Source organism: Cytobacillus sp. FSL K6-0265 (genome assembly GCF_038003465.1).
Taxonomy (GTDB): domain Bacteria; phylum Bacillota; class Bacilli; order Bacillales; family Cytobacillaceae; genus Cytobacillus; species Cytobacillus stercorigallinarum.
Genome location: NZ_JBBOPE010000001.1, coordinates 460,798 through 518,468 on the forward strand (window position 1 = coordinate 460,798; position 57,671 = coordinate 518,468).

Genomic DNA, 57,671 nt, shown 5'->3' on the forward strand with positions numbered 1-57,671 from the left:
GTTTAGGTGTTTACCTCATTGTGGATGAAGCTTTTTATGATTTTGTAGATGGATATGAACCAATCTCACCATTATTACACGAGTACAATCATTTAGTTATTATTCGCTCTATGACTAAAATGTTTGCCATTCCTGGGATTCGCTTAGGGTATGTGCTCGCGAGTGAACAGTTTATAAGCGATTTAAGGGCGATACAACCGCATTGGAGTGTCAATAGTGTGGCGCAGGAAATAGGATTACTGTGTATAGAGGATAATGACTTTCAGCAGAAAACACGTGAGTTGATGAAGATAGAACGGAAGAAAATCTTTTCCTTTTTAGCACGTAATGATTACCTTTATTCAGATTCATCCACTAATTTTTACTTAATAAAAGATTCGTTTTCCAAAGAAAGCAAGCGTCTTTTTCTCTTTTTATTAAAAAAGGGACTGATCCCAAGGCATACATACAATTTTCCCGGATTGGAAGGGAATTGGCTTAGACTAGCAATAAAATCACCGGATGAAAACATTCGATTGATGGAGGCATTAAAGCAATGGCGCGAATCATCTTTATAAGCGGAGGGGTAAGAAGTGGTAAGAGTCAGCTTGCTGAGAGGTTAGCAATTGATTTGGCACACTACCATGGGAAGCAATTACATTACATAGCGACAGCTCAACCAAGCGATAAAGAAATGATGTTGCGCATTAAGCATCATCAAAAGCAGAGGCAAGAAAGTGGCAAACAGTGGATGACATGGGAACAATCAAGAAAAGTTCATCAACTTGCTACCCACTTTTCTTCAAATGATATTATTCTTCTAGATTGCATAACCACTCTCCTTAATAATGAATTTTTTTATGAAAATCGCTGGTCTAATTACGAATTTCAGCAACAAATTTATGAAAAGCTTGTCCAAGGAATCACAGAACTTTCGAGTAAAGTTGATACGTTAATTCTCGTAAGTAACGACATATTCCATGACGTGATAAGTGATGAACCGCTTGTTCGTGTGTATGGAAAGATGCTAGGGCGACTCCATCAAAAAATAGTAGCGCTTGCAGATGAAGCTTATCTAGTAGATGCTGGTTGTCTTATTCAGATGAAAGGAGGAGAACCAATATGAAAGGCATAATGGTCGTTGGAACAGCCTCTGATGTAGGGAAAAGTATAATTGCCACAGCTATATGTCGTGCTTTAGTAGAAGAAGGTGTGCGTGTTGCCCCGTTTAAGTCACAAAATATGTCTAATAATTCTTATGTAACGGAAGATGGCAAAGAAATTGGACGAGCACAAGGGGTACAGGCAGAAGCTGCGAGAATAGAAGCTACAGTCTATATGAATCCAATTCTCTTAAAACCAACGTCAGACTCGACTTCTGAGGTAGTTTTGTTTGGGAAAGCTGGGGCGATTCAGTCTGGTCGTGACTATAGAACATCTTTCTATGAAAAGGGGCTTGAGGCGATTACGAAAGCACTTCATGAACTAGAAAATACTTATGATGTGATTGTGATGGAAGGTGCCGGCTCTCCTGTAGAAATGAACTTAAAGACTCGTGAACTAGTCAATATGAAAGTGGCTGAAATGGCGGATGTGCCTGTGTTGTTAGTAGCTGATATCGATCGAGGCGGTGTGTTTGCAAGTATCGTAGGGACGTTATCATTACTAGAAGAAAACGAAAGAAGTCGAGTAAAAGGGGTTATTATTAATAAATTTAGAGGAGATCTGTCTCTGTTTGCGGACGGTAAGAAGTGGATTGAAGATCACTGTGGTATTCCAGTTATCGGAGTGATGCCATATATCCATCATCATATGATTGATGCAGAGGATTCCTTATCTATACAAGTTTCTAAAAAGAATAACCCAATAGACATTGCTATATTTAAACCACCGTATCTTTCAAATTTTACCGATATAGATCCGTTTTTATTTGAAGGTGATGTGTCTTTCCGCTGGGTTAATCGAATTGATGAAATGGGCATGCCTGATGCTGTTATTTTACCAGGAACGAAAAGCACGATTGATGATTGGCAATATTTCTGTGATAGAACGCTCGATAAATGGTTAAAGCATTATATAGAAAATGGCGGCAGAGTAATCGGAATTTGCGGTGGTTTTCAAATGTTAGGTAGGCGATTAGCCGACCCTTATGGTGCGGATACCGGCATCGAAGGGAAGGAAATAAATGGCCTCGGCGTGATTCCTGCTATCACCACTTTTATCACTGAAAAAACAACCATTCAAGTGGAAGGAACGCTTCACCCCAAGTTAAAAGGATCATTTGTACAATCATTAAAAGGGTATGAAATCCATTTAGGCGAAACAGTAGTAGAGAATCATGATAGGCACTATTTTATGAAAAAAGCTGATGGTCATTATGATGGTTATACAAGTAACGATGGAAAGATTATCGGTACATATATGCATCATGTTTTTCATCACGACGAATGGCGTGCACAATGGTTAAATCAGATTCGTGCAGATAAAGGTTTGCCTTTAAGAGATCCGGTTTATATCCGTACCAAGAAGGACCAAAAGTATGCAGAACTAGCAGCACACTTCAAAGCAAATGTTGACTTTGACCTTCTTAAAGAAATCATCGGTATAGAGGATTGCATCTTATGAAAATATGGCTAAAAGGAGTATTAATGAATCTACAATTCTTCACTGCCATTCCGATTCCTATCCAATTACCGATGGATAAAAAGCATTTAAATGGCGCGATTAAAACCTTTCCATTGTTAGGTATGATACAAGGGGTCATCTATGCGATTATATTTTATTTGTTATTAATGATTTCTCCTTTCTCGCCATTAACAGCTGCCATTATTCTTTGGGTGACATTCATCGTTGTCACAGGTGGGATTCATTTAGACGGCTGGATGGATGCAAGTGATGCATACTTTTCCTATGGTGATCGACAAAAGCGATTAGAAGTGATGAAGGATCCAAGAGTTGGTGCTTTTGGTGTGCTGTCGGTCATTCTCTTATTAAGTACGAAACTATTTTTTATTTATGAAATCGCGATTAAATTAGAAAGCGCATCTGTATTCTTTTTTATTGCTTGTATTCCTTTTTTTAGTCGTATGGTCATGGGCATGATGCTAATGAAGGTGAAGACAGCTAAAAATAGCGGGTTAGGTTACATGTTTCAGGATGCAGCTACATCGAGAAGTGTTGTTATCTATGGTGTATATATTTTACTAGTTGTTATATGGCTGTTTTTCTTTTTTCCTTCCCTTTTATTCGGGTTTACTTGCATGTTCATCATTTCGTTAGGCTTATTTATAATTATGAAACGAAAAAGCGTGAGTTGGTTTGGAGGCACAACAGGCGATGTGATTGGTGCATGTGTGGAAGGAGTGGAATGGAGTTTATGGATGGTTCTTTGGTTATTACATTATTTCGTCATGGGATGACAGAGGCCAACAGGAAGAAAGCCTACCTAGGTTGGAGTGATTCTCCGCTTGTTTCGGCGCAATCTATCGTCCCGATAGTACCACCTTGTGATATCATCGTCACAAGTGATTTAGGTAGATGTATAGAAACGAGTAAGAAATTATTCCCTAATGAACCGCTTGTTTTGATGAGAGAATGGAGAGAAATGAACTTCGGTGAATGGGAAGGTTGCACGTATGAGCAATTAAAGAACCATCAATCGTATCGAAAGTGGTTGGATCATTGGCAAACATTGTCACCCCCTAATGGTGAGAGTTATAGTGAATTTAGTCAACGACTTAATCGCGCATGGGACTCGTTAGTAGCAGAAGCGTTGGAGAAATCCATTTCAACAATGGCGATTGTCACGCACGGTGGAGTAATCCGCCATATCTTACATACGAAAGTAAAAAATAAAAAAGCGTTTTGGGACTGGGAGATTCCTTATAATGGGGGCTACCAAATCGATGTTAAATGGAAAGGTGGGGAGATTATATGCACTTTGTTACAGGAGGAGCCTATAACGGAAAGGGAGAATGGGTAGCAAAACAATATGGTATTCACCGAGCAAGTAACTCCTGGTATTCCGCCTATCATAGTTCACCGCCACCTGATGTAGACAATTTTACAGAAATGGATGGTGTAATTGTCTGGGAAGGAATAGAATATTGGGTAAAGGATGTCTTAACTTACAGTCGAGAAGAGGAGATACAACAAAGAGTCCAGCAATTCCTCATTGACTTTGCAGCATGGGAAAACAACGAACGTACACGTAAAGTCATCATCATTGGTACGGATATAACCAAAGGGATTGTACCAGTAGATGAAAAAGATCGACTTTTACGAGATGTTTGCGGACGAGTGTATCAACAAATTGCCAAACAGGCATCGCAAATGGATATTATTTGGTATGGAATAGCTCAGAAAATTAAATAAGGGAGTGGGCGATTAGATGAAAATTTATACGAGAACAGGAGATAAAGGAAAAACGAGCATTATTGGCGGCAGAGTAGAAAAGGACGATATACGTGTTGAAGCCTATGGTACAGTTGATGAAGTCAATTGTTTTGTCGGTCAGGCTGTTACGGAGTTGGATCAAGCAAAATTCGCAGACGTCTTGGATGATTTAGAGAAGATACAACATGAACTTTTTGATTGTGGTGGAGACTTAGCAAACGTAACAAAGAAACGTGAGCTGAAGCTAAAACAAGAGTCAATTGATTATTTAGAAGAGAGAATTGATGAGTTTATTGCAGAAGCACCAGCATTAGAACGTTTCATCTTACCAGGTGGTGCCAAGGCATCTGCTTCTATTCACATTGCGAGAACCGTCACAAGAAGGGCAGAAAGATTAGTCGTATCACTTAAGAAAACAGATGATACGGTTCCAGATGTAGCTGTTATGTTTTTAAATCGTTTGTCTGATTACTTTTTTGCATTAGCCCGCGTCATCAACTTTCGCTTAGGGAATCCGGATGTAGAATATGTACGTAGTGCGAAAGTGTTCCGTGGGGGTAAAAGAAAAGGGGAATAACTGATGGGTCTTTTAAAAGGAATAAAAATAACATGGCTAAGTGTTTTTGTTGCCCTATCGGTGATTGGTGCAGCAATTAAGATTCCAGCTGGGATTGTTACTAGTGTGGCACTAGATTCATTTCCCGCGTTGCTCGCTAGTGCCTTATTAGGAGGGCCGGCTGGGGCAATCGTTGGAGGAACAGGTCATTTATTGTCAGCATTATTAGGTGGGTTGCCGATGGGGCCGTTTCATTTGGTAGTAGCGATTGAGATGGCCATTCTAAGTTTTATATTTGCTGTATTTTACCGCAATGGACATAGGTGGGTCGCTTCTATTCTCTTTGTCCTTGGTAACTCGTTTGCAGCCCCACTTCCATTTCTCTTTATTATGGGAGAAGCGTTTTATTTGGCACTCGTTCCGTCGCTTTTAGTAGGTTCTATTTTTAACGTAGCTATTGCACTTATCCTTATTCCAAGATTGGCAAAAGTCATTCAACCAGTAAAAACATCTATGGGACATGCCAAATGAGAGATGTACTAGTGATTCCATATAACAAGGAAGAATCACTTGTCATAGCAAGTGATAATAGTGGCGGTATCGGATTAAAGCATGATGATCATATTAAGGTTTCATATGAGGTTGTGGCTTATTATGCTTTAAGGGTATCGATGATGGAATGTATAGCTATAGGTGCAACGCCCTTAGCGATTATTTTGCAAAATTTTTCTGGAGATCAAGTGTGGCGATCATTAGTGACAGGAATTGAAAAGGGTTTGCTGGAACTAGACATGACAGAATTACCTATAACAGGAAGTACAGAAAGTAATTTTGAGCTCAAGCAATCTGCAACAGCCGTATCTGTTATGGGAAAAATAAATGCGAGTAAAGATATTCATGCGATTGAGTTTAACAAAGAAAATCGGTTAGCGGTTATCGGTAAACCATTAGTAGGAGAAGCGGTCATTAATGATGCGCTCCATATAGCTCCGCTAGCGCTTTGTTCACAACTCGCAAATATGGAAAAAGTGACAGTCATGCCTGTTGGTTCTAAAGGAATATTAGCTGAGTTAAACCAATTATTTAAGGATCGTGTCTTTACCCTAACTGATCTCACTTGTGAATTAGACTTACTTACTTCTTCAGGGCCTGCAACCTGCTTCATTATTAGTTATTTACCTGAAAATGAAGAGAAAATAAAAGAAATGGCTACTGGCTATTTTTATCCTGTAAAGGTGAAGGCATGAGTTTAACTGTTTTTTTTACAAGGCATGGAGAAACGGAATGGAATATAGAGAAGAGAATGCAAGGTCGATTAAATTCTCCTTTAACTAACAAAGGAAAGCAAGATGCCTTAAAACTTGGGCAAAGGTTAGCGCAAACTAAATTTACAAAGGTGTTCTCCTCTCCTAGTGGTCGAGCATTAGAAACGGCACAAATCATTACAGGTGGGGAAGCGATTGTCAAAGATGAGCGATTGATGGAGATAATGCTTGGTGAGTGGCAAGGGAAAACTGAAGAGGAAATTTGGGCGCACGACCCTTTGTTATTTGCGCAATATTGGCAACACCCTCATGAATATGACAACCCATATGGTGAAAGCTTTCAAAATGTGATTGATCGCATGCGTGACTTTCTAGCAGAATTAGCTTTAACGACAAGTGGGAACGTGTTAGTGGTCACTCATGGTGTCGCATTGAGGGCCATTTACTCTATTTGCCGCATGCTGCCAGTTCATCAATTTTGGAACGGCGCACCAGATATTGAGGGAACAAGTTTGACCATCCTTACATATGAATCACAGCAGTTTCAAATTGTGAAAGAAGCATGTACGGCACATTGCCAATAACTGGCGTGCGGGTGCTTCTTTTTACTTTCACAGCAGTCAATGTGGCTAGGTATATGAAGAAAATGTGTAGGTATTTTGACTGACTTTATTCACCTAATGAAATGGTACGATGCTATGATAAATCTTGCCATTTATTTTAGCTAGTATAAAATATATAAATAAGGTAAAATAGGCTGGCAATCATTTGCGCCTATTTAGTGAATGATGCCTAAGAGCGTTATAAAGAAGTTTATACATTATATATAGATAATGATTACAGATATTAATCTTTTTGTAATAGAAAACTAGAGCTTTTGTAACATAATGTTAACAGAGAAGTAAGTGAAAAAAAGTATAATAGTGGTATATCAATAGGGGGATACTTTTCGGGATAATGGGAATTAGGTCTTTATATCCAGGAATGAGTTCATATCAGTGCCATTAATAATCGATATGAGGACAATCTCCAATGACGAGATAACTTTTTAAAGAGATAAATGGCTATTTTTTAATTGAAGTAAGCTCCTTTTTCCATCGTTATACATACATATACTTTTATAGGCATTTATCTTAGTGAAACATTTACTCTCTTATTTTATAAAGTGGTAAAATAAATATAAGTTACTTGTTAAAATTGGAGGTTTTATTGATGACAATCAAGATCGGACTTTTGTACGGTGGGAAATCTGCTGAACATCATGTTTCTATGCAGACAGCGCTTGCGGTGATTAAAGCATTAAACACAAATAAATTTGATATTTACCCTATTTATATTTCCGAAGAAGGTCAATGGATAAAGGGGCAACAAATTACTGGGCCTGTTGAGACAGTGAAAGAATTATCTTTTTCAGAAGGCCAACAGCTTTCACCATTAGCGTTAGCACCAACTCTTTTCGAGTCAGAAGAAAGTCGACCTTTTGATGTGATTTTTCCATTATTGCATGGTCCAAATGGAGAAGATGGAACGGTTCAAGGAATGCTTGAGCTTCTGAATTTACCGTATGTTGGAAATGGTGTCCTTTCTTCTTCAGCAGGAATGGATAAAGTTATTATGAAAAATATCTTTGCTCAAGCTGGATTAACTCAGGTCAATTATGTTTGGTTCCTTCGAGGGGAATGGGAAGCTGCGGAAGAGGATGCTTATCGTCAAGTAGAAGATACGATCGGATACCCGTGCTTTGTAAAGCCTGCAAATTTAGGCTCAAGTGTAGGAATTAGCAAATGTACGAATCGTAGTGAGCTTCATGAGGCATTCGTTGAAGCATTTAAATACGACCGTAAAATTATTATCGAACAAGGTGTAGATGCAAGAGAGATTGAACTAGGTGTAGTAGGAAATGATCACCCCGAATGCTCTGTTGCCGGTGAAATTATTCCGAAAGATAAGAATTTCTACGATTATACAGCAAAATATGAAGATGGGAATACAATCTTAATGATTCCTGCTGATGTCACAAATGCTGAATATAGTGAATTAGAAACGATGGCAATTAAAGCCTTTAAAGCATTAGATTGTTCGGGACTTGTTCGAGCGGATTTCTTCTTAACAAAAGAAGGAAAAGTCTATATAAATGAAGTGAATACAATGCCAGGCTTTACACCATACAGTATGTTCCCATTACTTTGGAAGCATTCAGGTGTAGAATATCCAGCCCTTATTGAGCGTCTTGTTAACTTAGCAATTGAAAGACATCAAGAAAAACAAAAAATTAAGCACACAAAGTAATTGTAGGCGGGACAGTGAAGCTGTAACGGATACAGTTACATAGAAAGATAGGCTTTGCACCCCATAGTGCACCTGTCAAAAAGGAGGCAGGAAAAGTTGATTAAGAGAACCTTGAATGATTTAGCAGAAATGATTCAAATAGAGAATGATCTTTCACCATATGGTAACAAAGAAATTCAAGGTGTAAGTATAAATTCTCGTGAGATTACTCCAGGACAACTATTTATCCCCTTTAAAGGAGAGCGAACAGATGGGCATCGGTACGTGTCGGATGCTATAGAAAAAGGAGCTGCTGCTGCTTTTTGGCAAGAGGATGTACCAAATCCACCGACTCACTTACCCATTATCATCGTTAAAGATACGTTAACTGCATTACAAGAGCTTGCAAGAGCCTATCGTAATCAGCTAAGTATTAAAGTGGTAGGGATTACTGGTAGTAATGGTAAAACGACAACAAAAGATATGATGGCGAATCTTTTAGCAGTGAAATATAAAGTCCAAAAAACAGAAGGCAATTATAATAATCATATTGGTCTTCCGCTTACCATTTTAGCGTTAGAAGAAACAACAGAAGTAGCTGTATTAGAGATGGGTATGAGTGCGAAAGGCGAAATTGACTTTCTAACTAGACTCGCACGCCCTGATGCAACGATTATTACAAATATCGGCGAATCACATCTACAAGATTTAGGTTCAAGAGAAGGAATTGCTGAAGCAAAGCTTGAGATTATAAATGGCTTAAAGCCAGATGGATTGATGGTATACATGGGGGATGAACCCCTTTTAAGGAATTACTTTGATTCATATGAAGGGCAAGCTACGGTTAAGACTTTTGGAAGAACCGAACAAAATGATCTATATCCTGTGAATATCCAACAATTAGACAACGGCAGTAAGTTTCAGGTCAATGCGAGCGAGATAGAATTCACTTTACCTATTTTAGGTATGCATAATGTCTTAAATGCTCTATCAGCTATGATTGTTGCACAACATTTTAATGTGTCATTTGCGGAAATGGAAGCAGGATTAGTGAAAGTGAGACTGACAAATATGAGGATGGAAATACTACAAGGTCAAAATGGCGAGAAAATAATTAATGATGCATACAATGCGAGCCCTACTTCAACGCAAGCTTCAATAGAATTATTAGCGAATTTGCCAGGATATAAGAAGAAAATACTTATTCTTGGTGATATGTTGGAATTGGGGGCAGATGAGGAGAGATTTCATGAAGAAATTGGGCTATCCATCTGTGCGGAAAACATCGATGCCGTCTTTACCTATGGTCGATTAGGACATTTTATTGCAAAAGGAGCAAAGGCAGTATTGTCTGAAGACCGTGTATTTGCTTTTGATGAAAAGGCGCCATTAATTGAAGAACTAAAAAAACATGTCAATGATGAAACCATTGTACTCGTTAAGGCTTCTAGAGGAATGAAGTTAGAAGAAGTCGTTGAGGGATTACAATAATACTATACTAAAATTCAAAAAACCTTATTGTTTCACATGGAACATAAGGTTTTTTCTATCCATTGAATTATATTATAATAATGAACTCTTTTTCGCATTGTAAGGATTTAATTTAACTTATTGAGGGTACAAATAAATAGATGTTTTCTTATGTTAAATTTGAAAAGTTGGTAAGAAGCCTGATAAATTTTCCATTGGCGGTGTAAAAAGATGATTGGATGTTTATGCATACATGGATTTACAGGTGCGCCTTATGAAGTCGCCCCATTGGCGAATTATATAAAGGAACATACAGATTGGGAAATAGTTGTTCCTACATTACCTGGTCATGGTGAAAGGCAGTCCTTAAAGGGAATTGTTTTTCAAAAATGGATCAATCATGCAGAGGAAGAATTAAAAAACTTACTAGAAAAATGTGAAGTAGTTTATATTATTGGATTCTCCATGGGAGGCATGATTGCTAGTGAATTAGCGGTAAAATATCCGGTAGCGAAACTGGTTTTACTAAGTGCAGCTGCCTACTATTTGAATCCAAGACAAATTTTCCTTGATATTAAAGGGCTATTAAGAGAAAGTCTCCAAGGGACAAGAATAACGCAAAATCCATTATTTATACATTACAAACAAAAGATCAGCTCCACTCCGATTGCTGCAGCGAGGCAGTTCCAAAAGTTAGTAGCGACGGTTCGTCCGCATTTAAAAGAAGTGAAGGTGCCAACTTTCATCGCTCAAGGAGAAGATGATGGTATCGTTCCTGTTCGCAGTGCGGATTATCTTTACAAACACATCACCTCAGAACAGAAACACAAAATGATTATTAAGCGGTCAAAACATCTAATTTGTCATTGTGATGAAAGTGAGAAACTGTTTAAAGAAGTGCTTCAATTTCTTTCATAACATCTGATTATTTTTACTCTCCTGTCATACTATGTCCTGCTAAAGCATTGCAAATCATGCGTTGAGATGGTAATATATACAACAAAGTGTCAACAGGAACTCCATTGAAACCCGGACATACTCCATTGGTAGGAGAATGTCTTTTTTCATTACATGTCTGAATAAACATTTCTATTTGTAATTGTTCGTTAGATTTAGGATGCGGAAGTCATCATACATTTATATTTTATACAAATAAGCATAGCACAATTAATGCATTGGTAATAAATTCTCCCTCATCCTCCTCTATAGTGGGTTTCTCTTAAATCGTTGTCATCATAACAACTTTCATTGGGGAAATTTCCTGCCTACTTGATGAAATAAAATATTTTTCAAAGAACAGAAGGAGATTGAATACATTGACTAAGTTTCAAGATTTGGGTATTAGCCCTGAAACAATGAAGTCTCTTAAAAGAATGGGGTTTGAAGAGGCAACTCCGATTCAAGCAGAGACGATTCCTTTAAGCTTACAGAATAAGGACTTAATTGGACAAGCACAAACAGGTACAGGTAAAACAGCCGCTTTTGGTATTCCTATGATTGACCATATTGACTATAATGAAGGTTTTATTCAAGGTTTAGTCATCGCACCGACTAGAGAATTAGCCATTCAAGTGTCAGAGGAATTATACAAACTAGGTTTTGGGAAAAGAACGAGAGTGTTATCGATTTATGGTGGTCAAGATATTAATCGCCAAATACGTGCTTTAAAAAATCGCCCTCATATTATTGTCGGTACACCTGGAAGAATTCTTGATCATATTAATCGAAAAACAATTAAACTTGATCATGTTAAAAAAGTAATTTTAGATGAAGCAGATGAAATGTTAAATATGGGCTTTATTGATGATATTGAAAAAATCTTATCAAGTGTCCCAGAAGAAAAGCATACTCTACTCTTCTCTGCGACGATGCCACCAGCCATTCAACGTATTGCTGAACGGTTTATGAAAGAGCCACAAATCGTTCGAGTGAAAGCGAAGGAAATGACTGTACCACTCATCGAGCAATATTATATTGAAGTACAAGAGAAAACTAAATTTGATGTGTTAACAAGACTGCTTGATATTCAATCACCTGAACTTGCAATTGTTTTCGGACGTACGAAAAGAAGGGTGGATGAACTTTCTGAAGCCTTAAGTTTAAGAGGTTACAATGCAGAAGGAATACATGGCGACTTGAGCCAGGCTAAACGTATGTCTGTCCTTCGTAAATTTAAAGAAAGATCGATTGATGTCCTTGTCGCAACAGATGTAGCAGCTCGTGGATTAGATATTTCTGGTGTTACACATGTATATAACTTTGATATACCACAAGATCCAGAAAGTTATGTTCACCGTATTGGTCGAACAGGTCGTGCGGGTAAAGAAGGAATGGCCATGACATTTATTAACCCGCGTGAGAAATCATACTTACGTATCGTTGAAAAAACAACGAAAAAGAAAATGGAAAGAATGGCTGCTCCGACGTTAGATCAAGCACTAGAGGGGCAACAGAAAGCTGTTGCTGAAAAAGTTGAGCAAATCATTGAGGATAATCATCTTCAATATTATCAACAATCTGCACAACAATTACTTGAACAACATGACGCAACAACAGTTGTTCAAGCATTGTTGAAGCTCATGATCAAAGAACCGGACACGACTCCAGTAAAATTAACGGAAGAGAAACCTTTACCAGCTAAACGAGACAGAAGATCAACCGATAGAAATAAACGTCCTAGAGGTGGATATAGCCCGAAAGGAAGACAAAGTAATTCCTATCGCTCCCGTGATGGTAAACCTTCAGGTAAAAGGAATTATCAAGGAAATAAGAAAACAAATGCAAATAGCTATAGATAACATTTAGGGAGAACCGAGCATTGAAATGAGATGCTCGGTTCTTTGTGTTATTAAGTAGAATCTCCTAAAAACTAAGAACTCAAAGTATGAGGAGAATAAAAAAGGAATTTAAAATGCCTACATATAAGAAGGTTCAAAATCTAAACGTTAAGCTATTCATTCATTTTTATTTGGAGTTCAAAGTAAATACGGCTTGCACTCCCGCTGACTTTTGTCCATAAACATGACTTGCGAAAAAACAACCTGCCAACCCCACTCATAAGAGCGCAAGTCATGAACATGAATCTCCACATATATTTTTAACTATAGTATTTGCTCCTGCTTCAGTATAATGAATAGGATGCATATAAATTTATTGAAAACAAGATGAGGTGAGTGCCAGTATGATTAAAGGTTTGAACCATATGTTATTTTCTGTTTCTGATTTAGATCGTTCTATTGCTTTTTATGAAAAGGTATTTGCAGCTAAATTGCTTGTAAAGGGGAGAACGACAGCTTATTTTGATTGTCAAGGCATGTGGATAGCCCTTAATGAAGAAAGAGATATACCTCGTAATGAAATTACCGAATCTTATACTCATATTGCGTTTTCTATTGATGAAGATGATTTTGAAAGTTGTTATCAACGATTACAAGACTTAAAAGTGAATATCTTATCTGGTCGCAAAAGGGACGAAAAAGATAAGCGTTCAATATATTTTACTGATCCAGATGGACATAAATTTGAGTTTCATACGGGGACATTACAAGATCGATTAGCTTACTACCGACAAGATAAAGATCATATGACATTTTATAAGTAAATAAATTAGGTAGGTAACTTCACTCCGATTGAAACCTTTTCCTTAGACTATCGTATAGAAATAATAAATAAGAATGAAAAAAATATCCAAGTTTTTACTGAGACATAGTGTGGCTTTCATGTATACTATAGTTGATGAAAAAGGAATTTTAGGGGGTTTACATATATGTTATCAAAGCCGCAAAAGCGTATTTCTAAACGGGGTCTGACTGTTTGGAAAATATCTGGTGCACTACATTCCCTTATCCCATTTGTATTGGCAATTGGCGCTATCGTTTTAACATTTATTTTTGATTGGCAGATGTGGATAATTGGTGTTGCATTAATTATATTTGCTCTTTATGCCTATTTAGCGATTAAAGTTTTTCCCACTGTGAGGTGGAAAAGATGGCGTTATGAAGTGAGAGAGAATGAAATAGAACTACAGCATGGAATATTTATCATCAAACGTACACTCGTCCCAATGATCAGGGTGCAGCATGTAGATACTCACCAAGGACCAATTCTACGAAAATATAAACTAGCTACTGTGACGGTTTCAACTGCGGCAACTGTCCATGAGATACCTGCTTTAGATTTAGAAGAAGCAGAAGAACTGCGGTTTTTTATATCTAACTTAGCAAGGGTGGCTGTAGATGATGTCTGAGCCGAGAAGACTTCATTTTATTGCAGCCGTATCAAATGTACTGAAAACATTAAAGGACTCCATTATTCCGATTTTAATTATTGTCGTATTTGGTAATAGCGAAGGAAAGATTCAGCTTTTTATTACGTTAGGTATTATCGCTCTTATACTTGTATCTGGTATCCTTACTTGGCTCCGTTTTACTTATAGAATAGAAGAGGGAGAATTACGAATCGAATCAGGGTTAATTATTCGGAAAAAAAGATATATACCCTTCGAACGAATTCAAAGTCTTGATTTATCTGAAGGTATTTTACAAAGACCTTTTGGTTTAGTGAAAATGACCATTGAAACAGCTGGTTCAGGAATAGAGGCAGAAGCGATATTGACTGCCATATCTAAAAATGAGGCGCAGCAAATTCAAGAGATTCTATCGCAATCTAAAAAGGCACATATAGAGTTAGATGAGCAAATCGAAACAGAACAAAAAGAGGAACAAATACTTTATCAAATTAAACCAGGTGAGTTGATTTTACTTTCTTCGACCTCTGGGGGAGTAGGTGTTGTGATATCAGCCGTTTTTGCCTTTTTATCCCAATTTGCTGAAGTGATTCCTTATGAGAAGGTATTTGACGAATTGAGTGTCTTTATTACGGGCGGTGTGATGCTCATCAGTTTAATGGTTTTCCTTGGTTTCGTTCTTGCCTGGCTCATTGCTCTCATTGGATCAGTGTTAAAGTATGCTAATTTTACAGTGAGAAAAGTGGGAGATGAATTAATTATTACACGCGGTTTACTAGAGAAGAAACAACTAACGATTCCCCTACATCGTATTCAAGCATTAAGGATAAATGAGAATCCAGTTCGCCAAGCGATTGGCTATGCATCTGTTTACATTGAGAGTGCAGGTGGGTCCTTGAAAGATGCGGATAGCTCAAAAGTGATGCTTTTACCTATTATTAAGCGAAACCGGATTCGCGAGAAGATTGAAACTGGACTAAAAGATTACCAATTGACAGATATGTTCGTTCCAGCACCAAAAAGGGCTTTAAGAAGATACATATTCAGAGGGTTGTTTTTCTCTATTCCAGTGGCAGCTATCCTTCTTTATTTATTCCCTGTGTGGGGGTTATTTAGTTTAGTTTTCGTTGGATTGATACTTATTTTATCTTATTATCGTTATAAAGCGGCTGGTTGGACGATTTTAGAAAATCAACTCGTTCTTCGTTCACGATTTATTTCTAAAACAACTGTTTATTTGAGGAAGAATCGAACACAATCAATAACAATGAAAGAAACCTATTTTCAGAAGAAAAATCAGTTAGCTACCATTTCTGCTAAGGCTATGTCTGGTTCTGGTGCGACTGGTGGAGATGTAGTTGACCTAGAAGTAGATGATGTATTATCTATTTACAAATGGTATTCATATACTCCTGAGAATAGTGATTGAAACAGCAAATCCGAACATTTATGTTCGGATTTGCTGTCTGTATGCACGATTTCGTTAACGTGATAAAAGGCCAATAATTGCTAGAAGAATAATGCCCCCAAAGATTAGAATGGTTGATAGAGGAACGCCTTTTAATTTTCTAGCTGAAGACTTCCATTGGCTTGGCGGTCTCGTTGCATGATAGCCATCTTTTAATCTCGTCTTAATCATTGCTGATCCAGTGAGGAAACCTGCTAATAGACCAAATAAATGGGCAATCACATTTACATTCGCTTGCAAGAAGGTCATAATCACACCAATCACTGTGATGGCAAGAATGAGTTGTGTATTTTGCTGTGAAAGTAAATCTCTGCGGTACACAATAATAGCAATAAAGAAACCGAAGATACCATAAATCGCTCCGCTCGCTCCAACGTGAATATATGTTAACGGTTCAAGGATGAGTGTTGCGATATTAGCGCCAATACCAGCTAGGAAGTAAACAAGGAGGAAACGCCCCTTGCCAATTGCTCTCTCAAGTGGTGGTCCAAATAAAACAAGTGAGAAGCAATTAAATAAAAGATGAGCAAATCCGCTATGCATGAAAATAGGTGTAAAAAGTCTCCATATTTCTCCTTGCATAATATAAATATTAATACCTGCAAAATGCGCCATTAACCAATTAGTTGGAAGGATGGGCAAGACAGTAAGTAAATACAACACAATATTAATTGCGATAATAGAAGTAACGATGGGATAGAAGCGAATAAATTCTCTAAAGCTTTCTGTCCTGATAAACAATAATTGACTCCTCCTAAAATGTTCTCATACATTAAATATACTATAGTTTGTTTTATGCAGCATTTATTTTATTTAGAAGAGGGTGATTAGAATGATTAAAGGCATTGGCATCGATATAATTGAATTAAAGAGAGTGAAACAATTAGTAGAAAGAAAAGAACGGTTTGCAGAACGTATTTTAACAACAAACGAAAAACAGAAATATGAGACACTAACGGGGCATAGAAAAATAGAGTTTTTAGCAGGGAGATTTGCTGCGAAAGAAGCTTTTGCTAAAGCGAAAGGAACAGGTATCGGACAATCACTTTCATTTCTAGATATTGAAACAGCTAACCATATGACCGGACAACCGATTATTGTTCGACCGGTTGAAGGCTGTCATGTACACTTATCTATTTCCCATAGTAAAGAGTATGCCGTTGCTCAAGTGATAATTGAAGAAGACTCGTATTAATAGGAAAGAAAGGTTAGTTGTTTATAGCTACTATTCCTTCAAACCAAATAAACCCTAGACTCCAAAAAAATATTCTTAATCGATGAGAACGTCTGGAATAATCTTTGAGGTTGTCTCATATATTCAATAGTGCAATGGAGGAGACAAGGCCACGGAAGCGTTTGACTGCACTGTTGATTATAAGACAAAGGGGTTGAAGGAATGAAAAAGAAGTTTTTCTGGCTACTCATGGGACTGGCCATAACTGTCACACTAGCTGCATGTGGGACAAAATCCCAGGAGGATGTGACAAAAGATTTAACGAGCAAAATAGAATCATTAAAAAGCTATAAGGCGGAAGCGAAAATGACGCTGCAAACAGGTTCCGAGCCGCAATCCTATGATATAGAAATATGGCATAAGAACCCGGAATTTTATCGTGTGGCACTTAAAAATACTGAAAAAGATCAAAGTCAAATGATCTTAAAGAACAAAGAAGGTGTGTTTGTTCTTACGCCAGCTTTGAATAAAAGTTTTCGTTTCCAAAGTGACTGGCCAAACAATAGTAGTCAAGCGTACCTTTATGAGTCATTGATTGAAGATATTCAAAATGATAAGGAAGCGAAATTTAAAGCAACTGAAGATCATTATGTTTATGAAACAAAAACGAGTTATCAAAACAATCAAATGCTACCTCTACAAGAGATTACCTTAAATAAATCGGATTTATCGCCAGTTAGTGTGAAGGTGATGGATGCAGAAAGAACACCAGTAGTGACGGTAGATTTCTCCAATGTGAAATTTAATGAAGAGCTAGATAATAAAGATTTCGATACGAAGAAAAATATGACAGGTGCACAGCTAGAATTCCCAGTAATGGCTGAAGTGGCAGAGGAAGAAGATTTCACTGTCTTCTATCCAGAATCGCTTCCTGAAGTTGAACTTGTTTCTGAAAAAGAAGTAGAAACAGAAGAAGGTAAACGTGTCGTTCTAACCTATGAAGGTGAAGAAAAATCATTCACAATGATTCAAGAGAAGGCTGTTATTGTTCAAACTTCTGGTGGCGAAGAGGAGATGATGAATGGTGACCCTGTTGACCTTGGCTTCACTGTAGGAGCAGTGTCAGATAATATGGTTTCCTGGACGCAAAATGGCGTGGATTATATGATTGCATCGAATAACTTATCGAAAGAAGAAATGATCCAAATTGCACAGTCTGTACAAGGGGAAGTTGTAAAATAAATATAGTTAAGATAAACCCGAGGTAGATTCCTCGGGTTTCTTTCCGATGGTTGCCGTTTATAGCTTCATAGGGGTTTTTTTGCGAAAATAAACTACATATATCTAGAGTATTTGGTAATACATAGTAACGTCTGCTTGCATGTTTAATATACTTCTTAAATTTGTCCTACGCTGCTTTTCTTGTGGTAGATAGAAGAAGAAAGTTTATCTTTTCTGTTATACGTTAATGTGACATAATCAAAAGATAGAAGGAAAAGTATAAAGGGGAAGTGGACGGTATGAATCAACAGGTCCCATATTTTCGTGATACTTGGGCAGAGATAAATTTGGATTATATCACATATAATGTAGAGTCAATGATTAAGCATATTGGTGAAGAAACAGAATTGTTTGCTGTTGTGAAGGCAAATGCATATGGCCATGGAGATATTGAGGTAGCCAAGACAGCTCTAAAGGCAGGTGCTACTTACTTAGCGGTGGCGACTTTAGATGAGGCATTTGCTCTTAGGAATAAAGGGATTGACGCGCCGATATTAGTGTTAGGACTAACACGGCCAGAGGACGCTGGGCTAGCTGAACAAGCAGCAATTACTTTAACGGTTTGCCAAGCCGAGTGGTTGAAGAAAGCTTCATCATTCATCAATAAAGGACTAAAAGTTCATGTAAAGATGGACTCGGGGATGGGCAGATTAGGAATTAAATCAAAAGAAGAATGGAGAATATTTCAATACCAACTACAGCAAGGAAAATTCCATGTTGAAGGAGTTTTCACGCATTTTGCGACAGCAGATGAACTTGAGGCAGCCTATTTTAATGAACAGTTAAGCACTTTTAATGAAATGATAAGCTGGATGGATGAGAAACCAAGATATATTCATGCAAGTAATAGTGCAGCTGGCATGAGGCATCTTGAGGCGAAATTCAATGCCGTAAGATTTGGGATTTCAATGTATGGTCTGTCACCATCTTCCGAAATTAAAAATCATTTACCTTTTACCTTAAAAGAAGCGTTTTCACTTCATACGAAAATTGTTCATGTGAAAAAATTGCTACCGGGCGAGAAGGTGAGTTACGGAGCAACGTACGAAGCGGAAACAGAAGAATTAATTGGTACATTGCCAATCGGTTATGCTGACGGGTGGATTAGAAAGTTAGGCACACAAGAGGTTCTAGTGAATGGAAGAAGAGTAAGGATTGTCGGAAGAATTTGTATGGATCAATGTATGATTCGTATTAGTGAAGAAGATCAAATAGGAGATGTCGTTACGTTAATTGGGAGGCAAAATGATCAAACCATCTCTGTAGATGATATAGCTAACACACTTGAAACAATTAATTACGAAGTAACTTGTCAAATGGGTGCGCGCATACCAAGAATATATATTCAGGATAAAGCAAAAATTTCTGTAAGAAATGGGATTCTTTAATGCATATCAATGCAGATGTTGGTAGATAATAGTTATTAATCATTTGGGAAATTATCACTGAAATTCCTAGGAAGACATTGAAAGAAAATGCAACTGTTTTTATGGATAATTTCTTACTAAATTAAAAATCCCCTTTGCAGCCTAAGAGAATAATGGTAATATGAAAATTGGTAGATATAAAAAATATGGTGTGTAGTGATGGTGGAGGTGTATGTTTGTGTCTGAATCCAGCGCAACAACAGAAATTGTGGTGAAACTGCCGCAACATCTATTAACGGAATTAGATGGTTATGCGAAGCAAGAAAACGTGAACAGAAGTGAGTTTATTTATCAAGCAACGAAAATGTATTTGCGTGAACGAAAGAAAAGACATATTCGTGAGTCCATGAGACGTGGTTACATGGAGATGGCAAAATTAAACTTGACGATAGCATCTGAAGCATTTCAAGCGGAATACGAGGCAGAAAACGCAGTTGAACGTCTTGTAAGCGGAGGCTGATCCTTTGATTGTTAAACGTGGTGACGTTTATTTTGCAGACCTATCCCCAGTTGTTGGCTCAGAACAAGGCGGTGTCCGTCCAGTACTTGTTATACAAAACGACATCGGGAATCGGTTTAGTCCCACAGTAATCATCGCAGCAATTACCGCTCAGATTCAAAAAGCAAAGCTGCCTACTCACGTTGAAATTGATGCGAAGCGATATGCTTTTGAAAGAGATTCAGTAATATTGTTGGAACAAATCCGTACAATTGATAAGCAGAGATTAACCGATAAAATCACCCATCTTGATGACGAAATGATGGATAAGGTGAACGAAGCCTTACAAGTCAGTTTAGGTCTTATAGAATTTTAGAAAACGCTCAAAAGTTGGGGCGTTTTTTTATATGCCGCAAATCTAAAACAAATCCATTGACCGGGCTTATTAATATATGTAATACACTTATTGATACGGGCTTAAACTTTAAATCCTCCTATTTTATATTATTAGATCATTCTGAACAAAAAGAAATAAAAAGAATGAAAGTTTTAGGTTTGATTAAAAGCATAAAAGGGTACACACTTAATTTGGATATATTGTTAAAGACGTTTCAAATAGAAAGCGTTATAATACAAGACAATAGTAGATATTTACTGATTTTTTTACAAACATGTAGATTTTTTTACAATCAATGAAATAAGGAAAAACTAACCAATAGATGTGCTAGTATAGGAGGTAAAGGAAGACAAATGACTTTGAATTATATTCAAAACAATAAAGATAATATTTTTAAAGAATGGTTGGACCGATTGAAGGAGGATTCAGACGAAACAATTACCAATGTCATCCTCGATCAAAATTTCGAAACATATGGAAGAGAGTTAGTGGAGCTCGCTATTTTAAAAATTTCTGGAAAACAGGACGAGTATGAACGTCAATCAGAGAATTTTTCCGATAGAATGGTGAACTTAGGCTGGCCACTACGTTTTGTCGTAAATGCGCTAGATATATTTGGCGATGTTGTATTCGATGAAATGGTCAAAGATAAATATATCCGTCAAGAAAATGAATTGAAAGTGATGCATGATTTGAATCATTGGTTAAAAGCCATGAATAGTGAAATCATTAATGATTACACCGATTCTTGGGAAAGAACGATAGCGAATCAAAAAATTGCTTTGCAGGAACTATCGGCGCCTTTAATTCCTGTATTTGAGGGTATTACAGTTATGCCTTTAATTGGGATGATTGATACAGAACGAGCGAAGCAAATTATGGAAAACCTTCTTCAAGGTGTAGTAAAACATCGTTCAGAAGTTGTCTTGATTGATATTACAGGTGTCCCTGTTGTTGATACAATGGTTGCTCATCATATTATCCAAGCTGCAGATGCAGTCCATTTAGTAGGAGCCAAATGCATGCTTGTAGGTATTCGTTCGGAAATCGCGCAGACGATTGTGAGCCTTGGTATCGACTTAAACCGAATTATTACAAAAAATACAATGAAATCTGGCGTAGAAGCAGCATTGGAAATGACTAAACGTAAAATTGTGCCATTGGAGGGGTGACGTTTTGAGAATTCCGATTTTAAAACTACATGATTGTTTACTCGTTTCAATTCAATGGGAACTAGATGACCACACGGCACTTCAATTCCAAGAAGACTTATTAAAGAAAATACACAATACGAGTGCAAATGGTGTTGTAATCGATTTAACATCTATCGATTTTATTGATTCTTTTATCGCTAAAGTATTAGGTGATGTGATTGAAATGTCCCATTTAATGGGTGCTAAAGTTGTCATTACAGGCATTCAACCAGCAGTAGCAATTACGTTAACTGAATTAGGAATCGGTCTGAATAATGTATTGACCGCCCTTGATTTAGAAAAAGGTTTGGAGAAATTACATCAGGAATTGGGGGAATAGCCGAATGGACAACCAATCCTGCGTTAAAATAATCAATGAATGGGATATCGTCTCAGCGCGTCAGCTAGGTAGGAATGTGGCAAAAGAGCTGGGCTTTGGGACGGTTGACCAAGCAAGAATTACAACAGCAATAAGTGAACTTGCGAGAAACATATTCTTATATGCAGGTCAAGGTCAAATTTGTATAGAAAAGCTCTATGAAAATGGCAAAACGGGACTGAGGTTATTATCGATTGATAGTGGTCCAGGGATTAAAGATTTGCGCCAAGTAATGGAGGATGGATATTCAACATCGGGCGGCCTAGGAGCAGGTCTTCCAGGGGTAAAAAGACTGATGGATGATTTTCAAATAGATTCAAGCCCGGGTGAAGGTACAGATATAAGGGCGATTAAATGGCTCCGTTAGGGGGAACTTGAGATGGATTTCAGACAGAAATTGGAGTCCAAATATAGAGAGATATTAACGAATTATTTAGCTGACCGTTCAGAGCAGGCATTATATCAAGGACAAAAGTTAAGTAGGAATGCAATTGAACGGAACATTCCTCCAGAGGAAATTGTCAGCATCCATAGAAATATTATGGCTGAGATGTTTCCAGAAAAATTTAACGATAAAATGCAGGAGTCTTTTGATATACTGCTTGAAGTGATGGTGGCATATGGTTTTGCTTACCGCGAACACCAAAATTTAAAGCATATTCAACAGGAATTAAGAACCGAAATGGAAATCGCGGCTAATGTGCAGAAAACTTTGCTGGGGACAGAGGTGCCATGTAAAAAAGGCATGGATATTGGAGCAATCAGCGTCCCAGCAAAACATATGAACGGTGATTATTTTAATTTTGTTGAGGATGAAAATAATAGTGTAAGTATCGCAATAGCTGATGTTATTGGGAAAGGGTTACCAGCGGCCCTTTGTATGTCTATGATTAAATATGCTATGGACAGTTTACCAGAAAATCGTAAAACACCCACTTTGGTGTTGGAGAATTTAAATCGTGTTGTGGAACAAAATGTGGATTTAACGATGTTTATTACGATGTTTTATGGCACATACCATATCGATGATCATATCTTTTCCTATGCTTCTGCTGGGCATGAACCAGGCTTATTTTATCACGCGGAAACACAGACATTTTCTGAGTTGCCTGCAAAGGGTTTATTATTAGGCATTGAAAAGAATACCAAATATAGAAAATACGAAAAAGAAGTTATGCCTGGGGATATGATTATTTTGATGTCTGATGGCGTAACTGAATCAAGAACAAAAGAAGGCTTTATTGAACGGGAAGAATTACTAGCCTTAATTGAGAAAAACATACACTTAAAAGCACAAAATATTGTACAAAATGTATATAAGGAACTTGAAAAATTACAAGATTTCCAATTAAGGGATGATTTTACTTTAATTATATTAAGAAGAAATGTTTTAAGCTAAAATTAAAGGGTATATAAGGAGTAACCAGTTATTCCTAAAAGGTGGGCAAAATATGAACATTAATATAGATGTAAATCATAATGAAAATATTACTGAGGTAACTGTAGGTGGAGAGATTGATGTGTACACTGCACCAGAATTAAAGAAAGAACTGATTCCGCTTTCTGAGAAAGATAATGTGGAGATGATTGTTGATCTTTCAGGTGTATCTTATATGGATAGCACCGGCTTAGGTGTTTTTGTAGGACTTTTTAAAAATGTACGTGCGCATGATGGTCAATTTAAAATCATTGGGCTTTCAAGTCGTTTGAAAAGGCTATTCGAAATTACTGGTCTTGCTGATATTATTGATATCAGCACCAAAATGGAAGGTGAAAAAAAATGACCGAGTCGTACGACTACATTGAGATGAAAATCCCATCGAAGCCGGAATACGTCGGTATTATTAGATTAACCTTATCTGGTATTGCCAGTAGAATGGGATTTAACTATGACGAAATTGAAGACTTGAAGATTGCAACGAGTGAAGCTTGTACAAATGCTGTGCAGCATGCATACAAAAACAACGAAAATGGTGAAGTGCTTGTAGGATTCGGCCTTTATAAAAATAAACTAGAAGTCATGGTTGCGGATGAAGGTGAAAGCTTGGACTTTCAACAGGCAAGAGACAATGCAGGGCCATATCAAGCAAATGATTCGGTTGAATTTTTACGAGAAGGAGGATTAGGCCTTTACCTAATAGAAACATTAATGGATGAAGTGAAAATTCATCATCAAAAAGGTGTGACAGTCTTCATGACTAAATACCTAGAAGGAGAGCAGGTGGAGAGTGATGCAGAAGCAATCTCAACCTAAACAACGAACAAAAGAAGAGATTAATGATCTTATACAGCAATATCAATTACATCAGGACGAAGATGCACAGGAACAACTTGTTGAACAGTATTACAAATTGGTTGAGTCCATCGCAAGGAAATACTCTAAAGGTAGACCTTATCACGAAGATATTGTTCAAGTAGGTGTGATTGGGTTACTTGGCGCGATTCGTAGATATGATGCCTCTTTTGGCAAAACGTTTGAAGCATTTGCGATTCCGACAATTATCGGTGAGATTAAACGTTTTCTGCGTGATAAGACGTGGAGTGTGCATGTACCGAGACGAATAAAAGAATTAGGCCCAAAGATTAAAGCTACGGCGGAAGAATTAACAACTGCGCTGCAAAGGTCGCCTAAGGTAGAAGAAATTGCTGATGCGCTAGAAGTTACAGAAGAAGAAGTGTTAGAAGCTATGGAGATGGGCAAAAGTTATCAGGCGTTATCAGTTGACCATTCCATTGAAGCCGATTCTGATGGCGGTACGGTTACACTCCTGGATATTGTCGGCAATGTGGATGATGGCTATGAAAAAGTCAACCAAATGCTCGTACTAGAAAAAGTGTTGCACGTTTTATCAGATCGAGAGAAACAAGTGATCCAGTACACATTCCTAGAAAATCTGAGTCAAAAGGAAACAGGAGAAAGACTGGATATTTCCCAAATGCATGTATCAAGGCTGCAAAGAAAAGCCATTAAAAAATTGCAAGAAGCCATCCATGCAGAAAATGAAGGTTCGGAGTATATTCTATGATGAATGATCCACATCAAATGGACGTCATTACCGATCAGCTTGCTAAACGTGGTCAGTCCGTTTGTGGTGATTCCTATTATTATCACACAACTGATGATTATTTTATTTGTGTATTAGCTGATGGGTTAGGCAGTGGAGAATATGCAAATGAAGCTTCATCTGCTGTTGTCAATACCGTTAAAGAAAATCACGATTTAGATATTTCAACCATTATGGATTTAAGTAATCAGTCACTTTTACATAAAAGAGGCGCTGCAGTAGGTGTGATCAAGATTAATTTTAACACGAAAGAATTAGCCTACTGTTGTACTGGAAATATTCGTTTTTTCTTTTATGGAGATACTGAGAAACTCATTTATCCTCTGCCAACAACGGGTTATTTGTCAGGCAAGCGTCAAGCATTTAAGATTCACCGGTTTGATTATACAAAGGGAATTAAATTCTTGATGTTTTCAGATGGATACCCAATTTCTGGTATTAAAAAACTGATGAATAAATATTTATCAATAGAAGCAACTGCGAAGTTAATTAAGGCGCAGAACATGAATCTTATAGACGATGCAACATTTATCATCGGAAGCTTGCAATGATTGTTTCAATCAGCAAGCTTTTTGTTTTGTTCTTTTATGTTCTACATAAAACACGAAGACCCAAGACAGGGCTATAGCCAAAAATGCTTTACCTAAAAAATTTTGGTAGAATAAAGCAATAGTATAGTTTGCACTTAGGAAGGTGAAGAGACATGGATGATAAGAAAGATATTTTTGAACGAATAGCAAAAGAATTTTCATTATCCACAAAACAAATTGATCGAACCATCGCCTTAATTGAAGAGGGAAATACGGTTCCGTTTATTGCGCGTTATCGAAAAGAAATGACCGGTGCGTTAAATGAAGTACAAATCAAAGATATTGTTGAAAGATGGCAATACATACAAAACGTAAAGCAGAGAAAACAAGAAGTGCTTAGGTTAATAGAAGAGCAAGGGAAATTAACTCCGGAATTATCTAATCAAATAGAAAAAGCGGAGAAATTGCAGGAAGTAGAAGATTTATATCGTCCGTATAAACAGAAAAGAAGAACAAAAGCAACGGTAGCGAAGGAAAAAGAGCTAGAACCATTAGCCAATTGGTTATTATCCTATCAAAATGATGATACACCTGAAGAAAAGGCGAAACACTTTCTTAATGAGGAAAAAGGTGTCACAACAGTTGAGGAAGCACTCCAGGGAGCACGAGATATCATTGCAGAAATGGTATCTGATGATGCGCAAAGTAGGAAGTGGATTCGGGAAAAAACATATAAACAAGGAATCATCGAATCAGCTGTAAAGGATGAAAGCATCGACGAAAAACATGTGTATGAGATGTATTATGAATATAGTGAAAGCGTAGGTAAAATCGTTCCTCACCGTATACTAGCATTAAATCGTGGGGAAAAAGAAGGCGTGCTGAAAGTCAGTATTAAGGTGGAACAAGAGCCAATCTTACAGTATTTAAATCGAAAATGGATCACTGTATCAAACCATATCAATGCACCATTTGTGGAAGAGGCGATTGAAGATGGTTATAAACGCTTAATTCAACCATCAATTGAAAGAGAATTAAGGGCTGAACTTACTGAAAAAGGTGAGGAACAAGCGATTAAAATTTTCTCTGAAAACCTTAAGAATCTCCTTTTACAACCGCCGCTAAAAGGGAAAGTTGTCCTTGCTGTTGATCCAGCTTATCGTACAGGTTGCAAATTAGCGGTCATTGATGAAACAGGTAAGGTATTAAAGATTGATGTAATCTACCCTCATCCGCCTGTATCTAAATTAGGTGCAGCCAAAGACAAAGTCCTTTCCATGCTCAAAGCATATGAAGTGAAGATGGTGGCCATAGGTAATGGAACGGCATCAAGAGAGACAGAGCAGTTTATTGCTGACTTGCTGAAAGAATTGAATGGAGATATCTATTATTTAATCGTAAATGAAGCGGGGGCTAGTGTCTATTCCGCATCTGATATTGCACGTGAAGAATTTCCTGACTTTCAAGTCGAGGAAAGAAGCGCTGTTTCAATTGGAAGAAGACTACAAGATCCACTTGCCGAATTAGTAAAAATTGATCCTAAATCAGTAGGTGTCGGTCAATACCAACATGATGTCTCACAAAAAAGGTTAACGGAATCATTAGATTTTGTTGTCGAGACTGCTGTAAACCAAGTTGGAGTCAATGTAAATACAGCTTCTCCTTCATTGTTACAACACGTAGCAGGTTTATCGAAGGCTGTTGCAACGAATATTGTTAAGAAAAGAGAAGAAGAAGGCAAATTTACTAATCGTAAACAATTGAAGAAGATTCCTCGCTTAGGCGCGAAAACGTACGAGCAAGCCATTGGGTTCTTACGAATTGTTGATGGGGAGGAAGCATTAGACAGAACCTCCATTCACCCTGAAACCTATGGGGAAGTAAGTAAGTTGCTTAAGATGTTAAAGATGACTTCGAACGATTTAGGGTCTGCAAAATTAATCGAAGCGTTAAGTCAGCTATCCATAAAAGAAACAGCAGAAGCATTAAATATTGGTGAATTAACACTCAAGGATATAATTGATGCATTAATGAAACCTGGTCGAGATCCTAGGGATGAACTACCTGCTCCCCTATTAAAGAAAGAAGTATTAAAGTTAGATGATTTGAAGGAAGGAATGGAACTTCAAGGAACCGTTCGAAATGTTGTTGATTTCGGCGCTTTTGTTGATATTGGTGTTAAGCAAGATGGTCTAGTACACATCTCGAAGCTAAGTAATCGATTTGTGAAACATCCGTTAGATGTCGTATCTGTTGGTGATGTTGTTACTGTATGGGTTGATTCGGTTGACCAACAAAAAGGCAGAGTGGCATTAACCATGCTGCAACAAGGCAAATAAATACGTATAAAAAGCCGTTTTGTTCAACGGCTTTTTATGTGATTAATTGTGGGAGTTTTGAGAAGGCGTTTCCTACGTACCAGAACAATGCTTTTTTCTATAAAAGTACCAGCATTGATTCAATAATTTAATTTGATAACGGTCCTTCTCTAAGAAAGCACGTTTCATTTGGTTCTGTAACCAAACCGGCATGGGAATAGCCTCCTTTCTCTCACTTTCCACAGTCCTTTATGCTATGCTAATGTATATCAATTGTATGCGCTGATAGGTTGTCACGTGCTAATTTTATCCTTGCTAGGAGTGAAGAAATGAGTGATAAGGAATTACAAAGGTTAGTTGAAGAAGTATCTTTAAGGTGGTTCAATCAGCCTTTTCGTCATATAGCGAAATTTAATAGTAGATTAAGAACAACCGGTGGACGATATATGTTGACTGATCATCGTATTGAAATTAATCCGACATATTATCAGCATTTAGGAATGGAAGAATTAGTTGGTATTATTAAACATGAACTATGTCATTACCATCTTCATCTGGCTGGTAGAGGTTATCAACATCGAGATAGTGATTTTCGGAGGCTAATGGCTAAAGTGGGTGCACCGCGGCATTGTTCGTCTTTACCACAGAAAGTTTCTTACATTATGTATAAATGTGATCAATGTAATCAAGTCTATAGAAGGAAACGCCGAATCAACACAAACAAGTATAGATGTGGACAATGTATGGGCAAATTAGTGCTAATATCTGCTGATAAAAATAATTAAAATTCATGCTTGACTTTTTACATGGTGGTAATTATAATTTAAAGAGTCGATAAGGAAGTCCTTGTTGACTACATATTCTTTTTAACATATTCCGCAGTAGCTCAGTGGTAGAGCATTCGGCTGTTAACCGAACGGTCGTAGGTTCGAATCCTACCTGCGGAGCCATTTTGGAGAAGTACTCAAGTGGCTGAAGAGGCGCCCCTGCTAAGGGTGTAGGTCGGGCAACTGGCGCGAGGGTTCAAATCCCTCCTTCTCCGCCATTTATATATACATATTTGTTTTTTTTATTTTTATGTTATGGCCCCTTGGTCAAGCGGTTAAGACACCGCCCTTTCACGGCGGTAACACGGGTTCGAATCCCGTAGGGGTCATCTTTTCAAAGGTTAGGTCCGGTAGTTCAGTTGGTTAGAATGCCTGCCTGTCACGCAGGAGGTCGCGGGTTCGAGTCCCGTCCGGACCGCCATATTTTAGATAAATGGGCTATAGCCAAGCGGTAAGGCAACGGATTTTGATTCCGTCATTCGCAGGTTCGATCCCTGCTAGCCCAGCCATTTTTATGAGCCATTAGCTCAGTTGGTAGAGCATCTGACTTTTAATCAGAGGGTCGAAGGTTCGAGTCCTTCATGGCTCATCTTTAACAATTTATGCGGTCGTGGCGGAATGGCAGACGCGCTAGGTTGAGGGCCTAGTGGGTGAATAACCCGTGGAGGTTCAAGTCCTCTCGGCCGCATCGAAAAAGTTTTAAAAAATAGTTGACGCATTAAAATTAGTATGATATTATAATAGAGTTGCTTCAAGGCGCCCGTAGCTCAATTGGATAGAGCGTTTGACTACGGATCAAAAGGTTAGGGGTTCGACTCCTCTCGGGCGCGCCATTATAGATACGGGAAGTAGCTCAGCTTGGTAGAGCACTTGGTTTGGGACCAAGGGGTCGCAGGTTCGAATCCTGTCTTCCCGATTATGTGAAACCAACAAAACAAATTAATGCGGGTGTAGTTTAGTGGTAAAACCTCAGCCTTCCAAGCTGATGATGAGGGTTCGATTCCCTTCACCCGCTCCATTACCGAAAAGATTGTTCTTTGAAAACTGAACGAACACAAAACGTCAAGCGTAATTCTAAAAAAGCTGATTTATCAGCAACAAAGCACCATAGGTGCAAACGAGCTAATCAAACACTTTATTGGAGAGTTTGATCCTGGCTCAGGACGAACGCTGGCGGCGTGCCTAATACATGCAAGTCGAGCGAATCAGAGGGAGCTTGCTCCCAATGATTAGCGGCGGACGGGTGAGTAACACGTGGGCAACCTGCCTGTAAGACTGGGATAACTCCGGGAAACCGGGGCTAATACCGGATAATATCTATTTATACATATAATTAGATTGAAAGATGGTTCTGCTATCACTTACAGATGGGCCCGCGGCGCATTAGCTAGTTGGTGAGGTAACGGCTCACCAAGGCGACGATGCGTAGCCGACCTGAGAGGGTGATCGGCCACACTGGGACTGAGACACGGCCCAGACTCCTACGGGAGGCAGCAGTAGGGAATCTTCCGCAATGGACGAAAGTCTGACGGAGCAACGCCGCGTGAGTGATGAAGGTTTTCGGATCGTAAAACTCTGTTGTTAGGGAAGAACAAGTATCGGAGTAACTGCCGGTACCTTGACGGTACCTAACCAGAAAGCCACGGCTAACTACGTGCCAGCAGCCGCGGTAATACGTAGGTGGCAAGCGTTGTCCGGAATTATTGGGCGTAAAGCGCGCGCAGGCGGTTCCTTAAGTCTGATGTGAAAGCCCACGGCTCAACCGTGGAGGGTCATTGGAAACTGGGGAACTTGAGTGCAGAAGAGGAAAGTGGAATTCCAAGTGTAGCGGTGAAATGCGTAGAGATTTGGAGGAACACCAGTGGCGAAGGCGACTTTCTGGTCTGTAACTGACGCTGAGGCGCGAAAGCGTGGGGAGCAAACAGGATTAGATACCCTGGTAGTCCACGCCGTAAACGATGAGTGCTAAGTGTTAGAGGGTTTCCGCCCTTTAGTGCTGCAGCAAACGCATTAAGCACTCCGCCTGGGGAGTACGACCGCAAGGTTGAAACTCAAAGGAATTGACGGGGGCCCGCACAAGCGGTGGAGCATGTGGTTTAATTCGAAGCAACGCGAAGAACCTTACCAGGTCTTGACATCCTCTGACAATCCTAGAGATAGGACTTTCCCCTTCGGGGGACAGAGTGACAGGTGGTGCATGGTTGTCGTCAGCTCGTGTCGTGAGATGTTGGGTTAAGTCCCGCAACGAGCGCAACCCTTGATCTTAGTTGCCAGCATTCAGTTGGGCACTCTAAGGTGACTGCCGGTGACAAACCGGAGGAAGGTGGGGATGACGTCAAATCATCATGCCCCTTATGACCTGGGCTACACACGTGCTACAATGGATGGTACAAAGGGCTGCAAGACCGCGAGGTTTAGCCAATCCCATAAAACCATTCTCAGTTCGGATTGTAGGCTGCAACTCGCCTACATGAAGCCGGAATCGCTAGTAATCGCGGATCAGCATGCCGCGGTGAATACGTTCCCGGGCCTTGTACACACCGCCCGTCACACCACGAGAGTTTGTAACACCCGAAGTCGGTGGGGTAACCTTTTGGAGCCAGCCGCCTAAGGTGGGACAGATGATTGGGGTGAAGTCGTAACAAGGTAGCCGTATCGGAAGGTGCGGCTGGATCACCTCCTTTCTAAGGAATATACGGAATTGACTTGATGTTAGACTGTTCGTTCAGTTTTGAGAGTATAATCTCTCAATTCAATCGTTCTTTGAAAACTAGATAATGTAATGAAGAAGATTACCGAGTAATCGCCACCTTAGTTATTTTCTCTCTATATAATAGAGTAGAGATACTAAACTTTTTTAATAAACACAACCGTGAGGGAAGCGAAAGCAACCCAAACATAGGTTAAGTTAATAAGGGCGCACGGTGAATGCCTTGGCACTAGGAGCCGATGAAGGACGGGACTAACACCGATATGCTTCGGGGAGCTGTAAGTAAGCTTTGATCCGGAGATTTCCGAATGGGGAAACCCCCTATCCGTTATGGGATAGGATCCATACCTGAATACATAGGGTATGGAAGGCAGACCCGGGGAACTGAAACATCTAAGTACCCGGAGGAAGAGAAAGCAAACGCGATTCCCTGAGTAGCGGCGAGCGAAACGGGATTAGCCCAAACCAAGAGGCTTGCCTCTTGGGGTTGTAGGACATTCTATACGGAGTTACAAAGGAACGAGATAGACGAAGAGGTCTGGAAAGGCCCGCCATAGGAGGTAAAAGCCCTGTAGTCGAAACTTCGTTCCCTCCAGAGTGGATCCTGAGTACGGCGGGACACGAGAAATCCCGTCGGAAGCAGGGAGGACCATCTCCCAAGGCTAAATACTCCCTAGTGACCGATAGTGAACCAGTACCGTGAGGGAAAGGTGAAAAGCACCCCGGAAGGGGAGTGAAAGAGATCCTGAAACCGTGTGCCTACAAGTAGTTAGAGCCCGTTAATGGGTGATAGCGTGCCTTTTGTAGAATGAACCGGCGAGTTACGATTACATGCGAGGTTAAGTTGGACAGACGGAGCCGTAGCGAAAGCGAGTCTGAATAGGGCGAATATAGTATGTGGTCGTAGACCCGAAACCAGGTGATCTACCCATGTCCAGGGTGAAGTCCAGGTAACACTGGATGGAGGCCCGAACCCACGTACGTTGAAAAGTGCGGGGATGAGGTGTGGGTAGCGGAGAAATTCCAATCGAACTTGGAGATAGCTGGTTCTCTCCGAAATAGCTTTAGGGCTAGCCTCATGCGTAAGAATCTTGGAGGTAGAGCACTGTTTGGACTAGGGGCCCTCATCGGGTTACCGAATTCAGACAAACTCCGAATGCCAAAGATTTATCCATGGGAGTCAGACTGCGAGTGATAAGATCCGTAGTCAAGAGGGAAACAGCCCAGACCACCAGCTAAGGTCCCAAAGTATACGTTAAGTGGAAAAGGATGTGGAGTTGCTTAGACAACCAGGATGTTGGCTTAGAAGCAGCCACCATTTAAAGAGTGCGTAATAGCTCACTGGTCGAGTGACTCCGCGCCGAAAATGTACCGGGGCTAAACGTATCACCGAAGCTGTGGATTGAACATCGTAGATGTTCAGTGGTAGGAGAGCGTTCTAAGGGCGTTGAAGCTAGACCGTAAGGACTGGTGGAGCGCTTAGAAGTGAGAATGCCGGTATGAGTAGCGAAAGATGGGTGAGAATCCCATCCACCGAATGCCTAAGGTTTCCTGAGGAAGGCTCGTCCGCTCAGGGTTAGTCGGGACCTAAGCCGAGGCTGAAAAGCGTAGGCGATGGACAACAGGTTGATATTCCTGTACCACCGTATTCTGTTTGAGTGATGGGGGGACGCAGGAGGATAGGGTAAGCGCACTATTGGATGTGCGTCTAAGCAGTTAGAGGGACCATGAGGCAAATCCCATGGTCACATACCTTGAGCTGTGATAGCGAGGGAAATTTAGTACCGAAGTTCTTGATTCCACACTGCCAAGAAAAGCCTCTAGCGAGGAATAAGGTGCCCGTACCGCAAACCGACACAGGTAGGCGAGGAGAGAATCCTAAGGTGAGCGAGAGAACTCTCGTTAAGGAACTCGGCAAAATGACCCCGTAACTTCGGGAGAAGGGGTGCTCATTAGGGTGTTAAAGCCTTGATGAGCCGCAGTGAATAGGCCCAGGCGACTGTTTAGCAAAAACACAGGTCTCTGCGAAGCCGCAAGGCGAAGTATAGGGGCTGACGCCTGCCCGGTGCTGGAAGGTTAAGAGGAGAGGTTAGCTCACGCGAAGCTTTGAATCGAAGCCCCAGTAAACGGCGGCCGTAACTATAACGGTCCTAAGGTAGCGAAATTCCTTGTCGGGTAAGTTCCGACCCGCACGAAAGGCGTAACGATCTGGGCACTGTCTCAACGAGAGACTCGGTGAAATTATAGTACCTGTGAAGATGCAGGTTACCCGCGACAGGACGGAAAGACCCCGTGGAGCTTTACTGTAGCCTGATATTGAATTTTGGTACAGCTTGTACAGGATAGGTAGGAGCCTTAGAAGCCGGAGCGCTAGCTTCGGTGGAGGCGTCGGTGGGATACTACCCCCGCTGTATTGAAATTCTAACCCACATCCCTTATCGGGATGGGAGACAGTGTCAGGTGGGCAGTTTGACTGGGGCGGTCGCCTCCTAAAGAGTAACGGAGGCGCCCAAAGGTTCCCTCAGAATGGTTGGAAATCATTCGTAGAGTGTAAAGGCACAAGGGAGCTTGACTGCGAGACCTACAAGTCGAGCAGGGACGAAAGTCGGGCTTAGTGATCCGGTGGTTCCGCATGGAAGGGCCATCGCTCAACGGATAAAAGCTACCCCGGGGATAACAGGCTTATCTCCCCCAAGAGTCCACATCGACGGGGAGGTTTGGCACCTCGATGTCGGCTCATCGCATCCTGGGGCTGTAGTCGGTCCCAAGGGTTGGGCTGTTCGCCCATTAAAGCGGTACGCGAGCTGGGTTCAGAACGTCGTGAGACAGTTCGGTCCCTATCCGTCGTGGGCGCAGGAAATTTGAGAGGAGCTGTCCTTAGTACGAGAGGACCGGGATGGACGCACCGCTGGTGTACCAGTTGTCTTGCCAAAGGCATCGCTGGGTAGCTATGTGCGGAAGGGATAAGTGCTGAAAGCATCTAAGCATGAAGCCCCCCTCGAGATGAGATTTCCCATAGCGCAAGCTAGTAAGATCCCTGAAAGATGATCAGGTTGATAGGTTAGAGGTGGAAGTGTGGCGACACATGCAGCTGACTAATACTAATCGATCGAGGACTTAACCAAAAACGAAAAGCGAAAGCGCCTTGCACAGGTGCGACAAGCATAAGACGAGTTCGATAGGAGGTTGTACTTTAACCTCATAGCGAAATTGGCTTATGACCTCGAGCACCTAGGCGCTGTAGCTGGACAATTCGAAATGCGAGCGGCACCTAGGCGCCGCAGCTAGACAACACTACCTTAGTAGTACCGTCAGCACGCATAGGCGATTACTCAAAACAATCTTCTTCAACATTACCTAGTTTTGAGGGAACGATTCCCTTACAATTTCATAGTCCGGTGACGATAGCGAGAAGGTCACACCCGTTCCCATACCGAACACGGAAGTTAAGCTTCTCAGCGCCGATGGTAGTTAGGGGCTGTCCCCTTGTGAGAGTAGGACGTTGCCGGGCATATGATTTTTATAAAATAATATTATCGCGGGGTGGAGCAGTTCGGTAGCTCGTCGGGCTCATAACCCGAAGGTCGCAGGTTCAAATCCTGCCCCCGCAATCTGGTCCGGTAGTTCAGTTGGTTAGAATGCCTGCCTGTCACGCAGGAGGTCGCGGGTTCGAGTCCCGTCCGGACCGCCAGTTTAATTTTATATGTGAAACATATCGAAACAGGGAACTTGTTTCGTTTTTTTTATGTATAAAACGTTCTTAAATATAGGTTCTATAATAAAAGAATTGTTTTGTGCATAAGTAAAAAAGCACATCATGACTAATTTTGTATGTTCCCGATAGTAAGATAACGCACTATTTACCAAAATCCATATGAATGTCTGAAAGAAATGAATCAAAGCATTCTAACCTTTTCTAATAACTGCAATGATTAGTTTACAACTATCACTTTACACTCGCCATTTGGCGGGTTTTCTTTTTGTCAAAAGACAAATGCAAATTAGCATGCATAAAAACTGACAGGTTAATCATGACAGGAGGAACATTCAAAACGATCGATACCACTCCATGCGCAGGAACGCTCATTTAAGGCTTCCAGACTATCGGCTCTATGATTGTTATCTTCATTTTTTGTATAGTTTGTAATCAACTATCATTTACTGTTCCGACAAATCAAAGTGTTCTTTGATGTCTATGAAAAAATCATGTAAACTACATGTATATGTGTCATTAATATTGTAAATAAATGAAAGACCAAATGTAGGTGATAAAATGGATCAATTCCAGTGGTATACAAAAAATACTGAAGAAACAATGGCGTTTGCTAAACGGCTCGGAGAAAAAGCAGCTGCAGGTGATGTCATTTTATTAGAAGGTGACTTAGGGGCAGGTAAAACAACATTTACGAAGGGGCTTGCTTTAGGCCTTGGTATTGAACGAAATGTGAATAGCCCTACATTTACTATTATAAAGGAATACAATGGTCGTCTGCCTTTGTACCATATGGATGTTTACCGAGTGGAAGATGGCGAAGAAGATCTTGGGTTTGATGAGTACTTTCATGGACAAGGTGTGACTGTCGTGGAATGGGCACATCTAATAGAAGAGCAACTGCCAGAAGAAAGGTTAAAGATTGCTATTCATTACACTGGTAATGAAGAACGAAGAATAGCACTCCATCCAAAAGGAAAACGCTATGTGAAGCTGTGTGAGGAGTTAGTAAAATGAAAATATTAGCTATAGATACGTCAAATTATACACTAGGAATCGCTCTAGTAGATGACGATAAAATTATCGGGGAATATATCACGAATATCAAAAAGAATCACTCCGTTCGAGTCATGCCTGCGATAGAAATGCTTTTAAAGGATTGCGATACATTGCCACAAGATCTCGAAAAGATTGTTGTCGCAGAAGGACCCGGTTCATATACGGGTGTAAGAATTGGTGTAACAATTGCTAAAACATTAGCTTGGACGTTAAATATACCTCTTTCCGGTGTATCCAGTTTAGCTGTGTTGGCAGCGAGTGCAGGCAGTTATTTTAACGGTGTTATCTCACCGTTATTTGATGCGAGAAGAGGTCAGATTTATACCGGCCTATATCAATTTCAAGAGAGTCGGTTATTAGATCTAACTTCGGATCATCTAACGTTGACTGTTAATTGGACGCAACGTTTATTAGAAAGAGAAGAACCGGTTTTATTTGTCGGTAATGATTTATCCATACACAAGGAACAAATCAAAGCAGACTTAGGGGAGCGGGCATTTTTCGCACGATTAACTGAACAAAATCCTCGTCCTGCTGAATTGGCCATTTTAGGTAGAGATAAGGAAGCTGTGAATATCCACAACTTTGTCCCTAATTACATCCGTCTTGCTGAAGCAGAGGCAAAATGGATTGAAGCTACGAAAGGGAGCAAGTCCCAATGACCAGCAAATTAACGTTTCGGTTAATGACCGAAGATGATATTGATGAAGTATTAAAAGTAGAAGAGGCATCTTTTTCTTCACCTTGGAGTAGAGAGGCCTTTTATAATGAAATGACAATGAACCAATTCTCAGTCTACGTGGTGTTAGAAGATGGAGAAGAATTGATCGGATACGGTGGAGCATGGGTGGTCACAGATGAGGCTCATGTAACAAATGTAGCGATACTACCGAGACATAGAGGGAAGAAACTTGGCGAGGCGTTAATGGTCCAACTGATGACCGTTGCAAAAGAGATGGGTGCACTTAAAATGACCCTAGAAGTAAGAGTCAGTAACATGGTAGCAAGACGATTGTATAGCAAGCTAGGATTCCAAGAAGGCGGCATAAGAAAAAATTATTATTCAGATAATCATGAAGATGCTTTAGTAATGTGGGTGAATATAAAATGAAAAAAGACCAATATATATTAGGGATAGAAACAAGCTGTGATGAAACAGCGGTAGCCATCATTAAAAATGGTAGAGAGATCATCGCTAATGTTGTCGCTTCTCAAATTGAAAGTCATAAAAGGTTCGGTGGGGTTGTGCCAGAAATCGCTTCAAGGCACCATGTAGAACAAATGACCATTGTATTAGAAGAAGCGTTAAATAAAGCGAGTATGACGATGAACGATATTGATGCAGTGGCTGTGACAGAAGGCCCAGGGTTAGTCGGTGCCTTACTTGTCGGTGTAAATGCAGCGAAGGCGATTGCTTTTGCTCATCAAAAGCCACTTATCGGTGTGCACCATATAGCAGGGCATATTTATGCCAATCGCTTAATTAAAGAAATGACTTTCCCGGCGCTTGCATTAGTCGTTTCAGGCGGGCATACAGAGCTCGTTTATATGAAAGAACATGGTGACTTTGAAGTGATTGGCGAAACAAGGGATGATGCTGCTGGAGAAGCCTATGATAAAGTAGCGAGAGTTCTAAATATGCCATATCCAGGTGGGCCGCATATTGATCGCCTTGCACATGAAGGAGAAGCGACAATTAAGCTTCCACGTGCGTGGCTAGAAGAAGGCTCCTTTGATTTTAGTTTCAGTGGATTGAAGTCTGCCGTTATCAACACAGTGCATAATGCTGAACAACGTGGAGAGACCATCTTACCAGAGGATTTAGCAGCGAGCTTTCAAGAAAGCGTCATTGAGGTATTAGTAACCAAGACCTTAAAAGCAGTCGAGGCATATGATGTGAAACAATTACTATTAGCAGGTGGCGTTGCAGCAAATAAAGGACTTCGTAAAGCATTAACAGAAACGTTTAAGAATAAGGAAGAGATAGACTTGGTGATTCCGCCATTACATTTATGCACAGATAACGCAGCGATGATTGCTGCAGTGGGGGCTATTATGTTTGAAAAAGGTGTGTCCTCAGATATGAGTATGAATGCCAACCCGGGATTAGATATTCAGTTTCAACCATAATAATTAAGACTAGTGAATTGTTAACATCTATTCACTAGTCTTTTGTTTTTAGAAGTGAAGCAGAAAAGTTATTCACAATATCATGTAAAGTATAGGTAGCACAGCAATTGTGGATAATATTAAAATTTTCAGAGTTTTTGTTGATAAGTATGATAAAAAATGTGGATAATGTGGAAAAGTGTTATTTTACTTATTGTTAATTCATTTGTAATGTGAATAAAAATGTGGACAATTTACTTATGAAAAGAAAAGCTGGGGATAAGTGAATTATCCCCAGCACGTTCAGTTACATTAAATCGCCCAATTCGCTCCATTCTTCAAGTAACTCCTCAAGTTGTGCTTTTATAGCATCATTTTTAGTTGTAATCTCGAGGACTTTCTCGTGGTCCTGGAAGATTTCAGGGTCACAGAGTTGTTCATCATAAGTTTCAATTTGCGCTTCTAACTCTTCGATTAATTGCTCAATTTCTGTCAGCCTTCTTTTGCGCTGTCTTTCTAGTTTTTTCGCTTCCTTATCTTGTTGGTAACTTTGCTTTTCCGGTTTAGTGGTACTTTCTTGTGGCGCATCTGCTGATTCGAAAAGCTCTATTTCTTCAATCTCCGCTTTTTTATCCACATAGTAATCATAATCCCCTAAAAATTCTGTTGCTCCACTTGTTGATAACTCAATCACTTTTGTGGCAATCCTATTAATAAAATAGCGGTCATGAGATACAAAGAGGAGCGTACCTGGAAAATCAATTAGTGCATTTTCAAGAATTTCTTTACTATCAAGATCTAAATGGTTGGTCGGCTCATCTAGTATAAGGACATTTGCTTTTTGCAACATCAACTTAGCTAATGCTAATCGAGCTTTTTCTCCACCACTTAATGTAGAGACAATTTTAAGAACATCATCTCCTGAGAAGAGGAAGTTACCTAACACGGTACGTACATCTTTTTCAGGCATAAGAGGGTAATCATCCCAAAGCTCATTTAATACGGTTTTATTTGAACTCAAATCAGCTTGCTGTTGGTCGTAATACCCAATGCGGATATTTGATCCATATTGAAACGTACCATCTAAAGCTGGTAGCTTGTCCACCAGTGTTTTTAATAATGTGGACTTCCCAATCCCATTTGGCCCAACTAAAGCGATAGAATCGCCCCGAGACATGCGAAATGAAATATGATCACTAATCTTTTCTTGTTGATAGCCAATTGCTAAAGAGTCAGTGGTTAGTACATCATTGCCTGATTGACGTTCAATTTGAAAGCCGAATGTTGCTGACTTTTCATCCCCTTGGGGACGATCCATTCGCTCCATCTTCTCAAGTTGTTTGCGTCGGCTTTGTGCACGCTTCGTTGTCGAAGCACGGGCAAGGTTGCGTTGAACAAAGTCTTCTAGTTTCGCAATTTCTTCTTGTTGTTTTTCATACAATTTCAAGTCGCGTTCATAATTGGCTGCTTTTTGGTCAAGATATTTGCTGTAGTTACCAACGTATTTTTTAATATGGTTACGTGATAGTTCATATACTTGGTTGACGACTTTATCTAGGAAATAGCGGTCATGTGAGACAATTAAAATAGCACCATCATAACCACTAAGATACTGCTCCAGCCATGACAATGTTTCAATATCTAAATGGTTGGTCGGCTCATCTAAAATCAATAAATCAGGTTTGGTCAACAATAGTTTAGCTAGTGCGAGTCGCGTCCGTTGCCCACCGCTTAATGCAGAAATTTTTGTATCATAGCTAAACGATTGAAAATTAAGGCCATGTAGTACAGAACGAATGTCTGCCTCGTATTGATAGCCACCTTGCTCTTTAAAGTTGACTTGCATTTGATCATAGGTTTTTAAAATTTTATCGTAAGCTTCGCGGTTTTCGATGAGTGTGGCATCGCCCATCTGTGTTTCTAGTAAGCGCAGTTCTTTCTCCTGTTTCCGCAAATAATCAAAAACGGTAAGCATTTCATCCCAAATCGATAGCTCAGACTCTAGTCCGGTATTTTGTGCAAGATAACCGATTTTGGTTTCTTTCGATTGAATAATTTCACCGGAGTCATAGGACATATGTCCAGCAATAATTTTTAAAAGGGTTGATTTGCCCGCACCATTACGTCCAACTAATGCAATGCGGTCTCTTGTTTGGACTTCAAGCTTTATATTCATTAATATAGGATCAGCCACAAAACTTTTCGAAAGCTGATTAACCTGTAATAATATCATTATATTTCACCTCTGTTATAGTGATAGTGTACCTTAATCAGGTGAGGTTCGGCAATAAAGTCACGATTTGGATAGAATATATAAAAACTACATTACACAGATGAATCGAAATAGTGTATCATTTTTATGTGAGGTGTTATAAATGGCTGAATTTACACATTTTAATAAAGAGGGCAGAGCAAAGATGGTGGATGTAAGTGAAAAACCACAAACTGCCCGTACAGCAATTGCTCATAGTAGTGTAGAGCTAAATGAAGAAATCTATCAGAAAATCACTGATGGCAAGATGAAAAAGGGAGATGTGCTTGCGGTTGCGCAAGTGGCAGGCATTATGGCTGCGAAAAAGACGTCTGATATTATCCCGATGTGTCATCCCCTTGCCTTAACCGGAATTGATATATCCTTCAATTGGGAAGAGGTAGAGGCTCAGTATGTGTTACATATTGATTGTACAGTGAAAACAAACGGACATACCGGAGTAGAAATGGAAGCGTTGACAGCTGCTACAGCTACCGCTTTAACGGTATATGATATGTGCAAAGCAGTAGATAAAGGCATGGTAATAGGACCAACATATTTAGTAGAGAAAACCGGTGGTAAAAACGGTGATTTTAGAAGGGCTTAAGTAAATGGAATGGAGTGGAGCCTATGTCCAATGAATCAACGAAAATCCCTCAAGCAACGGCTAAGCGATTGCCTTTGTATTATCGTTTTTTGAAAAATTTACACGCATCAGGAAAACAGCGAGTTTCTTCAGCAGAATTAAGTGAAGCGGTGAAAGTAGATTCTGCAACAATTCGACGAGATTTCTCCTATTTCGGTGCATTAGGGAAAAAAGGTTATGGGTATAATGTCAATTACTTATTAGGATTTTTCCGTAAGACACTCGATCAAGATGAAGTGACAAAGGTAGCATTAATTGGTGTAGGGAATCTAGGTACAGCGTTTTTAAATTATAATTTTTTAAAAAATAATAATACAAAGATTGAAGTGGCATTTGATGTTTCAGAAAGTAGGGTTGGCACGTCTATAGGCGAAGTACCTGTTCGTCATTTAGATGAACTAGAAAAGTTGATTGATGAGCACCATATTCAAGTCGTCATTTTGACTGTACCGTCTCATGCTGCCCAACCAATTACGGATCGAATCGTTAAAAGTCATGTAAAGGGAATCTTGAACTTTACGCCAGCGCGGTTAACTGTTCCTTCCCATATTCGCATCCACCACATTGATTTGGCGGTCGAATTGCAATCATTAGTATACTTCTTAAAACACTATCCATCATAAAAAAAGGAGCTGACCCGAGTGGAGTCAGCTCCTTTTTTTATCCTCTTTCTTTTTCATGCGATAATGCATAGCGATTAACTTAATCCCACCACCAATATCGAAAGTGGCAAAAATCAAAATGAAAATCGTTAGAAATCCCCAACCTCCACCGTTTTGAAGATTAATAATCGCAAAGTAAATAAATACAAATCCAAAAAGAAGGGAGATAATCCCTGTGAACAAAGGTGTTCTCATCCAACATCATCCTAATCTGCTAAAAATCATTTGTACCGTTTCTATGTCTGTCATATATTTTTCTAGCTTATCCATATTCAATTGAATCACAACGACAAAGGTATTCATTGCTACATGAGCAATGATCGGTACAAGAATACGATTGGTTTTTACATATAAAAACGCAAACGTAAAGCCCATCGCTGCATAAAGAAGTAAGTGCTCAATTTCCCCATGCGCGAGAGAGAAAATTAATGAACTAATCAGTGCTGATAAAAAGAAGTTCAATCGTTTATGCAAGGAACCAAAAATGATTTTCCTGAAAATGATCTCTTCTAATATCGGACCAATAATAGAAACGACGAGAATCACAATAGCAGACGTTTCAATTAAAGACATAATTTGCTGTGTATTGTCTGACCCCATCTCAATGCCGAGCATTAATTCAATATTCGCTGCAATGGTTTGAGCCATAAATGCTAGCGGAATACCTGCAATCGCCCACCCGATAGAAGTCGATAATGGTGCTTGTTTCCTCATTGGCATCTCTTTACGTTCTTTCCGTAAAAACCACAAAGTTAATAGAAGAGTGATTGTAAAGCTAATGACAATCCAGAGTGGCGGGGCAATTTTAGCAACCTCATCAAAGCTGTATCCTAACATATTACCAAGAAAAAGAATGGCAGGAACGCCAACGATGGCTGATAATTGCATGGCTATATAAATCATAATGATAAACCAATACTCTTTTTTCAAAGGCTAGTCTCCTATTCATAAAGAAGTTACACTAATATTTATTTTACCCGTAAAACGCCATTGGTTTCAAATAGTACATCCTTATGAAGTGCATAAAACAAATAGAAGTTGTATAGAATGGAGAGGTTCGTATTTTTTTTGCAAAATTGAAAGGTTCTTACTTGCAAAAAAGAGTAGTTTTGATTAATATAATAATTGTGTTAGCACTCAAGACTAACGAGTGCTAATAAAATAATTTTCAAATGAATTGAGGAGGTTGTTTCACTTGTTGAAGCCACTAGGTGATCGAATTATTATCGAGCTTGTTGAAACGGAAGAAAAAACTGCAAGCGGTATCGTACTACCAGATAGCGCGAAAGAAAAGCCTCAAGAAGGTAAAGTCGTAGCAGTTGGTACTGGACGTGTACTAGAAAATGGTGAACGTGTAGCATTAGAAGTTGCAGAAGGCGACCTTATTATCTTCTCAAAATATGCAGGAACAGAAGTGAAATACGAAGGTACAGAATACTTAATTTTACGTGAAAACGACATTCTTGCTGTGATCGGTTAATAAAACAACAGCGATATACTTAAGATAAAGATTTTTAACTATTAGAGGAGGTACTTAATAATGGCTAAAGATATTAAATTTAGTGAAGACGCTCGCCGCGCGATGCTTCGTGGTGTGGATACACTTGCAGATGCAGTAAAAGTAACTCTTGGACCTAAAGGACGTAACGTGGTTCTTGAGAAGAAATTCGGTTCTCCATTAATTACAAATGATGGTGTAACAATCGCTAAAGAAATTGAACTAGAAGATGCATTCGAAAACATGGGTGCGAAACTAGTTGCTGAAGTTGCAAGTAAAACAAACGACGTAGCTGGTGACGGTACAACAACTGCAACGGTTCTAGCGCAAGCAATGATCCGCGAAGGGTTGAAAAACGTTACAGCTGGTGCAAACCCTATGGGTATCCGTAAAGGGATCGAAAAAGCGGTTGCAACAGCAGTAGAAGAACTAAAAGCTATCTCTAAACCAATCGAAGGCAAAGAGTCTATTGCACAAGTTGCATCCATCTCTGCTGCTGACGAAGAAGTTGGACAATTAATCGCTGAAGCTATGGAGCGTGTAGGTAACGACGGTGTTATCACAATCGAAGAATCTAAAGGATTCACTACAGAAATGGATATCGTTGAAGGTATGCAATTCGACCGTGGATACAGCTCAGCTTACATGGTAACAGATACTGATAAAATGGAAGCAGTATTAGATGATCCTTACATCTTAATCACTGACAAAAAAATTGCAAGCATTCAAGAAGTATTACCAGTACTAGAGCAAGTAGTACAACAAGGTAAACCATTACTTCTTATCGCTGAAGATGTAGAAGGCGAAGCATTATCTACATTAGTAGTGAACAAATTACGTGGAACATTCAATGCAGTAGCTGTGAAAGCGCCTGGATTCGGTGACCGTCGTAAAGCAATGCTTGAAGATATCGCTATCCTAACTGGCGGTGAAGTAATCACTGAAGAGCTAGGTCGCGATCTTAAATCTGCTACAATCGACTCTCTAGGACGCGCTTCTAAAGTCGTTGTAACAAAAGAAAACACAACAATCGTTGAAGGTGCTGGCGCAAGCGACCAAATCGCAGGCCGCGTAAACCAAATCCGTAAACAAATGGACGAAACAACTTCTGAATTCGACCGTGAAAAATTACAAGAACGCCTTGCTAAACTAGCTGGTGGCGTAGCAGTCGTAAAAGTTGGAGCAGCTACAGAAACAGAATTAAAAGAACGCAAACTACGCATTGAAGATGCCCTAAACTCTACACGCGCAGCTGTAGAAGAAGGTATGGTATCTGGTGGTGGTGTTGCCCTTCTTAACGTATACAACAAAGTTGCTGCATTACAAGAAGAAGGCGATGTTCAAACAGGTATCAACATTGTATTACGTGCAATGGAAGAGCCAGTACGCACAATCGCTCACAACGCAGGTTTAGAAGGATCAATCATCGTAGATCGCCTAAAACGCGAAGCAGTAGGCACAGGCTTCAACGCTGCAACAGGCGAATGGGTAAACATGATCGACGCTGGTATCGTTGACCCTGCCAAAGTAACACGTTCAGCTCTACAAAACGCTGGTTCAGTCGCTGCCATGTTCCTAACAACAGAAGCAGTCGTAGCTGACAAACCAGAAGAAAACGCACCTGCAATGCCTGATATGGGCGGTATGGGTGGAATGGGCGGTATGATGTAATAAACATCATATAAACCCTTATATATCAAAAAAAGAAGGCTGTTTATTCAGCCTTCTTTTTTTGATAAAATCACTTTTCAGTCACATTTATTGCATTTTTAAAACCTCGCTAAAGTAGTTGCTTATCTTCTCATTTGCATTTCTTTTCATCTTTTCTGTAATATGTGTATAAATTTTCAATGTCGTTTTTTCGTCATCATGACCAACCCTTTTCATAATAGTTGCTAAATCAATTTCTGCCTCGGCTAACATAGAAATATGAGTATGGCGAAAGATGTGTGGTATAGCCGGCTTGGATAGTTGTTTTCTTTAATATGAGATTCATTCTATTGATAAGATTTGAATAAATGGATACCCATTTTTTCGACAGAATACAAAATTTCCATCATGAGAATTTGAATCATTTCTTTTTTGGGGTCTAATTTTATTTTGCTTTATGAACTTTTAACATCATAATGGCTTCATCCATTACGAATGTTCGGATCGAACCTTTTGTCTTCGGAGGGGTCAATTCGTAATTGTGCATGTTATTGTTAGGATTATAAATAGTTTTCGTTATACGGATTTCGTTTGTATCAAAGTTGATATCTGTCCATTTAAGAGCACATAAATCTCCAGAACGCATTACCGAAAATGCTAGCAAATAGAATCGTTCTAGATCAAACTCCATCTCATACTCTTTCACCGCATTTTGAAATTCGGTTAACTCCCCATGCTCCAAATATTTATCTTTAATTGAATCATTTTCAATATCTTCGGGTTATCGACTCTCATTTTCTCCTTTATTGCATATTTAAAAATCATCCCTGCTGTTGTATGGACTCCTTCAATTGTTGTTTTAGTATAGAGTTTATAAATTTTTCCCCAATGCAGCATTAATTGAGGTTACCGCAAACTTAATGGCTGCCTATAGTATAACAGTTCAGAATGGCGCATTGGCAAATGCGCCTATTACACGTGCAAAATTACAAGATGCCATTATTGGTACTGTTCAAATTGATGATTTAGCTGTAACAGCTGCTAAAATTGCAAGCGTGAACGCTGACCGTATCAATGTAGGTGCATTGAGAGGTATTGACGTGTATGGAGCTAAGTTCCGTTCATCGGATGGTCTAACTAATTTAGAAATCATTGGTGGGAATGTCCGTCTTACACAGTCTAGTGGGCATTATGTAAATGTTAATTCTGACGGGTTGTTAGGATATAATTCAGGCGGTTCTCAACGATTTAGTGTTGATAGATCACTAGTAACAAGTGCTACTCTAGGTACAATTAATTCTAATGTTTATTTGGCTCCTGATTCAAATAATGAAGTCAGGGGTTGACATTTCAAGTATTCCATCAGATGGTGTTGCAGAGAATTATAGTTACAGACCTATCAGGGCTCAAGGATTACGTTTTGGCCCGGGATATAATGGATATATCGGAACAGATCGAGAAGTAAGAATAACAAGTTCAGCTTTTACGCAAGCTGACGGATCAGTGGTATACCGTGATTTACGAGCTTCTGTAATTTATGGTTTTGGTTTCAGCACTAATTCAACTAATGCTTATATTTATATAGGGTCAGATGATGAAACAAGGTTTGTTAACAAGGGATATGTGGGTGGTTCTTCTGGTACCGGTATACCGGAATGCGAAAGGATATAAGGGGTATTTTGCAGGGGTTGCTACTAACACACAAGTGTTAATAATCTTAAAAAGCTTAATCCTGGCATTGATGTAGATGCATTGGAAATAGGTAGCAAATTAAATTTTAATTCTGGTGCCACTTATCATACTGTGAAAAAAGGTGAAACGGTATCGGAACTAGCAAAAAAATACGGTAGCACTATTAAGCAAATTAAAAACTGGAACGATCTAGATAACAATTACACGATTTATGTTGGTGAGAGTTTAAGAGTTGAGTAATAACAAGTCCTTCAGAAGTATGATGGAATTATTGAAAATTTAATTTATTTTTCTCCAATCAGTAGCTCTTAAGAATTTATTCGAAACTTTAATTGTAAATTGAGAATTAGAAGAAACGAAACCCTTTGTAGTATGAGTAATTGTATATCCTAAGGCTTCTGAAAACCAATAATCACCCCGAATGGATAATTTAAGCATTTCCCAAGTCACCAAATATCTTCAACTCCTTAATAAACCTATCAATAATTATTAAATATGTACCTTTCTTAAAAATATACATTTTTCTAATTTAAAGGTATTTACACATTTCAAATTTTAGGTTTTTTCATATTATATGTTAAATGGTGATAAAAGGAGAGAAGCTGAAAATGAATAATAATGAAATAATCCAAACATTTAGGAAGGGAATGCCTCTATATAATAAGAATTTACCTATTATTTTTTATTGGTCACCAAAATCAGGTTGTACAACTATAATGAAATGGTTTTATTATCAGTCAGGAGAACTATCTGAAGCGTTAAATATGGACAAGTGGATTCATACCTATAGATCCAAAATTCAAGATCAATTTTACAGAGAGGAACTAGTCAATAGTCTATTGTCTAACCAAAAAACAATATATAAACTCGTTAGGAATCCATATAAAAGAGCTGTTAGCTCGTTTTACGCTACACTAATTGGAACGGTTGAAAATGTTAACTTAAATCCGAAAATCACCACTGGCCTATCGTTTAAGGAGTTTTTATATTATATTAAAGAAATAGGTGTGCAACCAGGTCAAATAGATACTCATATTTCACAGCAGTATGTACAAGGGGAAGAAGAGTTAATAAATCATTATGTTAAATTAGAGGACCTTAAATCAGAATTAAAAAAAATAGAAAAGAGATTCAACCTTCCAAAATCTCCTATAAAAGATTTATCAAAATCTCCACACCATTTTCTAAATTATATGAAGGATGATGGGAGACATGCAGAAACAAAAATACCATTGGAATTTGATGGGGACTTGCCTAGTTATGAGAGTCTATATGATGCTGAAGCAATGCAATTAGTTGAAGAGCTTTACAAAGAAGATTTTGAAGTTTACGGTTATAGTATGAAAGGGTTTTGAATTTTAAAAAAGAAAAGTCTATATTTTCACAATGTGTGAATGAGACCCCACCTCAATGTAGTGCCCCCTAAAAGTTAAACACAGTTATTTCATGAGGCAACTTGTTCAAAATGAGTTCGGTATTGTACCGGACTCATTTTCAATTTTCCCTTTAACCGTTTCCTATTATAGTATTCTATATATTTTTCTAATTCTAGTTTAAAGTGGTTCACACTTTCAAATTCCTTAAAATAAAGGAATTCTGACTTCAGTATCCCAAAGAAGTTTTCCATTACAGAGCTATCGTAACAGTTACCTTTACGTGACATACTCTGTTTAGCCCCTTTTGCTTAAAGCAAGTTGCGATATTGTTTCATTTGATAATGCCATGGCTAGGAAATATGCACAAATACAAAAAGATTATGTTAAAAGCATGAAATATCAATACATTGTAGAGAAATAAGATGTCTCAATTATTATTGTAAAGTCTCAAAAAGGGGTATGGATGGAATAGAGATAGGGGTGCACCCAAAGAAAAATTGTGCACACAAAAAATCGTGATGTAACAAAGGGTAATATAAACGCTATAGGCTATAATGGCGGTACACCTAAAGCGAATCAAAATTAAGAGTAATTTTATAGAAAAAATGTAAAAACTGTAAATTTTATTAAAGAAATGCCGATATAGTAATATAAAGGATAATAAATATAAGGTATAATATGTACGAAATAACAATTTATTTCAAATATGCCATTATATATGGATTTTCTAAAAAGGATTATTAGTATAATAGAATAGCATTATTGCATTAGGTATTAGAGAGAGATAGGGGGAAATATTTATGAAAAAATTAAGCTACATACTTGTATTAATGTTGATTTTCCTTGTTGCCTGTTCGAATGAATCAGCAGAAACTGAAAAATCAACAGATCAAAAGCAAGAAGAAAAAGAGGAAGCAGCAGTAAATGTTGATAAAGGTCTCTTAAATGTGGAACTAACATTACCGGCTTCTTTTTTTGAAGGAGAAGATATAGACACTGTTATTGAGAATGCAAAAAAAGAGGGTGTAAGTGAAGTCACAAAAAATGAAGATGGATCTCTCACTTATAAAATGTCTAAATCTGAACACAATGAGATGATGAGTGAAATGGGAACATCTATCACAGATTCAATAGAAGAGTTGAAAAGTAGTGAAGATTATGTCTCAATCAAGGATGTTACTCATAATAAATCATTCACAGAGTTTACTTTATTGGTAGATAAAGCATCTTATGAGAATAGCATGGATGCGTTTGCCGTATTTGGTTTAGGTTTACAAGGTTCTATGTATCAAATTTTTAATGGATCGAAACCAGATGATTATAAGGTAACGATATCTGTGGAAGATGAAGCAACAGAAGAGGTTTTTGATGAAGTTATTTATCCTGATGCTTTAGAAGAAATGGGAGAAACAGAAGAAGTAACAGAGTAGAACCCTGGTTTTTAATCAGGTTCGTTTTCTATGTGTATGTAATAGAGTGTTTTTCATTCAAGAGGAGGAAGAAATTTGAACAACAGTTTCAAACTACTTATTTTAGGATTAATAATGGTCGTTTTTCTGGCGGCCTGTGGGCAAGACACAAAAGATATTGAAGTGAAAGAAGAAGAAAATCAACACGGTGAAAATGTAAAACCAGAAGAAGAAGTGAAAAAAGAAGAAGAATCCAAATCTAAACTGGGTTCTCGCACAAATCCGGTACCTTTCCAAAAAACGGCTACAGTAGATGATGAGTTGTATGATGATGAAGGTAATTCCTACGCAATTAAATTTGATTTAACAGTAAAAGATGTTATTCGTGGGGATGAGGCTTACCAAAAGTTAGTATCTATGAATGAATTCAATGAAGCTGCTCCAGAAGGATATGAATGGGTATTAGCTGAAACAAAAGTGAAGTTAGTTGAATCCGAAACAGAAGACTTATCTTTTTATATCGACGGGATGATGAACTTTGAAATGGTAAGTGAGAGTGGAGATATTTATAGTGGCGATGTTTACGGAACAACTGAACCCGATTTTAGTTTTGAAATGTATGTAGGGAGCGAAAAAGAAGGTTATATATCCGGCTTAGTCAAAGCGGGGGAAAAAGGACAGCTTCGCTATGAAGACATGTTAAACGGCCAAGTCTTTTTTAATTTACAATAATTTGAAGACCAAAAAATAGAACAATAATTAGAGGTTATCCATAGGTTGAATAAACTTGTTGGATACCTCTTTTTTTATTCACAAACATAAACCAAAATAGTTTTACCTAGCCTATTTTAAACCCGTCTTTTGTTATAAAAAAAATCCCTCTAATAATAAGAGCCGCCCAATTAAATGGAATTATATGTATTTAAATCTATACAGAATGTTTAGAAAATATAGATATAAAAAGCAATTGTTGTTGTATTTTTTCGTTGGGAAAAATTTTAAACTTAGATTAAGAAAGCGATTTCATTTGTGAGTTTAATTGAAAGGGTGGTTCTAAGGTATGAGTTTTAATGATGGAAAATGGACATCAGAATCGATTCATTCGCTAATCGATACAGAGCAGGGGAAAATCGATCCACGTATTTATACGGATCAGGAATTATATGAATTGGAGTTGGAGAGGGTTTTTGGTCGCTCTTGGTTGCTTCTTGGTCATGAGAGTCATGTGCCAAAGAAGGGTGATTATTTAACTACTTATATGGGAGAAGATCCTGTTGTGATGGTACGTCAGAGGGATGGCAGTATTAAGGTGTTTCATAATCAGTGCCGTCATCGGGGAATGAGAATTTGTCGGGCCGATTGTGGGAATGCGAAGGCGTTCACTTGTACGTATCATGGATGGGCCTATGACACGGCTGGAAAATTAGTGAATGTCCCATTTGAAGAAGAGGCGTTTCCTTCTGATTTTAAGAAAGAAGATTGGGGGCCGTTACAGGCACGAGTGGAGATATATAAAGGATTAGTATTTGCCAATTGGGACCCAGAGGCACCGGATTTGCTTACGTATTTAAGTGATGCGACACCATACATGGATACGATGCTGGACCGCTCTGAGGCAGGTACAGAAGTTATTGGTACGATGCAAAAGTGGGTCATTCCGTGTAACTGGAAGTTTGCGGCAGAGCAATTTGCTGGTGATATGTACCATGCGGCCACAACTTCTCATTTGGCAGCAGTAGTGGCGGGATTGCCGGAAGATCAAGATCTGTCCGTTTTCCAACCGCATATGAAAGGGCATCAATTCCTTTCTGAATGGGGTGGACATGGTTGTGGATTCTATCTAGATACAGCAAGAGGATCGGTGCGTGTCGGTCCATTAGTAGATAAATATTATAGTGAAGGTCCGGCATTTGAAAGGGCAAAAGAACGGTTAGAGTCTAAAATGCCTTATCACAGAATGGGTGCAAGTCATATGACAATCTTCCCTAACTGCTCATTCCTACCTTATGGAATGAATACAGTCCGTACTTGGCATCCGAAAGGACCAAATGAGATTGAAGTTTGGGCATTTGTCATTGTAGATAAAGATGCGCCGCAGGAAATCAAGGATGAACTGGCGAGACAAAATGTCCGTACGTTTAGTGCCGGTGGCGTATATGAGCAAGATGATGGCGAGAACTGGGTGGAGATTCAAAACGCTCTTCGTGGATATAAATCAAAAACAGCACCATTAGCTATGCAAATGGGTTTAAATGTACAAGGGAAAAACAATCCAGAATTCCCTGGTCAAACTTCCTATGTATTTTCCGAAGATGTGGCGAGAGGGTTTTATTCTCATTGGGTCCGTATGATGTCGGAGTCAAGTTGGGATACATTGAGACCGGAGCCTGCCAAAGCCACAACTTTGAGTGAGTAGAGGTTAGTAAGATAAAGGAGGGTGAAAGAGGATGGAAGTAGCAGAACTAGTTAAACCGTTTAAATGGGCAGACAAAAGCCCGAGTTTGGAACTACAGCATGAAATTGAACAGTTTTATTACAAGGAAGCACAGCTGCTAGACCACTCGGAGTTTGAGGCATGGTTAGAGTTAATGGAAAAAGATATTCATTATTGGATGCCGATTCGCATGAATCGTTTAGGTAGAGAGATGTCTCAGGAGTATACTGCTATAGGACAAGGTGGGCATTACGACGATACTTATGAAACGATGCGCGGACGTATTCGAGCGAGAGTATCAGGGGTGAACTGGGCAGAGAATCCCGTATCGCGCACCAGGCATCTCATTTCCAATGTGATAATTAACGAGACGGAGGAGCCGAACACGTATGAAGTCGTGTCATCCTTTATCGTGTATCGTAATCGCTCAGAAAATCAGGCGGATATTTTTCCAGGAGAGCGCAGGGATGTGCTGAGACGTTCAGAGGGTGGATTGGGTTTTAAAATAGCCCGTCGAACAATCTTAATCGATCAGAGTACACTTTTGTCAAATAACTTATCTGTCTTTTTTTGACATATAAGAAAGTATAAAATTTTTAAAATGGGTTTTCATATCTAGCTCCAGGCGCCATCGGGTCGAGATCATAAGCCAATAGGCGGGCGCCTTGCGCTTTTCTAAAAACATGATGAACATGGGAAGGGGATGTGTGGAATGAAATATACAAAGGTTTGCACGTTGTCTGATTTACCAGATGATGAAGGATTAAAGGTAGTTGAAGGAGATACGGCAGTAGCGGTGTTTAATGTGAATGGTAAAGTACTTGCCACACAGGATCGCTGTTCTCATGCCAAATGGTCATTGTCAGAGGGCGGTTATTTAGATGGAGATGTCATCGTTTGTTCTTTGCACATGGGGAAGTTTTGCGCTCACACGGGGGCAGTAAAGATGGCTCCGCCTTGGAAACCTTTGAAGAAGTATCCGGTAAAGGTTGAGGGAGAGGATGTATTCGTGGCATTTGAGGATGGATACTTTGAAGCAGAACAAAGTAAGAGCAAAGTAGTGGATGGGTGACATATTTTTACGAGTGGGGGCTACAAAATGAAATTGGCAAATGAAGTGGCCTTTATCACAGGCGGTGCGTCCGGTGTTGGCCGGGCGATTGTAGAACGTTTTGTATCTGAAGGTGCGAAGGTAGCGGTATTTGATAAGTCAGTAGATCGTCTCAAAGAACTTGAACAGACATTTGGCGATGATGTCATTGGCATCGTTGGGGATGTCCGTCAACTGAGTGAATTGAAGACAGCAGTTAATCAGTGCAGCGAACATTTTGGCAAAATTGACACGCTCATTGCAAATGTAGGCATCTGGGATTACAATATGGCACTTGTCGATCTTCCAGAAGATAAAATAGATCAAGCATTTGATGAATTATTCCATGTCAATGTGAAGGGATATTTACTAGCAGCTAAAGCATGTCTTCCGCAATTGGTTGAAACGCGAGGGAATATGATCTTTACTGTTTCCAATGCGGGATTTTATACGAATGGAGGAGGACCGCTTTACACTGCAACAAAACATGCGGTGGTTGGTTTGGTTCGTCAGTTGGCCTTCGAAGTGGCCCCTTATATTCGCGTGAATGGGATTGCAATTGGTGGCGCTATGACCGATTTGAGAGGGCCTGCCTCATTAGAAATGGACAGTCGGTCTGTTACAAGCATGTATAAGGAATGGTATGAGGACGACGATTTGGAAGCGGGTAAAGAGAATATCGCAGCAGCCTCTCCGGTCGGCCGTATCTTGCAAGGAGAAGATTATGCAGGTTCTTATGTGTTTTTTGCCTCTCGAGATGACAATGTTCCTGCAACAGGCACTGTATTGAATTTTGATGGGGGCTGGGGTATTCGAGGCATTCGCAGAAAAACTGGTAGTGAGGGTCTGTTGGAAAAATTAAAGGTGAAAGCTAGTGAAGGTTTATAAATTGGCGTGCAAATAAGGGGATCAATGGTTAGGTTTTTCAACAAGAATACTCGACTCAGCTAAGTTACAAGACTATTAGAATAGAAATGAAGGAACAAAGTGTTTTACGGGTTATTCAATATCTGTTTTTTGCTCAGGCTCACCCACTCTACTAATAAGGTGGTCCAAAATAGACAGATACTTCCAAAGGAAGTAGAATAATATTAAAATACTAATTTTTCAGGTAACTAATTCAACTAGTAACTTTCTTAAGTGGGTGAGTATATTGCAAAATAAGGTTCATTATCCTGAAGCTTTAGAGACGTTTGTACAAATGTCTTCCCATTTTGGCAACTTTAACTACACGGAAAAGGAACTCGAATCGGGATTACCACAAATGCTCTTGAATTGCCTAGATAGAGTGTTAACAGAAAAGAATCATTTGCAAGCTGCTGTAGATTTTAATAATAAAGCCATTGAACACTTCCTGAATGGCGTTGGCGAAGCACGATTGGCTGATGTTTGCTATCAGCTGACAAATAACCCTATTATTCTTGAAGATTTAGGATTTAACTATCTTTATTCAGTCGGTTTAGATACAGAACTAGCGAAACAATATAGTAAACAATTAAAAAACATAGTGAAAAACAACGAGCAAAGAGCTATGCAGACTAAACTGAATGATCTTATGGAGAATCAGCAACTAATCGAAATGGAGCAATCCAATAAACATAAAAGATTAATAGCACCGATGATTTCAAAGGGGAAGGTGGTTGGATATTGTTCCTTTATTAAGCCTTCTTTCACTGAACTTGATTGGTTGAAAATGCAACAAATGCATCTGATTGGGTCTGTAAGTAACTACAACAAGGAGTCCATTTTAGATACAGAGCTTAGATTAAACATTAAAGGTGGACTGTTAGAAGACATGATACATAATCGTCTAAATCCTGTCGTGTTGTTCAAAAGGGCAAGGCATATTGGCGTGGATTTAGGTAAGGAGTATCAATTTCTCGTTTTAAAAGTGGATGGAGATTTTTATCCGAGTGAAAAGGAACCAATCGGTGCAATGAATTTGATTGAAGTTTTCTCAAGATATTTCATGGAACGTAATCTGAATATTCTTATTTCTGAAGACGCGCAAAACATTGCAGCTTTGTTACCTATAGATGTGTTCTCGAAGCAGTTTATAAACGTCGATGAATTTATCTGGAAATTACTTCATTATCTCAAAGAGAAATATCCTCAAATCCCTTTTAAAATAGGAATAAGTTCAAAAGCAACCTCTCTTGAAGATATTCCTATTCTATACAATGAAGCACTCATCTCATTGAATGTGAGTAATCAACAAAAAGACATCATGTACTTCGATGATTTGGGGGCAGTGGGGATATTATTCCGCACAGGGAAAAATGAAGACATCCGACATTTTTGTAACAAAATGCTTTCAAAATTAATTGAGTATGATCGCGGGAAAGAATCAGAATTAACCAAAACGCTATACATCTATATTAAGAATGGCCAAAATATGTGTAAAACAGCAAAAGTCATGAATTTATCGCTAGGCGGATTACGGTACCGTGTTCAAAAAATCGGAAAAATTTTAGATGCTGATATCAATGATCTCCAAACAAGTAGTCAGCTTTTCTTAGCGTTACAGGCAAGTATTATTTTAGGGGATCTACCATTTGAAAAATAATAGGCAGGTTTGAAATGTGACTGCCTAGATTTGAAAATAACAGTAAAACATAAGGGGTTGGAGATATGGCTGAAATAGTAGCAGGGGTAGCGATGTCACATAGTCCAATGATTATGACAAATGAAGCTGGCGGTGGTGAAAAAGGACAACGTTTCCTTCAAACCGTTGCTGATATGAAACAATGGCTCAATGATGTGGGAACAGATGTAATTGTGCTTATATCGGATGATCACTTTAATAGTTACTTTTATGATCATATGCCATCTTTCACAATTGGACTTGACCGCTGTGAAGGATGGGGAGATTGGGAAATTCCTGAATACCAAATTCCCCTTGAGAAAGAATTAGCGAAACATGTTCTTGATACTGGATTGGCGAATAATGTGGACTTTGCTTTCTCAATGAGAATGAAAGTGGATCATGGTCACACGCAAGCAGTCCATTTTTTAAACGATGATTTAAAGATTCCAGTTGTGCCGATTGCTGTGAATACAGCTGCTCCTCCACTGCCGACAATGGATCGTTGTTTCCAAGTCGGAGAAGTGGTTCGTAAAGCCATTGAAACATGGGAAAGCGATAAAAAAGTAGCGATTGTTGCATCAGGTGGCATTTCTCATTGGGTACCAATTCCGAAGATTGATAGTGAAAAGCCTGAGGATCAAGAGTTAATTAAAGTGCTTACTAATGGTCGTCAACAGATTGAAGAGCTTGATGAATATTTGAACACGCGTAAAACACGTGTGACAAGCTTAAAATCTGGACCGGTCAATGAAGAGTGGGATCGTGAATTTTTACAATTGATTAGAGAAAAAGATTATCAGGCACTTAGACAATGGTCTCCAGATTATATCGAAGAAAATGGCGGGAATGGCGGCCAAGAGATACATAACTGGCTTGTGTTGCTTGGCATTCTGCAAGAGTTTGAACCAGAGGTTGCATGTTATGAACCAATCCCAGAATGGGTGACAGGAATGGGTGTTGTTAAGTTTCATAAAGTATAAAGCATTTCTTATATAAAGGAGGATGTTCAGGTGACAATTTGGAATGATTTAGCCGATTTAGCTTTTAAAAATTATTATGTGGATGCCAATGGAATAAGAACGAGAGTGCTAGAAGCAGGAACGGGAGAACCACTCATTTTGCTTCACGGTACTGGTGGTCATATCGAAGCCTACGCTCGGAATATTAGAGGGTTGAGTGAGCATTTCCGTGTCATTTGTATCGATATGCTTGGGCATGGATACACGGAAAAGCCTAATCACCCATATGGAATTGATGCCTATAGTGATCACCTATTAGGAGTGATTCAAGCTTTAGATTTGCATGAAGTCTATTTATCTGGTGAATCCTTAGGCGGATGGGTTGCAGCCTGGTTTGCCGCACATCACCCTGGCATTGCTAAAGCTTTAGTATTAAATACGCCTGGAAATGTCAACAACAAGGCTGAAGTGATGAAGAAACTGAAGGAATCCACGATTAAGGCGGTCCGAGAAGCAAACTATGAAAATGTGAAAACGCGACTTGAATGGCTAATGTATGATAAGAGTCAAGTGACGGATGAACTTATTGAGGCACGATACAACATCTATACACAACCATCCTATCAAAAAGCGGTTGATCATATTGTAGCCTTACAAGATATAGAATTTAGAAAAAAATATAGCTGGGATTCATCTTGGTGTGGAAAGATTGATGTGCCAACCTTATTAGCATGGACTGACCACGACCCTACTTCAACTGTAGAGGAAGCCATGCCAATTCAAGAGATGATACCTGGCAGTGAATTAATCGTTATTAACGATGCGGGACATTGGCCACAATGGGAAAAGGTGGAAGATTTCAACAAGGTCATTATTGACTTTTTTAGTAAAATACCCGTGAAGTAAGTTTTGTTATTCTTACCTGACTTTGATAGTACAAGTGTGTACTATCAAAGTTTTTTTGATATTGACAAGAAAGGGAGTTTATTCATTGAGTAATCAAAAGACGATTAATATACAGCAAATATACGAGCATTTACTTCGTGCTGAACAAACGAAAACAGCGATTGCGCCATTAACTAACCAATACCCTAACCTAACCATTCACGATGCGTATCAAGTCCAACTGCGGGCGATTGCACAGAAAGTG

Annotated in this window: 57 protein-coding genes, 12 tRNA genes, 3 rRNA genes and 2 pseudogenes (2 of these 74 only partly in view); 67 read left to right on the top strand and 7 right to left on the bottom strand. The window is 39.1% G+C overall.

Features of this window, described 5'->3' with window-relative positions; genetic code table 11:
• From cobD to MHH73_RS02495, 17 genes are all read left to right on the top strand, one after another.
• Positions 1-557: the 3' portion of a threonine-phosphate decarboxylase CobD gene (gene cobD / locus MHH73_RS02415; protein ID WP_341064400.1), read on the top strand. 520 nt of this gene lie to the left of the window's left edge; the window shows 557 of its 1,077 coding nt (coding positions 521-1,077); its start codon lies off the left edge, out of view; the stop codon is at positions 555-557.
• The gene (locus MHH73_RS02420) at positions 536-1,105 is read left to right on the top strand and encodes a bifunctional adenosylcobinamide kinase/adenosylcobinamide-phosphate guanylyltransferase (protein ID WP_341064402.1); all 570 of its coding nucleotides are present in this window, start codon (positions 536-538) and stop codon (positions 1,103-1,105) included. The genes cobD and MHH73_RS02420 overlap by 22 nt, the downstream gene beginning before the upstream one ends.
• Positions 1,102-2,604, top strand: coding sequence for a cobyric acid synthase (locus tag MHH73_RS02425; RefSeq protein WP_341064404.1), 1,503 nt, complete (start codon positions 1,102-1,104; stop codon positions 2,602-2,604). Before MHH73_RS02420 ends, MHH73_RS02425 begins: the two co-directional genes overlap by 4 nt.
• Positions 2,601-3,398: an adenosylcobinamide-GDP ribazoletransferase gene (gene cobS, locus MHH73_RS02430; protein WP_341064406.1), complete on the top strand. Its 798-nt coding sequence runs from the start codon at positions 2,601-2,603 to the stop codon at positions 3,396-3,398. The genes MHH73_RS02425 and cobS overlap by 4 nt, the downstream gene beginning before the upstream one ends.
• Complete coding sequence (locus MHH73_RS02435; RefSeq protein ID WP_341064407.1) at positions 3,356-3,961, top strand: histidine phosphatase family protein; 606 nt, start codon at positions 3,356-3,358, stop codon at positions 3,959-3,961. The genes cobS and MHH73_RS02435 overlap by 43 nt, the downstream gene beginning before the upstream one ends.
• A complete protein-coding gene (locus tag MHH73_RS02440; protein WP_341064409.1) occupies positions 3,913-4,353 on the top strand; it encodes a bifunctional adenosylcobinamide kinase/adenosylcobinamide-phosphate guanylyltransferase in 441 nt (146 codons plus the stop codon). Before MHH73_RS02435 ends, MHH73_RS02440 begins: the two co-directional genes overlap by 49 nt.
• A gap of 16 nt (positions 4,354-4,369) precedes the next feature.
• Positions 4,370-4,951, top strand: a complete 582-nt coding sequence (locus MHH73_RS02445) for a cob(I)yrinic acid a,c-diamide adenosyltransferase (RefSeq protein WP_191813529.1) — start codon at positions 4,370-4,372, stop codon at positions 4,949-4,951.
• Between the two features lie 3 nt (positions 4,952-4,954).
• Positions 4,955-5,461, top strand: coding sequence for an ECF transporter S component (locus MHH73_RS02450; RefSeq protein WP_341064411.1), 507 nt, complete (start codon positions 4,955-4,957; stop codon positions 5,459-5,461).
• Positions 5,458-6,177, top strand: a complete 720-nt coding sequence (locus MHH73_RS02455) for an ATP-binding protein (RefSeq protein ID WP_191813524.1) — start codon at positions 5,458-5,460, stop codon at positions 6,175-6,177. Before MHH73_RS02450 ends, MHH73_RS02455 begins: the two co-directional genes overlap by 4 nt.
• Positions 6,174-6,779 carry a histidine phosphatase family protein gene (locus MHH73_RS02460; RefSeq protein ID WP_341064413.1) on the top strand — a complete coding sequence of 202 codons (606 nt, stop codon included), beginning with the start codon at positions 6,174-6,176 and terminating at the stop codon, positions 6,777-6,779. Before MHH73_RS02455 ends, MHH73_RS02460 begins: the two co-directional genes overlap by 4 nt.
• 628 nt (positions 6,780-7,407) lie before the next feature.
• Positions 7,408-8,484 (top strand): D-alanine--D-alanine ligase, encoded by a 1,077-nt coding sequence (locus MHH73_RS02465; RefSeq protein ID WP_191813520.1) that lies wholly within the window; start codon positions 7,408-7,410, stop codon positions 8,482-8,484.
• A 96-nt stretch (positions 8,485-8,580) separates the two neighbouring features.
• Positions 8,581-9,954, top strand: coding sequence for a UDP-N-acetylmuramoyl-tripeptide--D-alanyl-D-alanine ligase (locus tag MHH73_RS02470; RefSeq protein ID WP_191813518.1), 1,374 nt, complete (start codon positions 8,581-8,583; stop codon positions 9,952-9,954).
• A gap of 210 nt (positions 9,955-10,164) precedes the next feature.
• Positions 10,165-10,851 (top strand): alpha/beta hydrolase, encoded by a 687-nt coding sequence (locus MHH73_RS02475; RefSeq protein ID WP_191813516.1) that lies wholly within the window; start codon positions 10,165-10,167, stop codon positions 10,849-10,851.
• 398 nt (positions 10,852-11,249) lie between these two features.
• Positions 11,250-12,731 carry a DEAD/DEAH box helicase gene (locus tag MHH73_RS02480; protein ID WP_341064419.1) on the top strand — a complete coding sequence of 494 codons (1,482 nt, stop codon included), beginning with the start codon at positions 11,250-11,252 and terminating at the stop codon, positions 12,729-12,731.
• 383 nt (positions 12,732-13,114) lie between these two features.
• Positions 13,115-13,534: a FosM family fosfomycin resistance protein gene (gene fosM / locus MHH73_RS02485; protein ID WP_341064422.1), complete on the top strand. Its 420-nt coding sequence runs from the start codon at positions 13,115-13,117 to the stop codon at positions 13,532-13,534.
• A gap of 165 nt (positions 13,535-13,699) precedes the next feature.
• On the top strand, positions 13,700-14,179 hold the full coding sequence (locus MHH73_RS02490; RefSeq protein ID WP_191813512.1) for a PH domain-containing protein: 480 nt from the start codon (positions 13,700-13,702) through the stop codon (positions 14,177-14,179).
• Positions 14,172-15,608, top strand: a complete 1,437-nt coding sequence (locus MHH73_RS02495) for a PH domain-containing protein (protein ID WP_341064426.1) — start codon at positions 14,172-14,174, stop codon at positions 15,606-15,608. The genes MHH73_RS02490 and MHH73_RS02495 overlap by 8 nt, the downstream gene beginning before the upstream one ends.
• Before the next feature lie 54 nt (positions 15,609-15,662).
• On the opposite strand, the gene MHH73_RS02500 is transcribed toward MHH73_RS02495, so the two are convergent.
• Positions 15,663-16,388, bottom strand: a complete 726-nt coding sequence (locus MHH73_RS02500; RefSeq protein ID WP_191813508.1) for a rhomboid family intramembrane serine protease — start codon at positions 16,386-16,388, stop codon at positions 15,663-15,665.
• 91 nt (positions 16,389-16,479) lie between these two features.
• On the opposite strand from MHH73_RS02500, the gene acpS reads away from it, so the two are divergent.
• The 14 genes from acpS to MHH73_RS02570 all read left to right on the top strand — a co-directional run bounded on the left by acpS (position 16,480) and on the right by MHH73_RS02570 (position 27,871).
• A complete protein-coding gene (gene acpS / locus MHH73_RS02505) occupies positions 16,480-16,842 on the top strand; it encodes a holo-ACP synthase (RefSeq protein WP_191813506.1) in 363 nt (120 codons plus the stop codon).
• 201 nt (positions 16,843-17,043) lie between these two features.
• Entirely contained in the window at positions 17,044-18,063 is a 1,020-nt protein-coding gene (locus MHH73_RS02510) for a LolA family protein (RefSeq protein ID WP_191813504.1), read from the top strand.
• Positions 18,064-18,341: 278 nt separating this feature from the next.
• Positions 18,342-19,490: an alanine racemase gene (gene alr / locus MHH73_RS02515; protein WP_341064429.1), complete on the top strand. Its 1,149-nt coding sequence runs from the start codon at positions 18,342-18,344 to the stop codon at positions 19,488-19,490.
• A 217-nt stretch (positions 19,491-19,707) separates the two neighbouring features.
• The gene (locus MHH73_RS02520) at positions 19,708-19,989 is read left to right on the top strand and encodes a CopG family ribbon-helix-helix protein (protein WP_095373546.1); all 282 of its coding nucleotides are present in this window, start codon (positions 19,708-19,710) and stop codon (positions 19,987-19,989) included.
• 4 nt (positions 19,990-19,993) lie between these two features.
• Positions 19,994-20,344 carry a type II toxin-antitoxin system PemK/MazF family toxin gene (locus MHH73_RS02525; RefSeq protein WP_095370824.1) on the top strand — a complete coding sequence of 117 codons (351 nt, stop codon included), beginning with the start codon at positions 19,994-19,996 and terminating at the stop codon, positions 20,342-20,344.
• A 374-nt stretch (positions 20,345-20,718) separates the two neighbouring features.
• Positions 20,719-21,537: an STAS domain-containing protein gene (locus MHH73_RS02530; RefSeq protein ID WP_191813500.1), complete on the top strand. Its 819-nt coding sequence runs from the start codon at positions 20,719-20,721 to the stop codon at positions 21,535-21,537.
• A 4-nt stretch (positions 21,538-21,541) separates the two neighbouring features.
• Positions 21,542-21,898: an STAS domain-containing protein gene (locus tag MHH73_RS02535; protein ID WP_191813499.1), complete on the top strand. Its 357-nt coding sequence runs from the start codon at positions 21,542-21,544 to the stop codon at positions 21,896-21,898.
• A gap of 4 nt (positions 21,899-21,902) precedes the next feature.
• Positions 21,903-22,304 carry an anti-sigma regulatory factor gene (locus tag MHH73_RS02540; protein ID WP_095370822.1) on the top strand — a complete coding sequence of 134 codons (402 nt, stop codon included), beginning with the start codon at positions 21,903-21,905 and terminating at the stop codon, positions 22,302-22,304.
• A gap of 12 nt (positions 22,305-22,316) precedes the next feature.
• The gene (locus tag MHH73_RS02545; RefSeq protein WP_191813497.1) at positions 22,317-23,336 is read left to right on the top strand and encodes a PP2C family protein-serine/threonine phosphatase; all 1,020 of its coding nucleotides are present in this window, start codon (positions 22,317-22,319) and stop codon (positions 23,334-23,336) included.
• Between the two features lie 52 nt (positions 23,337-23,388).
• A complete protein-coding gene (locus MHH73_RS02550) occupies positions 23,389-23,721 on the top strand; it encodes an anti-sigma factor antagonist (RefSeq protein ID WP_191813495.1) in 333 nt (110 codons plus the stop codon).
• Complete coding sequence (gene rsbW / locus MHH73_RS02555; RefSeq protein ID WP_191813493.1) at positions 23,718-24,191, top strand: anti-sigma B factor RsbW; 474 nt, start codon at positions 23,718-23,720, stop codon at positions 24,189-24,191. The genes MHH73_RS02550 and rsbW overlap by 4 nt, the downstream gene beginning before the upstream one ends.
• Positions 24,169-24,963, top strand: a complete 795-nt coding sequence (gene sigB, locus MHH73_RS02560; protein WP_191813491.1) for an RNA polymerase sigma factor SigB — start codon at positions 24,169-24,171, stop codon at positions 24,961-24,963. The genes rsbW and sigB overlap by 23 nt, the downstream gene beginning before the upstream one ends.
• Entirely contained in the window at positions 24,960-25,553 is a 594-nt protein-coding gene (locus tag MHH73_RS02565) for a PP2C family serine/threonine-protein phosphatase (protein WP_225230552.1), read from the top strand. The genes sigB and MHH73_RS02565 overlap by 4 nt, the downstream gene beginning before the upstream one ends.
• A gap of 152 nt (positions 25,554-25,705) precedes the next feature.
• Positions 25,706-27,871, top strand: coding sequence for a Tex family protein (locus tag MHH73_RS02570; RefSeq protein WP_341064436.1), 2,166 nt, complete (start codon positions 25,706-25,708; stop codon positions 27,869-27,871).
• A gap of 72 nt (positions 27,872-27,943) precedes the next feature.
• Here MHH73_RS02570 and cmpA read toward each other — a convergent pair whose 3' ends face one another.
• Complete coding sequence (gene cmpA / locus MHH73_RS02575; RefSeq protein ID WP_095370816.1) at positions 27,944-28,063, bottom strand: cortex morphogenetic protein CmpA; 120 nt, start codon at positions 28,061-28,063, stop codon at positions 27,944-27,946.
• Between the two features lie 116 nt (positions 28,064-28,179).
• Here cmpA and MHH73_RS02580 point away from each other — a divergent pair, with 116 nt between their 5' ends.
• The 20 genes from MHH73_RS02580 (at position 28,180) to tsaD (ending at position 38,288) form a co-directional block, all read left to right on the top strand.
• Complete coding sequence (locus MHH73_RS02580) at positions 28,180-28,635, top strand: SprT family protein (protein ID WP_191813486.1); 456 nt, start codon at positions 28,180-28,182, stop codon at positions 28,633-28,635.
• Positions 28,636-28,725: 90 nt separating this feature from the next.
• A tRNA-Asn gene (locus tag MHH73_RS02585) sits at positions 28,726-28,800 on the top strand.
• Between the two features lie 4 nt (positions 28,801-28,804).
• Positions 28,805-28,895: transfer RNA gene (locus MHH73_RS02590), tRNA-Ser, on the top strand.
• 39 nt (positions 28,896-28,934) lie between these two features.
• Positions 28,935-29,006 (top strand) — tRNA-Glu (locus MHH73_RS02595).
• 15 nt (positions 29,007-29,021) lie between these two features.
• Positions 29,022-29,098, top strand: a tRNA-Asp gene (locus MHH73_RS02600).
• A gap of 13 nt (positions 29,099-29,111) precedes the next feature.
• Positions 29,112-29,186: transfer RNA gene (locus MHH73_RS02605), tRNA-Gln, on the top strand.
• A gap of 7 nt (positions 29,187-29,193) precedes the next feature.
• Positions 29,194-29,266: transfer RNA gene (locus MHH73_RS02610), tRNA-Lys, on the top strand.
• 15 nt (positions 29,267-29,281) lie between these two features.
• A tRNA-Leu gene (locus MHH73_RS02615) sits at positions 29,282-29,365 on the top strand.
• A 68-nt stretch (positions 29,366-29,433) separates the two neighbouring features.
• Positions 29,434-29,510, top strand: a tRNA-Arg gene (locus tag MHH73_RS02620).
• A 9-nt stretch (positions 29,511-29,519) separates the two neighbouring features.
• A tRNA-Pro gene (locus tag MHH73_RS02625) sits at positions 29,520-29,593 on the top strand.
• 28 nt (positions 29,594-29,621) lie between these two features.
• Positions 29,622-29,695: transfer RNA gene (locus tag MHH73_RS02630), tRNA-Gly, on the top strand.
• Between the two features lie 117 nt (positions 29,696-29,812).
• Positions 29,813-31,361: ribosomal RNA gene (locus MHH73_RS02635) — 16S ribosomal RNA — on the top strand.
• 217 nt (positions 31,362-31,578) lie between these two features.
• Positions 31,579-34,512, top strand: a 23S ribosomal RNA gene (locus tag MHH73_RS02640).
• 269 nt (positions 34,513-34,781) lie between these two features.
• Positions 34,782-34,898, top strand: a 5S ribosomal RNA gene (rrf, locus tag MHH73_RS02645).
• Together the 16S, 23S and 5S rRNA genes with 12 tRNA genes alongside form the textbook arrangement of a ribosomal RNA operon.
• Positions 34,899-34,924: 26 nt before the next feature.
• Positions 34,925-34,998: transfer RNA gene (locus tag MHH73_RS02650), tRNA-Met, on the top strand.
• Positions 34,999-35,001: 3 nt separating this feature from the next.
• Positions 35,002-35,078: transfer RNA gene (locus tag MHH73_RS02655), tRNA-Asp, on the top strand.
• 582 nt (positions 35,079-35,660) lie between these two features.
• A complete protein-coding gene (tsaE, locus tag MHH73_RS02660; protein ID WP_191817143.1) occupies positions 35,661-36,116 on the top strand; it encodes a tRNA (adenosine(37)-N6)-threonylcarbamoyltransferase complex ATPase subunit type 1 TsaE in 456 nt (151 codons plus the stop codon).
• The gene (gene tsaB / locus MHH73_RS02665) at positions 36,113-36,820 is read left to right on the top strand and encodes a tRNA (adenosine(37)-N6)-threonylcarbamoyltransferase complex dimerization subunit type 1 TsaB (RefSeq protein WP_191817142.1); all 708 of its coding nucleotides are present in this window, start codon (positions 36,113-36,115) and stop codon (positions 36,818-36,820) included. The genes tsaE and tsaB overlap by 4 nt, the downstream gene beginning before the upstream one ends.
• Positions 36,817-37,269 carry a ribosomal protein S18-alanine N-acetyltransferase gene (gene rimI / locus MHH73_RS02670; protein ID WP_341064442.1) on the top strand — a complete coding sequence of 151 codons (453 nt, stop codon included), beginning with the start codon at positions 36,817-36,819 and terminating at the stop codon, positions 37,267-37,269. Before tsaB ends, rimI begins: the two co-directional genes overlap by 4 nt.
• Positions 37,266-38,288, top strand: a complete 1,023-nt coding sequence (tsaD, locus tag MHH73_RS02675) for a tRNA (adenosine(37)-N6)-threonylcarbamoyltransferase complex transferase subunit TsaD (RefSeq protein WP_191817140.1) — start codon at positions 37,266-37,268, stop codon at positions 38,286-38,288. Before rimI ends, tsaD begins: the two co-directional genes overlap by 4 nt.
• Positions 38,289-38,574: 286 nt before the next feature.
• Here tsaD and MHH73_RS02680 read toward each other — a convergent pair whose 3' ends face one another.
• Positions 38,575-40,500, bottom strand: a complete 1,926-nt coding sequence (locus tag MHH73_RS02680; RefSeq protein WP_191817139.1) for an ABC-F family ATP-binding cassette domain-containing protein — start codon at positions 40,498-40,500, stop codon at positions 38,575-38,577.
• Positions 40,501-40,642: 142 nt separating this feature from the next.
• On the opposite strand from MHH73_RS02680, the gene moaC reads away from it, so the two are divergent.
• Both moaC and MHH73_RS02690 read left to right on the top strand, forming a co-directional pair.
• Positions 40,643-41,125 (top strand): cyclic pyranopterin monophosphate synthase MoaC, encoded by a 483-nt coding sequence (gene moaC, locus MHH73_RS02685; protein ID WP_191817138.1) that lies wholly within the window; start codon positions 40,643-40,645, stop codon positions 41,123-41,125.
• Between the two features lie 23 nt (positions 41,126-41,148).
• A complete protein-coding gene (locus MHH73_RS02690) occupies positions 41,149-41,787 on the top strand; it encodes a redox-sensing transcriptional repressor Rex (RefSeq protein ID WP_191817137.1) in 639 nt (212 codons plus the stop codon).
• Between the two features lie 24 nt (positions 41,788-41,811).
• Here the strand turns inward: MHH73_RS02690 and MHH73_RS02695 are convergent, their stop codons facing one another.
• Both MHH73_RS02695 and MHH73_RS02700 read right to left on the bottom strand, forming a co-directional pair.
• Positions 41,812-42,021: a DUF4305 domain-containing protein gene (locus MHH73_RS02695; protein ID WP_341064447.1), complete on the bottom strand. Its 210-nt coding sequence runs from the start codon at positions 42,019-42,021 to the stop codon at positions 41,812-41,814.
• Between the two features lie 6 nt (positions 42,022-42,027).
• Positions 42,028-42,756, bottom strand: a complete 729-nt coding sequence (locus tag MHH73_RS02700) for a CPBP family intramembrane glutamic endopeptidase (protein ID WP_191817136.1) — start codon at positions 42,754-42,756, stop codon at positions 42,028-42,030.
• Between the two features lie 265 nt (positions 42,757-43,021).
• Between MHH73_RS02700 and groES the strand changes: the two genes are divergently transcribed.
• Together groES and groL are read left to right on the top strand one after the other, a co-directional pair.
• Positions 43,022-43,306: a co-chaperone GroES gene (gene groES / locus MHH73_RS02705; protein ID WP_095370804.1), complete on the top strand. Its 285-nt coding sequence runs from the start codon at positions 43,022-43,024 to the stop codon at positions 43,304-43,306.
• A 60-nt stretch (positions 43,307-43,366) separates the two neighbouring features.
• Positions 43,367-44,995: a chaperonin GroEL gene (gene groL, locus MHH73_RS02710; protein ID WP_341064450.1), complete on the top strand. Its 1,629-nt coding sequence runs from the start codon at positions 43,367-43,369 to the stop codon at positions 44,993-44,995.
• A gap of 87 nt (positions 44,996-45,082) precedes the next feature.
• Here the strand turns inward: groL and MHH73_RS02715 are convergent.
• A pseudogene (locus MHH73_RS02715) lies at positions 45,083-45,841 on the bottom strand (site-specific integrase); the annotation flags it as partial.
• An 89-nt stretch (positions 45,842-45,930) separates the two neighbouring features.
• Here MHH73_RS02715 and MHH73_RS02720 point away from each other — a divergent pair.
• Both MHH73_RS02720 and MHH73_RS02730 read left to right on the top strand, forming a co-directional pair.
• Positions 45,931-46,320, top strand: coding sequence for a hypothetical protein (locus MHH73_RS02720; protein WP_341064453.1), 390 nt, complete (start codon positions 45,931-45,933; stop codon positions 46,318-46,320).
• A gap of 954 nt (positions 46,321-47,274) precedes the next feature.
• Entirely contained in the window at positions 47,275-48,021 is a 747-nt protein-coding gene (locus MHH73_RS02730) for a sulfotransferase family 2 domain-containing protein (protein WP_191817112.1), read from the top strand.
• An 89-nt stretch (positions 48,022-48,110) separates the two neighbouring features.
• Here the strand turns inward: MHH73_RS02730 and MHH73_RS02735 are convergent.
• A pseudogene (locus MHH73_RS02735) lies at positions 48,111-48,389 on the bottom strand (IS3 family transposase); the annotation flags it as partial.
• 453 nt (positions 48,390-48,842) lie between these two features.
• Here MHH73_RS02735 and MHH73_RS02740 point away from each other — a divergent pair.
• The 10 genes from MHH73_RS02740 to MHH73_RS02785 all read left to right on the top strand — a co-directional run.
• On the top strand, positions 48,843-49,472 hold the full coding sequence (locus MHH73_RS02740) for a hypothetical protein (protein WP_341064458.1): 630 nt from the start codon (positions 48,843-48,845) through the stop codon (positions 49,470-49,472).
• A gap of 75 nt (positions 49,473-49,547) precedes the next feature.
• A complete protein-coding gene (locus MHH73_RS02745) occupies positions 49,548-50,183 on the top strand; it encodes a hypothetical protein (protein ID WP_341064460.1) in 636 nt (211 codons plus the stop codon).
• 328 nt (positions 50,184-50,511) lie between these two features.
• The gene (locus MHH73_RS02750) at positions 50,512-51,867 is read left to right on the top strand and encodes an aromatic ring-hydroxylating dioxygenase subunit alpha (RefSeq protein ID WP_191817106.1); all 1,356 of its coding nucleotides are present in this window, start codon (positions 50,512-50,514) and stop codon (positions 51,865-51,867) included.
• A gap of 31 nt (positions 51,868-51,898) precedes the next feature.
• Positions 51,899-52,459 carry an aromatic-ring-hydroxylating dioxygenase subunit beta gene (locus tag MHH73_RS02755; protein WP_191817105.1) on the top strand — a complete coding sequence of 187 codons (561 nt, stop codon included), beginning with the start codon at positions 51,899-51,901 and terminating at the stop codon, positions 52,457-52,459.
• Positions 52,460-52,597: 138 nt separating this feature from the next.
• Positions 52,598-52,957, top strand: a complete 360-nt coding sequence (locus MHH73_RS02760) for a non-heme iron oxygenase ferredoxin subunit (protein ID WP_191817104.1) — start codon at positions 52,598-52,600, stop codon at positions 52,955-52,957.
• A gap of 27 nt (positions 52,958-52,984) precedes the next feature.
• Positions 52,985-53,863 carry a 3-(cis-5,6-dihydroxycyclohexa-1,3-dien-1-yl)propanoate dehydrogenase gene (hcaB, locus tag MHH73_RS02765; RefSeq protein ID WP_191817103.1) on the top strand — a complete coding sequence of 293 codons (879 nt, stop codon included), beginning with the start codon at positions 52,985-52,987 and terminating at the stop codon, positions 53,861-53,863.
• A 265-nt stretch (positions 53,864-54,128) separates the two neighbouring features.
• Entirely contained in the window at positions 54,129-55,541 is a 1,413-nt protein-coding gene (locus tag MHH73_RS02770; RefSeq protein ID WP_191817102.1) for a PucR family transcriptional regulator, read from the top strand.
• A 65-nt stretch (positions 55,542-55,606) separates the two neighbouring features.
• Positions 55,607-56,542, top strand: a complete 936-nt coding sequence (locus MHH73_RS02775; protein ID WP_341064463.1) for a DODA-type extradiol aromatic ring-opening family dioxygenase — start codon at positions 55,607-55,609, stop codon at positions 56,540-56,542.
• Positions 56,543-56,572: 30 nt separating this feature from the next.
• The gene (locus MHH73_RS02780; protein WP_191817100.1) at positions 56,573-57,427 is read left to right on the top strand and encodes an alpha/beta fold hydrolase; all 855 of its coding nucleotides are present in this window, start codon (positions 56,573-56,575) and stop codon (positions 57,425-57,427) included.
• An 85-nt stretch (positions 57,428-57,512) separates the two neighbouring features.
• Positions 57,513-57,671: the beginning of a 2-keto-4-pentenoate hydratase gene (locus MHH73_RS02785; protein WP_341064465.1), read on the top strand. 633 nt of this gene lie beyond the right edge of the window; the window shows 159 of its 792 coding nt (coding positions 1-159); its start codon is at positions 57,513-57,515; the stop codon falls past the right edge of the window.

What these genes read in the sequence shown, in the direction of transcription:
- MHH73_RS02420 (WP_341064402.1), top strand. Translation starts at nt 536, where the DNA reads ATGGCGCGAATCATCTTTATAAGCGGAGGGGTAAGAAGTGGTAAGAGT.
- MHH73_RS02425 (WP_341064404.1), top strand. Translation starts at nt 1,102, where the DNA reads ATGAAAGGCATAATGGTCGTTGGAACAGCCTCTGATGTAGGGAAAAGT.
- cobS (WP_341064406.1), top strand. Translation starts at nt 2,601, where the DNA reads ATGAAAATATGGCTAAAAGGAGTATTAATGAATCTACAATTCTTCACT.
- MHH73_RS02435 (WP_341064407.1), top strand. Translation starts at nt 3,356, where the DNA reads ATGGATGGTTCTTTGGTTATTACATTATTTCGTCATGGGATGACAGAG.
- MHH73_RS02440 (WP_341064409.1), top strand. Translation starts at nt 3,913, where the DNA reads ATGCACTTTGTTACAGGAGGAGCCTATAACGGAAAGGGAGAATGGGTA.
- MHH73_RS02445 (WP_191813529.1), top strand. Translation starts at nt 4,370, where the DNA reads ATGAAAATTTATACGAGAACAGGAGATAAAGGAAAAACGAGCATTATT.
- MHH73_RS02450 (WP_341064411.1), top strand. Translation starts at nt 4,955, where the DNA reads ATGGGTCTTTTAAAAGGAATAAAAATAACATGGCTAAGTGTTTTTGTT.
- MHH73_RS02455 (WP_191813524.1), top strand. Translation starts at nt 5,458, where the DNA reads ATGAGAGATGTACTAGTGATTCCATATAACAAGGAAGAATCACTTGTC.
- MHH73_RS02460 (WP_341064413.1), top strand. Translation starts at nt 6,174, where the DNA reads ATGAGTTTAACTGTTTTTTTTACAAGGCATGGAGAAACGGAATGGAAT.
- MHH73_RS02465 (WP_191813520.1), top strand. Translation starts at nt 7,408, where the DNA reads ATGACAATCAAGATCGGACTTTTGTACGGTGGGAAATCTGCTGAACAT.
- MHH73_RS02475 (WP_191813516.1), top strand. Translation starts at nt 10,165, where the DNA reads ATGATTGGATGTTTATGCATACATGGATTTACAGGTGCGCCTTATGAA.
- fosM (WP_341064422.1), top strand. Translation starts at nt 13,115, where the DNA reads ATGATTAAAGGTTTGAACCATATGTTATTTTCTGTTTCTGATTTAGAT.
- MHH73_RS02490 (WP_191813512.1), top strand. Translation starts at nt 13,700, where the DNA reads ATGTTATCAAAGCCGCAAAAGCGTATTTCTAAACGGGGTCTGACTGTT.
- MHH73_RS02495 (WP_341064426.1), top strand. Translation starts at nt 14,172, where the DNA reads ATGTCTGAGCCGAGAAGACTTCATTTTATTGCAGCCGTATCAAATGTA.
- acpS (WP_191813506.1), top strand. Translation starts at nt 16,480, where the DNA reads ATGATTAAAGGCATTGGCATCGATATAATTGAATTAAAGAGAGTGAAA.
- MHH73_RS02510 (WP_191813504.1), top strand. Translation starts at nt 17,044, where the DNA reads ATGAAAAAGAAGTTTTTCTGGCTACTCATGGGACTGGCCATAACTGTC.
- alr (WP_341064429.1), top strand. Translation starts at nt 18,342, where the DNA reads ATGAATCAACAGGTCCCATATTTTCGTGATACTTGGGCAGAGATAAAT.
- MHH73_RS02530 (WP_191813500.1), top strand. Translation starts at nt 20,719, where the DNA reads ATGACTTTGAATTATATTCAAAACAATAAAGATAATATTTTTAAAGAA.
- MHH73_RS02540 (WP_095370822.1), top strand. Translation starts at nt 21,903, where the DNA reads ATGGACAACCAATCCTGCGTTAAAATAATCAATGAATGGGATATCGTC.
- MHH73_RS02545 (WP_191813497.1), top strand. Translation starts at nt 22,317, where the DNA reads ATGGATTTCAGACAGAAATTGGAGTCCAAATATAGAGAGATATTAACG.
- MHH73_RS02550 (WP_191813495.1), top strand. Translation starts at nt 23,389, where the DNA reads ATGAACATTAATATAGATGTAAATCATAATGAAAATATTACTGAGGTA.
- rsbW (WP_191813493.1), top strand. Translation starts at nt 23,718, where the DNA reads ATGACCGAGTCGTACGACTACATTGAGATGAAAATCCCATCGAAGCCG.
- sigB (WP_191813491.1), top strand. Translation starts at nt 24,169, where the DNA reads ATGCAGAAGCAATCTCAACCTAAACAACGAACAAAAGAAGAGATTAAT.
- MHH73_RS02565 (WP_225230552.1), top strand. Translation starts at nt 24,960, where the DNA reads ATGATGAATGATCCACATCAAATGGACGTCATTACCGATCAGCTTGCT.
- MHH73_RS02570 (WP_341064436.1), top strand. Translation starts at nt 25,706, where the DNA reads ATGGATGATAAGAAAGATATTTTTGAACGAATAGCAAAAGAATTTTCA.
- cmpA (WP_095370816.1), bottom strand. Translation starts at nt 28,063, where the DNA reads ATGCCGGTTTGGTTACAGAACCAAATGAAACGTGCTTTCTTAGAGAAG.
- MHH73_RS02580 (WP_191813486.1), top strand. Translation starts at nt 28,180, where the DNA reads ATGAGTGATAAGGAATTACAAAGGTTAGTTGAAGAAGTATCTTTAAGG.
- tsaE (WP_191817143.1), top strand. Translation starts at nt 35,661, where the DNA reads ATGGATCAATTCCAGTGGTATACAAAAAATACTGAAGAAACAATGGCG.
- tsaB (WP_191817142.1), top strand. Translation starts at nt 36,113, where the DNA reads ATGAAAATATTAGCTATAGATACGTCAAATTATACACTAGGAATCGCT.
- rimI (WP_341064442.1), top strand. Translation starts at nt 36,817, where the DNA reads ATGACCAGCAAATTAACGTTTCGGTTAATGACCGAAGATGATATTGAT.
- tsaD (WP_191817140.1), top strand. Translation starts at nt 37,266, where the DNA reads ATGAAAAAAGACCAATATATATTAGGGATAGAAACAAGCTGTGATGAA.
- MHH73_RS02680 (WP_191817139.1), bottom strand. Translation starts at nt 40,500, where the DNA reads ATGATATTATTACAGGTTAATCAGCTTTCGAAAAGTTTTGTGGCTGAT.
- moaC (WP_191817138.1), top strand. Translation starts at nt 40,643, where the DNA reads ATGGCTGAATTTACACATTTTAATAAAGAGGGCAGAGCAAAGATGGTG.
- MHH73_RS02690 (WP_191817137.1), top strand. Translation starts at nt 41,149, where the DNA reads ATGTCCAATGAATCAACGAAAATCCCTCAAGCAACGGCTAAGCGATTG.
- MHH73_RS02695 (WP_341064447.1), bottom strand. Translation starts at nt 42,021, where the DNA reads ATGAGAACACCTTTGTTCACAGGGATTATCTCCCTTCTTTTTGGATTT.
- groL (WP_341064450.1), top strand. Translation starts at nt 43,367, where the DNA reads ATGGCTAAAGATATTAAATTTAGTGAAGACGCTCGCCGCGCGATGCTT.
- MHH73_RS02730 (WP_191817112.1), top strand. Translation starts at nt 47,275, where the DNA reads ATGAATAATAATGAAATAATCCAAACATTTAGGAAGGGAATGCCTCTA.
- MHH73_RS02740 (WP_341064458.1), top strand. Translation starts at nt 48,843, where the DNA reads ATGAAAAAATTAAGCTACATACTTGTATTAATGTTGATTTTCCTTGTT.
- MHH73_RS02750 (WP_191817106.1), top strand. Translation starts at nt 50,512, where the DNA reads ATGAGTTTTAATGATGGAAAATGGACATCAGAATCGATTCATTCGCTA.
- MHH73_RS02755 (WP_191817105.1), top strand. Translation starts at nt 51,899, where the DNA reads ATGGAAGTAGCAGAACTAGTTAAACCGTTTAAATGGGCAGACAAAAGC.
- MHH73_RS02760 (WP_191817104.1), top strand. Translation starts at nt 52,598, where the DNA reads ATGAAATATACAAAGGTTTGCACGTTGTCTGATTTACCAGATGATGAA.
- hcaB (WP_191817103.1), top strand. Translation starts at nt 52,985, where the DNA reads ATGAAATTGGCAAATGAAGTGGCCTTTATCACAGGCGGTGCGTCCGGT.
- MHH73_RS02775 (WP_341064463.1), top strand. Translation starts at nt 55,607, where the DNA reads ATGGCTGAAATAGTAGCAGGGGTAGCGATGTCACATAGTCCAATGATT.